Below are 57,671 nucleotides of genomic sequence, written 5' to 3' on the forward strand. Positions count from 1 at the left end.
ACCCTGCCCATCGGTGGCTAGAGTCTATGCAGAATTTGAGGTCAGCCGTAAAACCCAGTTTAAGGGAGTTACAGATATTCCGTTCTTCCTTTATAGGCTTATGTAATCATGTGCACGAGAAGCGGATTGCTACTGGGTTTTACGACTGATCCCAAATCAGGCGTTAGGACCTGCACAGTTTTTGTTTGATTGATGGTGAAGATTGTTTGTTGTTGTATAAAAGGACTGCGCATAACGCTAAGATCGCAAGACTAACTAGATAATAACAAGAAACGAAGGACGAACAAGAGGAAACAAAAAGTTAACTAGATACAAGCGAAAGTTGAACGAGAGGAAAGCGAAAAGTTAACTAGAGACAAGCGAAAGTTGAACGAGAAGAAACAAAAAGTTAACTAAAGAGAAGCGAAAGTTGAACGAGAAGAAACAAAAAGTTAACTAAAGAGAAGCGAAAGTTGAACGAGAGGAAACAAAAAGTTAACTAAAGAGAAGCAAAAGTTGAACAAGAGGAAACAAAAAGTTAACTAGAGACAAGTAAAAGTTGACCGAGAGGAAAGCGAAAATTTAACTAGAGACAAGCGAAAGTTGAACGGAAAGAAAGCGAAAAGCCAGAGGCATAATCAACGATTAGGGCATAAAGAAAGGTAGACACCTCACGGTGTCTACGCATTCAATGTCCGCCGGCATCAGTCGGCGTATCATGTTTTTCTTGTATTACCCTGGTCAGGGGTTCTCTTTAAACCTTGTGTATCTTGCTATCTCCTCTGTTACTTCATTTGTTTTCTTCATTTTATCTTTGTCAATCTTAAACTTAAACCTTTGCGTTAGTCGTTTTCCGCCTGGGTATTCCAGTTCAACGGCCAGTTCATCATCGGTTACTTTATACTTACCCTCTTCGGCTTTAACGCCGTTTCCGCTAGGTAAGTCCACTTTATGGTAAGAACCATCGGCCTTATAAACCTCGTAAACTTGTGCTGGAGAGTGGCCCATGTGGGTGTTTGTGGCATCTTCAGAAGCAAGTGTAGCATCCAGTTTCCAAATTCCAACGATGGAGTTCTCATGTTTTTCATCAGGGTCGTTATCACTACCTTCGTCGTTGTTTGAGCAAGCCGAGAAGGTAGCAACCGTAAAAAGGACGGCTATAAGAGCCAAAAAGGCCATAAAGGCCCTGTTTTGTGTTGTTTTTTTCATGATCGGTGTATTTGATAATATTCAATGTAGTAATGCAAAGTTACGATATTTTATGTAATTAAAAAAGAATTTTAACAAGTAAATTATAACCCTTTGTGTTAATTCTTTGCATTGTGTCTCAAGCAATTAGAATGTTATCCACAATACAACCTGTTGTGTTCTGTTTGGTGGCTGGTTGTGATTGATTAACAAATAAAAGCGTAAAGGGAAAGTAGATGTTGGTGACACGTTAACATATTATAGCACCAACAAAGCATAGAAAGGCGTGATGGGCTGGTATGCGAAAGCATAATACTGGTCTGAATAACGCGAATTAATCCTTTCGCCAATGACATTATCATCCTATCAATGGTTTATAGCCCTTAATCAATGGCATTGTTGGCCTTAAGCGTTGGTCATAACAAGGAGAGCCCAATCGGGTTATGACACAATGTACAACAAAACAGCTCGAAAGTAGCGTTATCTCTTTGTTTTTTTAGCAAACTCCCACACCACAATACCAGCCGCAACAGAAACATTGAGCGAGTGTTTGGTGCCGAATTGGGGTATCTCTAAAAAGCCATCGCAGTGGTCTACCACTGTTTGTTGCACACCCTTCACCTCGTTTCCTAGCACAACGGCATAGCGTTCGTTCTCATTGGTATCGAGGTTTTGCAGCATAGTAGAGTTGGCCACCTGCTCAACGGCAAACACTTTCGTGCCTCGGGCATGCAATTCATCCACGGCCTCGGTTGCATCTACAAAGTATTTCCACTCCACACTGTCCTCTGCACCAAGCGCCGTTTTATGAATTTCGGCACTGGGAGGCGTGGCAGTGATGCCACAAAGATACACCGCCTCAACGCGAAAGGCATCGCATGAGCGGAACACCGACCCCACATTGTGCAACGAACGCACATTATCTAGCACCACAACAAGGGGAGTCTTGCTGGCTGCTTTAAACTCATCCACCGTTAGACGGTGCATTTCTATGGTTTTAAGTTTACGCAAAGCTCAATTATTTTTGTTCTAATATCTTTGTTTTCGGTTGATTTGGTACTAACAAGAGCTCATAATCCGCTTGGACTTGGAGGCAAGATGCGCAACAAACAGCAGGGCTAGGTTTGCGCAACTGGCGTGACACCGAGCGAGCAAACAACCGAATTACATGCACAAAGGTACTACAATTTCCCTATTTGAATGGTCATTACCACAATAGAAGGTGGGTTTTATGTTGTAAGAGACAGGGCTTTGAAAGAAAACCGAGGGCGTTTTGCACCATGTAACCCGTAAAACACAATTTAAGTGACAAAGGAAACACGAAAAATCAATGGCCTACACCCCACCGAATGGCCACCATCAACGTGGCCATCGGCGCGATGTAGGCGCAAATAGGTTAGTTGGGATAAAGAAATTAGCGCGAATCAGTTGTTCTGAACATGGCGAAACGCGCGTAAGGAGACATCACAAACGTGTTGATTACTACCTAACAAGCACTTTTTCAACCGTTCCGTCGTTATATTTCACAACGTTTATGCCTGGTTCGGGTGCAGAAAGGCGTTGGCCTTTAAGGTTAAAGCGTGCCACTTCCACACGTTCGGTTTGAGTATTAACAGCTTCTACACCTGTTGTGCCATGGGCACCGATGCTGCAACGAGCAGCATTAACAATGTAATTTGAACTTCTGTCGATAACCAACACCACAACGTGCAGATTGTTTTTGTTTTGAGGTTGCCAATAAGTACCAATGTTGCTGAAGGTAACTTTATGACTAATGGCCTTATCGGCAGTAACTCTGCTGGGGAGAGAGTTATCAATACCCGAGCCAATACCTTTAAAATCGCGAGCCACATGATTGTATTTAAGGTTGTAAACGGGGTTACCACCGCGGGTAAACGTTTTAAATTCACTGTTTTCGTTCTCATATTCATAACGACCATAGAAATAATTGGCCTGAGCCCAGCTGCGTCCTTGCATGCCGTCTTCAACGATTACATAGGCAAGAGCATATCTGGCGTTCGACAAACTACGCCGGAATGTAGTAAACGATTGCACGCTGATAGTGGTTTTACGCACATCCCACTCTGCTTGCACTTCGATATCCATTACTGCTCCACGATTTTTGGCATCATCATAAGCATCCTCTCCTGTGTAATCTTTTATCTGACTATAACGAGAAGCCCATATAGTGGGATAGCCTCTAACAGGACTTCCAGTGCCATAATAATTCTCAATGCCCATCTGGTCGCGACTATGAATGGCTATACCGATAAAGTCGTCGGGGTGTTTTTTGCTCATATACTCCATTATAGCAGTGGCACGAGGACAGTATTGACACCAAGTGGCGGTGTAATCTTCAAACACCACACGACATTTAGGCTTTTTACTAAGCACCACCATGTTGAGCGATGACTCCGAGAATGTAGTGGTATTGGGCTGCCCATTCACCTTAGTAATCTCGCAAGTAACCTTATAATCACCCAGCTCTTTGAGTGTTGGCACATTCACCAGCAGTTCTTTTGTATCAGTTGGAGCGATGGGTTGAGCCAGTTTCACCTCTTTTTCTTCCAACACCTTACCAGCAATAGAGAGTCTATAGTGGAAAGACTTGATGGCATTGCTACCATAATTAACACAAGCAAACTTGCCTTGAGCATTGGTTTCGCCCTTTTCAACGATCAATGCAGGCGATGCGATGGGTGCTAAATTGTTATCACCAAAGGCTGCGAACGCCTTATTGCAGATGTAAAGCACCAACATGAGCGCACAAAGGCGCATAAAAGAAGATTTTATCATGTAATATTCATTTTAATCGATAAACAAATTACCCTTCGCCACTCCTCTACAGCGGAACAAAAAGGCCGTAACTCTCCCTGTGCTTGCACGCAATGGGCGTGAAAGCATTCTTTTTATCTCCCCAAATAAGGGGTAATGAGGATATTATTTCTTAATTATTGGCCTACTACTACTTTGGTGGCCTTTCCGTTTTGCTTAACCACATACAGTCCTTTTGGCAAGCTATTTAGGTCGAGAATGTTGCGCCCAACAAACACGCCCTGAGCCGTCCACACCTCATTAACAGTATTAGGCAGTGCGTTTTCAACATTTTCAACACCCATAACATCACCGCTGAACTTCAGTTTTACGGTAGTAATCAGTCGTAAGGGCACTGCTATTGCGGCCGTTGCAGGACTCTTAGTGGTATAAAATTTAAGCACAACAACACAACTTCCATTCTTAGAGATAAAAAATTCAGTATCAAGGGAGGCGTCTTTTTCCTTAGCAAGGAAATTACGCGATTGCGATTCGTACTTCATTTTTTTATCAAATACGTTGCAGGCGCTAGGGAAACACATCTTCAGATAAGCGTTTTCGCCTTTCATTTCTTGAATATCGGCCACCACCATGAAGTTAACATCCTTGCCCGAAGTGTTGCGAACAAAGAGTCCACTATTGATTTGCGGTCCAAATTCATTATCTGTCACTTTGTTTAGGTTTAGCGTAACATTGTCTTTAATCTCTTTTCCGGTAGCGTCTACCAATACCAAATCACGATTTGCGGCATATATCGACAGAGCCGACACGAAACAAAAGAGCACGCTAAAAAGTAAAAATCTCTTCATATCAAATGGTTTTATTGTTATAAGTTTTGGGATTGTTAATGCTATTTGATGTAAACGAAGGCAGAACTTAATGTTAGTCCTCTCTCGCCAGGGGGTAATTTGCGCCGTTAGATGGATGGCAAAAGCAGTTCGGCACCATTTGTTAAGTCTTTAGTTGGCCACTTTATGCCTATCAACCTGCACCACTCCGTCGTCGTTATATACGAAAGCCACCACCCATGCCTTATCAGCATTCACACCATTGGGCAACGTTAAGGTGTGCGTAAATGTCTTTTCGTTGTTGGCGTCGATGCTCACGTCCTCGCCCCAATCGCCATTAAGAGCGGCCCGCAACACATGATTGTGCACGTAATTACGTTCAATCACATTGCCAGGCAACTGTTGTATGCTTACAATGCCATCCTCAACCAGCCACAATTGCAGTTTACCTTGTACCCCATTGGCCAACGCCGCGACCGTGGTTGATACCTTCAGTTGGCGACTTGTGCCGTCGTAAGTGGTGACTAGCTTCAGGTTGAGGGCTGTTTCGGCTTCAAAAGCCTGTCTAATAATACCAGCCCAGGCATCTTTTTGTTGTCCAGCAGGCTTTCTATTTATCAAAGCATTGGGTACAGAGTTGGTAAATCCCCAAAAATCGGCGTAGCTATCGCCCAGTGCCGTGGACAACCCATTCACGCTAGCCGTGGGCTTTACGGCCAATCGACCGCCATGAATGGCCACCACAATCAGCGTGTCGCCCCCATATTGGGCTTGCAAACGCGCCAATTCGTTGGCTGCTTCGGGACAGTTAAGGCAGCGTTGACCCGTAAATTCCTCTACAAGTACTTTGCGTTTTACCGTAGCCGAGGCTACTTCGATAAATCTATCTTCGGGTGCGATGTTGTTGCAAGCACCCAAAACAAGGGCAGCAAGCAGTATGAGTGTTGGTTTTAAATGCATCGTTTTTAGTTTTATTCGGTCTATACTTTAACTGTTTTATACAAAAAGGCCGTTCAAAGACTCCGTTTATTTCGTAAGAAGGACTGTGTTAAACCCCAATCGGTCATTAGACCACAATGTATCCAGAATTCTTGTTTCTGTGTTGTATCCTTACATCTTTTATCATCTTGTCGGTATCTTGTCTGCCTTTGCAACTTGACGTAGCCCGTTACGCCTGCGTTACAAAGACAGGCAATCTGCTCGACAATAAAACAAAATCAGTTTTGGCTCTAATGATCGATTTGGGTTAAAGGCCTGCGGCCGATGGATGGGCGGTGTTTTGCCCCGCCATTGCAGCCTGCAAAGCCTTAACAGGTTGTCCCCAATTCACTTTTATATCCTAGAAATTATAACTGTAAGACAGCGTTGCGCCCTTGGTTGCAGGCACATATCGACACACGCCACCACTGCAATTATAGCCATCTTTCGTGCGTCCGTAGCCCACTTGCAAGCGATGAGCCCCGTGATTAAAGGTTACCAGCGCTTGATAATAGTGTGTACGCGTGCTTCCAGAGTTATACATATCGCTCACGGTGAACATCCAAGAGGGTGCCAACGATAGTTCGAGCAGGCCAAAAAGCCAATCGCCATCATCGTCTTTTGTACGCATATACTGCGCTTCGGTGCGCAATGCGGTGCGTGGCGACATCGTCCAATCCACATCAGCCACAAAGATATTGGCGTTAATCATACCACCCTTACCCTCTACCACAGTTTTATTATACCGTTGATTCATATACATCAGCGTGGTTTTGAGAGCCGGGCACCAGCGTTTTTCCATCTGCAGGTTTAGGTCTTGATAGTAAGTTTCGTCACCCCAGGCCCAAAAAGCCGATCCATAACCATCCGTTCCCTTACCTCCCTGTTCGTTTCTAGCGATGCCATGCACGTGCGAGAAGTTCAATTTCAAAGTAGTGCCATAGCGTCCACCCAGTGCAGTGCCTTTCTTTAGCTTATATCCCATAGCCGCTTGATAGGCCCATTCGCCACCAGGTTGCGTGGCATAGGGGTAGACTGCAGGCAGGGCGTAAGTATGTTCGTAAGTAAAGGCAGGCAGATGGTTTACAAACGACGAAGTTCCCACCATGCTACGACGTGTGCGGAAACCCATGTTTACGCTTCGTTTGGCTTGGAGTAGCATGCTCAATCCTCTCTTAGAGTACGAACCCGACAGCATTGCCACATATCCATTACGATAGATATAGCCGTTATCGGCCTCTGGGTCTTGCGCTTTTTGTGCATATTCGGCCAGCACATTAAAAGCGCCGTGTTGCCATCTAGCCCTCACATCGTAGGCCAACACATTACTTGGTAGTTTTAAACGATGGTTAGCGTCGACCATCACCACCTCATCGGGTTCGTTTTTGTTTACTACCGATACGCCCAACATCAAATACTGGTCGTGTGCTTGCATGGCAGGTAGCCATTGTTCGATGTTTAATTCGAGGTCGGCACCACCCAGCCATCCTGGGTTAAGCTCCCAATAACGGCGTTGTTTACCCGCCAATGCTTTCACGAAGACACCAGGAAGAGGGTTGGCCTTCACGCGTCCGCCGAGCAGAGAATTGTCAATGCCTAGGCTTCTTTCTTCGTAAGTGCGTAGCACAAAACCCGAACCAAACTGCTCATAGAATGTACCCGCCGTTAGTTCCACATGTTTTGTTTGCCACCTTAGATAATAATGTGGTACGCCCCATCCTTTAATATCGGCTTCAAATCCTGGCAAAGGGTGTTGCAGATACTCCAATCTCAACCCAGCATCAAACTGCTTGAACGAGGCGCCCAGTTCCACATAGGTATTATTAACAAAGTCGTCTGTTCCTTTAGTGATGCCAGCTTGATTGTCGTTTTGTGGCAATAGCATATCTGATTGTATCGAGCCACGCAGCGCAAAGCCCTGCTTTTGGCCTCCATCTTGTGCCAATGCCGAGCTAGGCGCGCAACAAAGAGCAAGGAGCAAGACCGTTGCCCAGGTGTTTTGCCAGCTATTCTTGCGATTACGCTGATTGTTAGCCATACGGTAGGCTGTGTTTTGTTCAGCCATTCGGTGCAGAGGCAGCCCCATGCAATATTTTTCTTGGGGTTGCGCCATTAGTTGTGGCCTTCGCATTTGCTTTTGCATGATGAGGTTTAGGTACATATATAATGTGTATGCTTGTGAATTGCTAGATTAGAGAAGGTGTGGCAACATCTATTATGCGCCCCAATGTCCCTTCTTTGTGTTGTTCTTCGATGGCCTTATGTGTTAGAATATTGTTGCTCGCACATAATACACTTGGCCAATCGCCATCTTTTAAGCGGGAAAGCAAGTTAAGCCCTAATTGAAGCGGGCCAAAAATTCCCAGAGCCAAGTCTCTTAACCCATCTAAAAGACTTGCCTTATACAGGCCATCGGCAAGCATTGGCCCTATTATTGGCGCTATACCGCCCTGCTACATGCAGGCTTTCACCTTTTCGAGCAGTTCGTTTTCGGCCCCATCGGTATACCCATTGTGTTTATACACGATGTTTCCTTTGCCGTCGAGTAGCAAAGTATAAGGTATCATTTGTATACCCAGAGCGCGTTTCAGTTCGCCGTTTGGGTCGAGCAGCACGTCGTAGGTCCATCCGTTTTCATCAACAAGGGGTTTCACCTTATTAATATTCTGCGCCTGGTCAATGCTTACGGCAACGATTTTCACTCCCGTTTCGCGCTTCCAGTCGTCGTAAACCTCGTCTATGGCTTTGAGTTCGCGGTTGCAAGGCTTACACCAAGTGGCGAAAAACGCCACCACAAGTGGTTTACCATTATTGCTCAGCGTGTCCACTCTCACGGTTTTTCCCGTGATGTCTTTCAGTGTTACGTTTGGCAATCGCTGTTGAGCGTGTGCGCATAGTGCCACGATGGTGGCAGCAAAAAGTAGAAAAAGCTTCCTCATTGTATGTTTTCTGAATTATGCTTACAAAGTTATGAAAAAATAATGGCATGTAAAGAAAAATCGCGTCTCATTTAATATGAAATAGTAAAGTTTATCGAAACTTTTAACATTGTAAGTGTTTAACAATTTGATATTTACCCTTTCAGTGCTGCATTATTTATCGCTAACACACCAATAACACGCAATCTATGCGCTATATTAGTAAAATACCGAACAAAGTAACAGCAATTTAAACGAATAGAAGAACACCATTCTGCACCTTCATCAGCACATAAATAGCTTATTTCTAGACACTAAAGGAAGAAATGACAAAGAAATAAGGCGAATGGAAAGGCAGTAAGCAACACGATTGTCTACATTATGCAACATAAAAACAGACCTTCTTTTCACCTTTTCACCTTTAAGCGCACTTTTTCAGTGTTTTATTTGGATTCCTCTCCCACTTCGTTTCCACATTAAATGCTGTATTTATCAGTGGTTCAGCACTGTTTAACTCCTCGAACCGCTGCCACACTTAACGAATTTTACAGACAAAAGTTTGCTGGTTATCACAAAAAGCACTACCTTTGCAACATCTATATCCAAACAAAGCAACACTGGAACTTTCTAGATAAGCCGCAAACGCATCGTTAATCAAAGACAAACGTTGACGTAGCGGCCAAAACTCGTTGTAATACGAACATAAAATTCCGGCATAGAAAGCATGCCGGAATTGCTCATTATTTGTCATAGGAAAAACTAACACCAATATAATTTAAGGTTAAAGAAATATGGCTTACATGTCACAAGAAGGCTACGAGAACCTCGTAGCAGAGCTTAGACGGCTCGAATCCATTGAACGCCCCAAAGCATCGGCTGCAATTGCCGAGGCCAGAGACAAGGGCGACTTAAGTGAAAACTCTGAATATGATGCGGCAAAAGAGGCTCAGGCTCATCTCGAAGACAAGATTAACAAATTAAAAATGGCTATTAACGAGGCTAAAATTGTTGACACTTCGAGACTTAGCAACGAAGCTGTGCAAATTCTTTCGAAGGTGCAGATGACCAATCTAACCACAAAAGCCAAAATGTCGTACACCATTGTGAGTGAAAGCGAGGCCAATTTAAAGGAAGGAAAAATCGCTATCACAACGCCTATCGCACAGGGGTTGCTCAACAAAAAAGAAGGCGATGAGGTGGAAATTACCATCCCCCGAGGCACCATCAAACTAAGAATTGACAAAATTACGATTTAAAGCAGAGGGGTTAACACCCCTTTAGCAGCAATGCCTACCTAAATATTACCACACAATGGACATATTCAGCAAAATTGCCGCTGGCGAAATTCCCAGCTATAAATGTGCAGAAAACGAACAGTTTTATGCATTCCTCGACATCAATCCACTGATGGAGGGGCACACTTTGGTTATTCCGCGTCGCGAAGTGGATTATATCTTCGATATGAACGACGACGAATTGGCAGCTTTTCAGCTATTTGCCAAACGTGTGGCACAGGCTGTTAAAACAGCTTGCCCATGCATCAAGGTGGCTCAAGTGGTACTAGGATTGGAGGTTCCGCATGCACACATCCATCTACTACCCCTCAATTCGGAGGACGACGCCGACTTTAAACGCGAGAAGCTCAAGCTCTCGGCCGAACAAATGCAAAGCATTGCCAACAAGATATACGCGGCGTTTAAGTCGCAACAATAGCATGGGCTGGTGCTAATTGGGCAGCTCATCTACTCGATTTCGGATTAAGTTAAAAGAGAGTGCCAGCTTTTTCGGCACTCTTTTTTTTAAATTTAAATGCCACACAAGGAAAATCGCACCTACCCAACAACGAGCTTAACTAATACAATGAACAAAACAAAACCATAACACTTATGATACGCAATATTTTAATGGTGGCTTTAGGCGGTGCAGTGGGCAGCATGCTGCGCTATTTGCTCGCATGCATATGGCCCGCAACAGGTTGTAACAGCATCCCCATTGGCACATTGGTGGCCAATGTGGTGGGTTGCCTTTCCATTGGCTTTGTGGGAACACTGCTTCAACGCACGCTTGGCGGCAACGAACAGCTTCGTCTGCTGCTATGTGTAGGATTTTGTGGCGGACTAACCACGCTTAGCACGCTGGTTAACGAGTCGTCGTGCATGGCTCACAACAGTCAGTTGCTGATGGCAGCCATATATCTAGGCATCAGTGTGGCCCTTGGTTTCTTAGCCTTGCATTGCGGAACGTGGTTGGCAAGTAGGTTTTAACCTCTTTTTCAGAGTGTGGGCAACGAATTCGTTGGCCACTAGGCAGGTTTCTCCGTGTAGGTATTTTCCTTCTATTTCCCTTGTGTCTGTACATTCTGTGCATCATTTGGATATAAGCCAAAATGATATGAAACATTTGGGCATTCAAATGACACCAGTTCCCCCTTTTGTTTTTCCTTATTCACTCGCACTATAAACTTCTCATACGTATTCTTCCGCAGAAACTCAATGTGATCAGAATGCGTGAACTCTTGTTTTGGTGCAGCATGCCCCGCAAACCCATATATACTATTCTTTTCTTTTGATAGGTTAATCATATCTACAAATAGGCGTGTTGCGTTACGTTGCCGTTGGCAAACTGTATGCGCTGGGGGTTGTTGTGCAGGTCGTAGTCGATGTGGGTAATGTCGCGCGTGCCGTCCATTGTGAGCGAGCCGTTGGCGTTATAGTGGATGTCGTTTGTACTGTGCTTCACATCTAGCGAACCTGCATACAGCACGGCGGGCGCATTCTCCTCCACTTTGCTCAGTTGGTTGCCGTCGTATCCGAGTCGCAAGTCGTCTATCAGTCCGCAGCTGCCTTCTTGCGTCATTCCTTTGCGTTGCAGCGAAGTAACATTACTATTACCATCATACCCCAGGCCTTCGTTGTAACGCCCGATGCCCGTTGAGAAGTTGTTTTCACCATACTCAGCATTCACCAGCCGGTTCAGGTCGTCGTAGGTGTAACGGTAGCCACGGTTCACTTTATTTATTCCTTCCAGGTATTTCAAGAACATACTCATAAAAGCCCCTATCGTCATATAACTTAATCGCAATAACTTCACTACCTGAATCTATGGCAATAAAAGGTGTGACGTTTAAAGAATCGGCGAGTGCGTTCTCAAAGTTATAATGTTTAGTTATAAGAACTTTTAAAAACCTCTTATTAAACTCATTGACGAAATTAATATGAACAATTCCTGGTCTCATTCGCATAGATTTGTATTCTCTTATCATTTCATAGTCATCTACGGCGCATTCTTTAAGCATCCGCTCTAACACTTCGTTTGGCTCCCAAAAGTGTAAGGTTAGCCGTGCTTTATGAAAACGATAGCTACATAACCTGTTTATCGTGAAATCAATTTTACGATTCAATGGCAACCAATCCAAGTCGTATGAAATCGAGACTATGCCCCTCCTCGTTTTCCTACTAAAAACTCTATTTAAGAGTCTCTCATTATATATCGATATATTTTTCATTTCTTAAAGATGTTTAATTTCTCATCAGCAGTTCCTATTCTTTTGAGTTTTCCACCAATCTTCTCAAATACTTTAAAATATCCCCCGTTATACTTATCTATGTCCCAAGAATAGTATCTCCCGCCTAATTTAAAAATCTTTTGATTATGAGATAAGCCAAATTCACGGGTTAGCTTTGCTCCTCTATTAATTAGATATGTTTCGGCTGCAAGTTTATTCATTGCCACTCTTGGCGAAGAAGGTATGGGTACATCGCCCATTATGGGTGCAACACTCATTATCCGCCCTTGCGCGTTGATTTTCCAATTTACGCCATTTATTTCTTCAATTCCTCCGTTCAAGAAGTATCTAACTCTTTGCCAGAAACCCGAATATGGTTTAAAGTAGAAAGAACCAACATAGGCATTACCAATAAAGGATACAGGAGTTAGGCCTGCATCAAATGATTTCCCTGTAACACGAACTTCTCCATCGTTCACCGTAGCATAACTCGTATAAAATTTGTGGGTTTCATCGTTATAAGCCAACTTAGCAGTAAAATCATTATCATTGACATGTGTCCATTCCGAGAAGTCGAAGTTGATTACCCCTTGCCCCACTGCATTTAGGAATTTTCTTATTTGTGTCTGATCATTAGTTGACCAGTAATCCTGCCCATCATAATCCGTAAAGTTAATAGGGTTATTCGCACAATACGCATACGGCGAAACCCCATAATACTTCTCTGCCAATGGGTCTACCCTATCCCACATCGGCAGCAGTGGGGCGTATTGGCGTGCGCCGTAGTCGTAGGTATTAAGGCCGTGAAGTTCGTCGAACTCCTTACCGTTGTACTTGTAGCGTTGTTGGCTTTCGTTCGTGCCAAGGGCATAGATGGGCGTGCCGAAAGGATAGTAGGCGTTTACCTGCTCCACCTCGCCCTTCTCTGAAACCACCTCGCGAACGTTGCCCAGGTGGTCGCGGTTGAAATACCTAAATTGCAGAGAATATATTGTCGGCCCCTTCTTTCCTCCACCCAAGTCGTTTTGCCATTGTGAGCACATTTTCTTGTTATAGTCAAAGTCGCCTGTGCTGCACCTCACGTCTAGCCAATCGACACACGTCACAGCAAACAAATTCTCTCCCGCTGGTAAAGGTCTGCACTGAGAAGGTACAGCGGAAACTTCTGTATAATTGATATCTACAATCATTCTAAATCAATAAACTCAAAAATCTCATCATCTTTTTGCATGCCATTCTTTCTACGAATAAGGCTATCATACCTGCTGCTATAAGGCCCTTGTTCTGCTGTTACATATATCAGAAACTGCACGAATTGTCGAAACGCGCGCGTATATACATGAGTTTCGTTAAGCGAATAAGAAGGCTTGCTTCTATAAACTTCTCCTAAATATAATTTTATCCTTCTTTTCCTTCTGTTCTTATAAGAAATGTCCACATCAAGCATATCATACTCTGTCTCTACTACAAAATTTTCCTTCTTACGCAGCTTGAATATTCCAATAGTTTTCGACACATATAACCTGTCGATCATAGTCAGGATGTAATTTTGTGATGCCTCATTCAGCCTAGCAGGGTAATAAACGAAGCGAGAATCTTCAGCTTCTAATCCATGAGCTACCGAGTCTAACACATAACTTGCCTTATCCCTATAAACTGTGATATAAAAGCTGCTTTTCGTTAATGCGGAATGATAGTAAGCTACAGAAATAGAGTCTATACCCCTTTTACTCATTTCGTCGAAAATCTTGTTCCGCTTGCCTCCTACACAGATGTATACGCAGGAAAGGAACATAACAAGTAAAATCATCCGAGGTTTCATTTCTTCTTCGATTTATAATATTCAATACGATTTTCTATCATCTTCTTGTAGTTTTCGGTTGTTTTCGGATAAAAAAGTCTGTCTCTTTTTACGTTCTCATAGGCTTTGTAATGGTTTCCAAACTCATTGCCAATTTTATACTTCCCATGGCTATACCACTCATGAATAATTATTGTAGCAGCGAAATTCTCTACTGTTCCTTCGTAATTGCGGGTAACATTCTGATGAGCGTCAATCTGTGCTTTGATACCGCTATGTTCAGGCCAAGTCGTGAAATTACTATTCTTCTTATAGGTGAATCCTATCTTCCCACCTTTAATATCCGACATGTAAAACGTCTTTTCAAAAACCTTGACTCCATTAAAGTGTGAAATGATATGATTTAAGACATTCAACTCGAAGTTCATCAATGCATCGCCCTCATAAGCCCTCTCCACTTCGTCATAAGTTTTGAAATCAAGTTCGTAACCTGCTGGATTTTCAGACAAACCTGTCCAATAAGCCATGTCATGGCTAGAAAAATCCAATTGTTCTATGCCTGTGTAGATGTAGATCTGGCCCGTAAAGCCCTCACTAGAAGTTCCTAAGAATATACCCTTTGAGTTGTATATTGGGTTTCTTCCATCAGGGTCTACAAACGTCACAGGGTTATTCGCACAATACGCATACGGCGAGACCCCATAATACTTCTCGGCCAATGGGTCTACCCTATCCCACATCGGCAGCAGTGGGGCGTATTGGCGTGCGCCGTAGTCGTAGGTATTAAGGCCGTGAAGTTCGTCGAACTCCTTACCGTTGTACTTGTAGCGTTGTTGGCTTTCGTTCGTGCCAAGGGCATAGATGGGCGTGCCGAAAGGATAGTAGGCGTTTACCTGCTCCACCTCGCCCTTCTCTGAAACCACCTCGCGAACGTTGCCTAGGTGGTCGCGGTTGAAATAAACAAAGTCTATCGAATAATTATCACGCTTACCGCTAAACTCACGCCATTGTTCCAACAACTTGGCAAAAAATTCATCAGACATGGAGGGGTCTCTCATGGGAGGCATTACACAAGCAGGGGGGAAATAATCGTGCGCAAGGGCAACAAAACCCTCGCTACTGCTTGTGTAATTCGAAAGAATTTCCGAAATTGGTGAATGTGTAAGCTTCATTTTATTTTTTACCTGAATACAAAGATAAGAAAAAAATGGGCTTACACACTTTTTAGGACAGTACCCACTATTTCGCCATTGCAAGGACAGTGAGCGCGGTGCAAAAAGCATCGGCCTGCCATGTCCTCAACGCTTAAAAACAAATTAAAGTCTGTTAAGCCGCCTCGGGTGTGGCGTCTAGTTTTTTGCGATAAAGCTTATCCACCACCAGCGCAATGGCGCCATCGCCCGTTACATTACATGCTGTGCCAAAACTATCCATAGCGATATAGAGGGCTATCATCAAGGCTTGTTCGTTTTCTCCAAAGCCTAAGATGCTGCCCAAGGGCGCTAAGGCGGCCATAATAGCGCCACCTGGAACGCCCGGAGCCGCCACCATGAAGATGGCCAGCACCATCATGAAATGCAAAAACAGGGGGAAATGGGTGGGCAAACCCTCAAGGAGGGCAATGGTAAAGGCACAAGCTGTTATCTTCATGGCCGAACCCGAGAGGTGAACAGTGGCACAAAGGGGTATTACAAAGCCTGCTATATCCTCTGAAACGCCATTCTTAACAGTCTGTTTGAGTGATACGGGGATGGTGGCAGCCGACGACGATGTGCCCAAGGCCGTGAGATAGGCAGGAAACATGTTGGCCAACAGGCGGAAAGGATTTTTCTTTACGATGGCCCCCGCTATAAGATATTGATAGATGAGCACAAAAATGTGTAGCGCAAAGATAACAACGATAATCTTTGCAAACACCGACATGATACGCATTACATCGCCACTGAAAGTCATCGAGAGGAAAATACCAAAGATATAGAGTGGCAAGAGCGGGATGATAACGCGCTCGATAACGCCTACGATGATGGTCTTCATCTCGTTTGTGGCACCGCGCAGCACCTTATGTTCACCATAAGCTATGCCCAAACCCATGATAAACGATAGCACCAGTGCACTCATCACATCTATCGGTGCAGGAATATTAACGGTGAAATAGGGTAAGATATCGGCTGGTTTATCTACAACCGTAAGTGTTTGTGCCCCATTACCGATAAGCGAAGGAAAGAAAGCAGCCCCAGTGGTGTAGCTCAAAATAGCCGCAATAACGGTGTCGGCGTAAGCAATGCCCACGGTAATGAGCAGCAGTTTGCCTGCACCTTTGCCGATGTCGGCTATTGCAGGCGTAACCAATCCCACAATAATTAGCGGGATAATAAAACCTAAGAATTGTCCGAAGATACTGTTAAAAGTAGCAAATAAGCGCACCCACTGCAGTGTAAATATATTGCCTAACACTACGCCGAGGGCAATGGCGATGAGAATACGCCCTAATAATCCGATTTTCATTGGTAAATATTGTTTTTTAGATAAGCAGCCTTGGTGGTGCTTGATGTGAAATAAATGTCAAAAGGAGAGGACAGATGCGCCACAAACAAAGAAAGCAAGGGGGAAGAGAGAATATCAAAACTAACAAGGCTCACGCCTAAAATAGTCATTCGTTATGAATAACGATACGTATACTTACGCATCTAAAATTAAACATTATCAAGTCATTACGGGCTCTCGCCCAATGCTCTCGCTATATTAAGCCTCTCTTGGCTATTTCTACCAAATTTTATATAAACATTTACATCACTCAGCTGCGCTCGCGCGTTGCATATACGAGCAATAATAAATGCGATTGAAAGTTAATACCTTCCCCCTTGCCTATGTCTTTAGCGTGTCTTTGTTGGTCATCGCCAGGCAATAGCCAGCAAAGCGCATAGCGCAAGTTGCCTTATTATAGGGTTTAGCCCTGCGCAAGGCGTTCGGCCATGGCGCGTCCCAGTGCTCTACACTGTTCGGCCACCTCAGCAGAGAGTGCTTGTTTCATTTCAACGGGTGTGCCCACAGGTTCGAAATGCAATCCGTTTTCGTTCCATTCGCCAATTTTTTGCACTGCTTTGCCTGCCCATCCATAGCTTCCAAACCATCCAATGAGGTGGTTTTTGATGTCTCGGTTGGCCAGTTCGCTGAGCAACACGTCCATTTCGTGATACAGTCCTGTGTTGTAAGTGGGTGCTCCCACGATGAGTCCGCGGTAGCGGAACACGTCTTGAATAATGTACGAGTGATGTGTTTTCGACACGTTGTGCACCACAATGTTTTTCACTCCAGCCTGACTAGCAGCCCTAGCAATCACTTCTGCCATGCGTTCGGTGTTGCCATACATCGTGCCATAGCATATAACGAGTCCGTCTTCGGCTTCGTATTTGCTCATACGGTCGTACATTCCCACCACTTTTTCGAGGTGTTCGTGCCACACTGGTCCGTGAGTAGAGCACAGATATTCAAACTTTTCGTTGGCCAATTTCTTCAATGCGTTTTGCACAGGTGTGCCATACTTGCCCACGATGTTCGAGTAATAGCGCACCATTTCGAGCCAGAAGGGTTCGCAATTGATTTCGGTATCAAGCAATCCGCCGTTAAGTGCGCCGAAGCAGCCAAAGGCATCGCCAGTAAAGAGCACGTGGTTAGAGAGGTCGAGCGTCATCATTGTTTCGGGCCAGTGCACCATTGGGGTGAGATAGAACCTCAACGTGTGCTTACCCAGCGAGAGTTCGTCGCCATGTTTCACCTCGTGTTCGCATCCCGAAAGACCATAAAAGCCTTTAAGCAGGTCGAACGACTTTTTATTTCCCACCACTTTAAGGTTGGGATAATATTGACGAAGCAGTGCGAAAGAGCCACTATGGTCGGGTTCCATGTGGTTGGTTACCACATAATCAATGGGTCGGTCGCCAAGAACTTCGCGTAAATTCTCAATAAACTGCGAGAAAAAGTCGGCTTCCACAGTGTCGATAAGACACACTTTCTCATCAACGATGAGGTACGAGTTATACGAAACGCCATTTGGAAGTGGCCAAAGGCCTTCAAATTTCTCTTTCTTGCGGTCGTTCACCCCCACGTAATAGAGGTCTTTTACTATTTCTATCATATTCTGAGTTTGTAAGTTTATGAGTATATGAGTTTATGAGTATATAAGTTTGTGAGTTTATGAGTATATAAGTTTGTGAGTTTATGAGAGTTTATGAGTTTATGAGTTTATGAGTTTATGAGTTTGTGAGTTTATGCTTTTATGCGTATATTAAGTTGGGTGGGCTTATGCGTATTCACTCAGGTTTCCACCCTTTTGGCACATAGTTTTGTGTGCCTTTGCAGCTTTCAGTCGAGAACGCCAGGGCGTAACTCATTATCTTGTCCCATTGTTCTTTAGTCAATCCGTCGAGAAGTTGTTGCCTAGTGATGCCCAATTTGAGCAATCCAAAGATAAAACCAGCATTAAAATTGTCGCCAGCCCCAATGGTACTCACGGGTTGAATGGTGCTTACGGTATAGCTTTCGCACAGTGCACCGTCGGCTCTTAGCTGCACAGGGTTCACGCCATCGGTATAAACAAAGCGCTTACAATAGAACGAAATCTCGGCCGAATACACTCTAGCGGGGTCGGATTGTCGATAAAGCACCTCGAAATCTTCCCTACTTCCCCTCACCACATCGGCATATTCGTAGTTTTCTAGTAGGTTAGGGGTGATGCGCATCACATCGTTTCGGTGTCCCGAACGAAAGTTAACATCGTAGTAAATAATGGCTCCTCTGCTGTGTGCGAACTCTAAAAACGACACCACCTGTGGCCTTGTGGCCGCGCTAACGGCGTAGAACGAACCAAAGATAACAATATCATCGGGCTGAACATCGGGGTAAGTAAAGTCGGGCGAGTGTTGTTTGTTATCGTGATAAAACAGATAATCGGCATCGTTTTGTTCGTTTAAGAAAGCCAACGAAATAGGCGTTTGCCCCTCGGCATACTTCGTTACGTAGTCGGCATGCACGCCATTGTCTTTCAGAAAGCTGATAACGTTAGCTCCAACGCGGTCGTTGCCTACAGCAGAGATAAAAGTGGCGTCGGCTCCAACGCGTCCTAGCGACACAATGGTGTTGAAAACCGACCCTCCGGGCAATGCTCCCATGGGCTGTTCGTGCTTAAAAACGATGTCTAAAACTGTTTCGCCTACTCCAATTACTTTGCGCATACAATGGTTGATGAATGATTGTTGTTTGTTAAAGCCGCTATCGAGCCTTCTTTGCTAGGGCTTAAGCCACATGTTTGCCTTTCGCCAAGCCTACCCCGCAAGCAACATTAGGGGGTGTAAAGGGCAAATAAGGCAAGGCCATGCTTAGCCAATAGCAGGGCTAACGAATGTTTTTTGCGCGCTGCCACATAGCAACGATGCGCGCTGCTTCACTGTTTTGCCCCAAACCACTCGATAATGTTCCTGCTTCTGTTATTAATTTGCAAATATCCGAAAATTAAATCAGATAGCAAAACAATTGATTGAGTTTTTGTTATGCCACTAACCGTGGGGCGAAAAAAATAGGCAACTAATATTCAAGGCCATGTTTAACCCGTATATTTTTCGTAACTTTGCAGCAGCAATTGGTACGCCATGCACGGCGTTTAATAGGGAAACGGGCGAAAATCCCGTACAGTCCGGCTGCTGTGAATTGCCCTTGGAGGCGTAAACACCTGTCACTGAACATGCGTTTGGGAAGACGTTTACCGCCCGGCAATAAGTCAGAATACCTGCCTTTGCTTGCGTTTACACGGTCTCCAGGGTTAGACCTTACGCCCAACGCACGCTCCTAGCAGCGTGCAAGGTTTCTTTTTATTTCCCCTACACGTTGTGCACAGCCCTCAAAGTGCCTTTTAAGGCATTGGTGTTTGGGCAAAGCACCCTACACTAAAGCATCAATCAAAATCATCAACACAATAAAAACATGAAGCAACATCAACTCAATGTGCTTCTGTGTGCACTCATCTTATTCGCTATTTCGCCACTAATGGCCTTAGCAAATAATGAAGATGTGCTCATGGAACTTACGCCTAAGCGCGTGGAAGTGGGCGAAACACCCATCAACTTTTACGACGATGGTGGGCCCAATGGCCAAACTTCGCCCGAATTTAAGGAGGGTAAAACCAGTAGTATTACGTTTGTTCCCACCATTACGGGTAAGAAAGTGCAAATAGATTTTAGTAAGGTAGACATCTTCGAAGGTAGCCAATACAAACAGTTTATCGAGGTTTACGATGGCACAGAGGTGCGCGCCGACCGCCTTTTGGCTACTGTTCGTAAGGGCACAACGCCCCTTTTGAAAGCCACCAACGCCGAAGGCGCACTCACCGTGGTGTTTGGTAGCACCACGGCTTTACGCTCTAATGGTTTTCAAGCCGTGGTTAGTCTCTTCGTTCCACAAGCAATGCGGTTCGGCGAAGTGGTTACTTCGTCTATGCAAGACCACACGCTAGCGGCTGGCGACTCGCTTCAACCGCTGCTTGCGTTTAGCATTCGCACCACCGAGACCGAGCCTGCGCTTGCACTTCACGCATTAACGGTGAACAATAGCGGACCCATCACGGGTTTAAGACTCTATCAAAGCGCTTCAGAAAACGACCTTTCCACCGCCCATTGCATTGCCAAAGCCAAGGTTAGCAGCCAACAAACGGTGCTCAACGTGACCAATAAACCTGCACTTCGCATGGGCAACAACTTTTATTTCATTGCTTGCGACGTGAGCGAAGAGGCCGAAAACGGCAACACGGTTAGTGTTTCGCTCACCCAGGTGGCCCTTTCTGATGCCCAACATGCCCTTAATGCCACGCTGCTAACGGGCGACCGACTGGTGGAAAACATCGTTTACGCCACCGAAGGCACACAGATAAAGCGCGTTAATGGCGAACTTACGCTTAAATCAAAAAGCAATACGTATAACGATAACTACGAAGGCGGAAACCAAAACCGCATCGTTAGCTTCAAGCCTTTACACCAAGGACGCGTGGTGCAGGTAGATTTCAGTAAGTTTGATGTGCAATATTCTAGTTCAACGGTTTATGGTGTACGCGCCCATTTCGTGGTTTACGAGGGTGTAGGTACCACTGGACGCAAACTGTGGGAACTTAATTCTACTGCCGACAGACAGCGTGGACCAGGTAAAACGTTGCGTTCGAAATCGCCCGATGGTGCACTCACCATCGTGTTCAACCCCAAAGACTCGCACTATTCGGCCAAAGGCTTCGAGGCTAAGGTGAGCGAATACCAACCCAAGCACATGACTCTAACCGATGTTGTGGTGCAACAGGCCTCAACAGAGGGCGTTGCTCCAGGCGCAAAACAACAACCTCTGCTGCTTGTTAACCTTAAAACCGAGGGCGATTTGCAGCCCATCACCCTGCAATCGCTACTGCTCGACCTTAAAAACTCGATGCCCGCGATGTCGGCTTTGCAGCTGTTTAAACAACCCGCTGCCAACCCTGGCGTTGCGCCAAGCACCGACACGTTAGCCATTGTGCCCCAGTCACTATTGCAAGCGCAACAACACATCGCCCTAACACAGCCACTGACGCTCGACGAAGGCGACAACTGGTTAATGATTTGTGCCGATGTGGCCGCCGAGGCACAAGCTAAAAAGGCCCTCGATGCAGCCCTTTTAAAGGTGAACACCTCGCTGGGCGAAACGCAAGTACAAGCTGGCGACCCCATCGGCGAACGCCTTGTGGAATACGAACGCTCGCTCGTCAAGGGCGATAATGGGCGCATCGATGTACCCGAAAATGCCACTTTCACCCTCTACGACGATGGCGGAAAAGACAAAAATGAAAGCAAAAACTTTGATGGCATCATCACTTTCGTGCCTAAAACGCCTGGAACGATTATCGCCATCAAAGCAAACACATGGACTTTGGCTGCGCCCGACAAGCTTGAAGTGTACTTCGGAACAGCACGAAAAGACAAACCCGACCTTGTTTTCGATAGGTATAAAAAGCTTGAAAAGCTGCTTTCTACTGCGCCCGATGGTGCTATCACCTTGCGCTACACCACGGGTAAGTATGCTGTTTCTGAGGGTTTTGCCCTCGAAGTATCGGCCATTACGCCCCAATCGCTGTCCATTAGTAAGGTGAATGTTACGGCTGTTGCCCCCGAACAGGTGTTTAAGGCACAAGAAAATGTGCCCATGCTGCACGTTGAAGTAACCGTTACAGGCGACAAAGGCCAATTGCAACTCACCCAGATGCGTGCTCCATGGCCATCAACGTCGCCCGTGGCGCAAGCCAATGTTTTTGCAACAGCACTTAATAATGGCTTTGCCACCACCACAAACGTGGGTAGCACCAATGCCAACGATGGTGTTTTTGCCATGAATTACACCATTGAGAAGGCTGGCGAATACCATTTTTGGGTGGCTATGAATGTTGCGCCCACGGCCACTGTTGGTCAAACGCTGAGCGTTGCGCTCACCGATGTAACCGCAAACGCCACTGCTGTGCAGCCAATAACACTTCAAACGGCCTCCACTAACGTGGCACAAGGCATCAGCGGAACCATCAATGTAGGCCCAAGTGCCACATACACCACCATTCAAAGTGCCATCGAACATCTAAAAACGGGTATCGACGGACCAGTTACGCTTAGCATTGAGAAAGGCGAATACAACGAAAGGGTGAACATTCCGCATCTTCCAGGGCTTTCGTCTACCAATACCCTCACCCTTAAAGCGGCTTCGGGCAAACGTGGCGATGTGCATATCTTCCACAATAACTTCACAAAAAATGGTTACGACCCCGACCAAATGGCCAACGATTACGGCGTTGTAACCATCGATGGTGCCACTCACACCACCCTGCAAGCCTTGGAAATAAGCACCCAAGACCCCACTTACCCAGGCGTGGTACACCTTCGTAACAAGAGCCGAAACATCACAATAGACAACTGTTACATACACGCACCACTCTCAACCAGCATCCAACAGAAGGTGACTCTCGTTAATCTCTATGCCAAAAACGAGGCTAACGCCAACAACGACCACTTCTCGCTGCAACATTCGCTACTCGAAGGTGGTTATAATGGTGTGAGATTAGGTGGCACGGGCTTTGTGTCGCTGCCAGCAGAGATAGGCGGACGCATCGTTAACAACGTGCTTCGCAACCAAGGAACAAAGGCTATCTACGTGGCAAGAGAAGTGGATGCACGTGTTGAAGGCAACACCATAGAGAACGAATTGTCTACCCATAAAGACTTTAACGCCATCGACATCGACGCTAAAGGCGATGTTAGGGTTGTTAACAATCGCATTTCGCTCAACACGAAAGAGTATTGCACGGCCCTTTTCGTGCGCAACGTGTCGGGCACTCCCGCTTCTTTGGCCCTCATTGCCAATAATGCGGTGAGCGTTAAGCATGCCGAAAGCAGCTCAAGAAGCTACGGTTCGAAGGTGTTATCACTCAAAGGCGGATCGGAAAACTTGCTCATCGCCCACAACACACTATGCGTGGAGGGTAAAGAAAACGACATCACGGTGGCTGTTATGGGCGCTATGAACGGCAAGGTGCAGATGGTGAACAACATTTTGCAAAACAATGGCAAGGGACTGGTTTACCAAACCACGCGCAAAGAGTTTGTCGACAGTCTTGCACTAAGCCACAACAACCTCTTTACCAATGGCAACCAGCTGGCCAAAGTGCAATCGTCGTTTGCCGACTTTAACGAATGGCGCACGCTCGCAGGCGAGAAATTTGCTTACAACAAGAAGGTGGACTTTGCCACCGACGTGTTGTTACAGCCGCTTACCGAAGACGATTTGCGCCACGGCAAACCTATTAGCACAATCGCAACAGATCTTCTTGGTGTGACACGAAGCGCCTCAACGCCCCTTATTGGTGCTTACGAGCAAGCATGGCAACCCACTCCTACGGGCATAACCACTGCTGCAAACACTTCGGCCAACATTGTTTTGCAGGTTGAAAACGGTGCGTTGAACTTTACCAATGTGCCTCAAGGCGCGCAAATAGAAGTGTTCTCGGTGTCGGGTGCGCTGCTTTCGCGCCATGTGTTACCAGCAAATGCCACCAGCTTACAGGTGCAAGGCCTTCCCAAGGGCGTGTTTATGGTGCGCGTAAGATGGGCCAACGGCCGATGGAGCACCACCATTAAGAAGTAAAAACCCCACACAGCAGTTTGGCTTGCACATGCAAACAAACCTGCATCAACAAATAATCGGAACAATCGAGGCGATGTTTACACCTCGGTTGTTCCGATTTTCGTTATTGGCAATGTGCATTAAGGCTGTTAGGAGCCTGAACAGAAGCCTCGCGCAGCAATCTCACACACAGTCTTGTTGTGCCCAGAGCGCAATGGTTTTGAGTTTAAAATAGTCTATCGACATAAACATAAAACCCTTAAAGGTATTGTCTGTGCCCCACGAGTTTTTCATAATAAAGTAGCGTTTGCCTTGCGAGTCATGCGCCAAGCCCACGATAGCCATGCAATGGTCGTCGGTTGTGCGCAGCGTTTCAAAGGCCATTTGTCTCATTTCTTGGGTTGGAGCAGTGCTATGCTGTGGCAAACGAGCATAACCTTCCACAAAGTCAAATCCCTCTTCGGATGTATCGCCCTCCCAACAAACGGGATGGCCCGCCTTCAACGAGCGTTCGGTGATGGCCACTAGCGTGTCGATGGGGAGGTTATAAAAATAGTCTCGATTAACATTATCGTTCACTTCCAGCACGAAAGCCGAGTTAAAAGGATGGTGAGTAAAGCTTGTTAGCGCCACATACTCATCTTTTCGGCACACGCTTCGTCCAAATTCGCCAAAGGTATATCCAGCGCCATATAGATATTGCGTTTTAGGTAGCGACCCAATTGCATTATCCATGAGGTCGTTAAAGCGTTCGTGCAGACGTGCAAGTCCTTCTCTGTGGGCCATGGTAACCCGGCAAAGGTTGTAGGTTTTATTAACCAGCGAAGCAAAGATGCTGTTGTTTTCCACGTGATAAGTGTCGTAAGCCAGCAGTCCGTGCTGTGCAATAAGTGCCAAAGCGTTGGAAGCCATGCCGCGCAAGTGTTGTGGGCGCGTGCCTCTAGAGAGGTAAGCGTCTTGCATGCGTTGGCGCAAAGCCATGCGAGCCACGTAGGCCACGGAGAGATTTACCGAGTCGCCACGCATGAGATGTTCTGTTTCGATAGTAGCCAGCATACCAAACACCCAGCAAAGCGAGCTTCTTCCTTGGTCTTTCACGGGCGTTGTTTTCAGCTTTAGGTCTATTATAGGGCGCTTAACACTAGCCCTTCGTTCGTCTTTCGTGGTGCAAGCGCTCAGCAATGCCAATGCCACGAGCGTGATAATAATTCTGTTCATGGGGGGCAAAGATACCATTTTTTCGTAACTTTGCAAAAGTAACATAGAATAAATGGATAATAACAAGATAAAAGAATATGAAATAATGGCGCCCGTAGGGTCGCGCGAGAGTCTCGTGGCAGCCATTCAAGCAGGTGCCGACTCAGTGTATTTCGGCATCGGACAGTTAAATATGAGGTCGCATTCGGCCAACCAATTCACCATAGACGACCTTCGCGACATTGCCGCCACCTGTAAAGAGCATGGCATGAAAAGCTATTTAACGGTGAACACCGTTATCTATGGCGAAGACCTTGGCACGATGCACACCATCATCGACGCCGCTAAAGAAGCGCAAGTAACAGCAGTTATCGCCAGCGATGTGGCCGTAATGATGTATTGTAGGCAGGTGGGCGTGGAGGTTCACTTGTCAACGCAGCTTAATATCTCGAACATCGACGCACTAAAGTTTTATGCTCAGTTTGCCGATGTGGCCGTGTTGGCCCGCGAATTAAACATGGAACAGGTGGCCGACATTCATCGACAAATTGCCCAACAACGCATTCTTGGCCCCAATGGCGAACTTGTTCGCATCGAAATGTTTTGCCATGGCGCACTATGTATGGCCGTAAGTGGCAAGTGCTATCTTAGTTTGCACGATGCCAACAGGTCGGCCAACCGTGGCCAATGCGTGCAGTTGTGTCGCCGTTCGTACACCGTTACCGATAAAGAAACGGGTACACAGCTCGACATTGACAACGAATACATCATGAGTCCGAAAGACTTAAAGACGGTGAGATTTATCGACCAAATGATGAATGCCGGCGTTAGGGTGTTTAAAATAGAAGGACGAGCACGCGGACCAGAATATGTTTACACCGTGGTGCGCTGCTATAAAGAGGCTATTGCCAGCGTGTTAGAAGGCACATTTACCGAAGAAAAGAAAGACGAATGGGACGAAAGACTCTCTTCGGTGTTTAATCGCGGCTTCTGGGATGGCTATTATCAAGGCCAAACCCTGGGCGAATGGACCAAACACTACGGCAACAAAGCCACCGAAAAGAAGGTGCTTGTGGGCAAGGTTATCAAACATTTCTCGAAGTTGGGCGTGGCCGAGATTGCCGTTGAGGCTAGTGAACTGCAACTGGGCGACCATGTTTTGATTACTGGAACCACAACGGGCGTGATGTATTTTGATGCTAAAGAGATACGTTACGAACTTAACCCCGTTGAAAAAGCCAACAAAGGCACACGCGTATCGATACCCGTGCCCGACAAGGTGCGACCCAACGACAAGGTGTTTAAGCTTGTAAAAAACGATATAGACAAAGAAAAAACGGCTAAATAAGCGGTTGTTTTAACCTCTTACAAGGCCCTTAAACCCAATAAAACAACTAGCTTTGCTAGAACAAAACTATCACCACAACATGTCAACATCCTCAATAAACGCACTTCAAGAAGAAGTGATTGAAGAGTTTTCGGCATTCGACGACTGGATGGATAAATACCAAATGCTCATTGACTTGGGCAACGAACTCCCTCCTCTCGATGCCAAGTACAAAGTAGAAAGCAACCTTATTGAAGGCTGCCAAAGTCGTGTTTGGCTACAATGCGACCTGCAAGACGGCCTTTTGGTGTTCACTGCCGACAGCGATGCGCTCATCACTAAAGGCATTATTGCCCTGCTTATCAGGGTGCTGAGCAATCACACACCTGCCGAAATTGTGGCATCCAACCTGCATTTTATTGATGCCATCGGCTTGAAAGACCATCTGTCGCCCACGCGCTCAAATGGTTTGCTCTCAATGGTGAAGCAAATTAAGGCCTACGCCTTGGGCTATGCGGCTAAGCAGCAATAAGTTCACGGGCTAGCTTACCGCTCTATGCAGAGGGGCTAAAGGGTTATAACACATGGTCTTTGACTTTACTTTGGCAATGCACCAACCCCCAATACACATCACAACTAGGCTCAACTACCTTGATGTGCCTCATCGCTAGCCCCAAAAAGGGCCGTGCTGGGCTACGTATCACACGCCCAACACGGCCTTTTTTTGTTTCTCCCCTGTGGTTAATATTGCAGCATTGCCACGCTTAAGCACGCTGCTCTAAGTAGTTAAGAGGGGCGGAGGAAGCCACAAAACACCCTTCCTTGTCTTGCAACGCACGGAAAACACCCATAAATGGGCATTAGCCCTCGTAATGTTTTGTAAATATTTCGAACTGAAAATTAACACAAAAACAGCCCTCGCAGCGCACCAATGCCTCATGCGCTCGCATTTATCGGCGTATTTTTAAAGTTTAATAACACATTGATTATCAGTATATTGTACAGAAAAACACAAAAAACACCCCTCTAAATGCCCCGTTTTAGCCGTTTATCGCCCAAAAAATTCGATTTCAATGATTAGCATTCATCCCAACAAGTCGCCGTCTTAAAATACGCCAGAGAAATCGACTAAATGCCATGTTTTTATTTGTTTTTATAGCAGCTTGTCACCAAACAACATGAGTTTACAACATTTTGCTCGTGTAATATGCATGAGTTAGCACTGCATTTTGTAGGAGATAGCACTGCGTTTAGCAAGAGATAGCAAGGCTAACTCGTGCATATTGCAAGGCAAACTCATAGGTTTTACCCACGGCCGAAAACACTTTAGCATGCTATTTAGCATCAAAAAGAAGAGAAAAAAGCGAACTTGAGGCGTCTCAAAAAGGAGAAAAACAAGTTTTTAGAAAGGCAAAACATATAGGTTTTGCAGAAAAGAGCAGAAATTTTGCCATGCTTAGTCACAAAAAATCGGCATTTCGAGGGCTAAAATCGTTGTTTTTAGCCCTTTTTTGCGCTAGAATGGTGGCCAAGAAAACAGCTATTTGTAAAGTATCTTTACCATATTTAACACAATAAAAGCACACAATGAGCACGACAACCCACAGCCCTTCCACCAACAACAGCCCCACACCAAAGCCCCACGCCCTATTGGGCAAAAGGCAAACCCTTAAGAACCCCACTACAACTGGCCCGACTCCACTTGCAACACCACCCGTTCGGTGAGCCTATCCACACCATTGGGCTGGTATTCTTTTTTCAAGCTAGCACCAAAAATCCACGCAAAAGTTTGGTAGAAGCCAGCACGAACAGAACCAAGAAAGGCCTGAATGAGCTGATACGACGACGAACTAGTTTCGCGATACACCAACTTGATGAGCAATTTGCCCTGAGCGTAGGTAAGTTTCTTCATTCGGGGCGTGTATTCGCGTTTGATGTCGGCCTCAACAAGCTTCATATGTTCGTCGCGCGACTTCTTATCGGGCAGCGTTTGGAGGTATTCGTAGGTCTCCACAATAATCTTGTTCACCTCCTTTGCTATGGGCAACACCTTTTTAACGTTATACACCAAACGGTTGTATTCCATGCGTTGTCGCTCGTTTTCAAACGTGAGTTGGGGGTAAACATATACCTTGTTGAGTTCAACATATTGAATGCTGTCGCCCTTATCGAGCACTTTGCCCACCTTCACCATTGGTACAAAAGTGGGATTATCCATATCCACCTCGGTTTCGTTGGGATTGACACGGATATTTCCATCGTTTTGCGCCCATGAACCCAAGGCACAGAGCACCGAAAAGAGCAGGACAATATAGATTCGTTTCATTGTTTTGCGTATTTGTGCAAGTACAAAAATAAGTAATTCTACTTAAATATACACCTACTACACACCTTATTTTCTGTTTTTGCCTTGTTTTACACTTTTTTTGTGTAAGTTTGTGGGTTATGAACGAAAACAAACACATCATCATAGGCTTTGACGCCAAACGCGTGGTGCGCAATGGCACTGGGCTGGGTGCTTATGGTCGCAATCTTGTTAACGACCTTTCGCACCTCTATCCGCACATGCAACTGCTGCTCTATGCACCCGATGCGGGTAGAGAAGCATTGGCCCAACAGGTGAAAAATGCGCCTAACCTGCGCATGGTGTACCCCGTGCGCGCCAAAAATGCATTGCAAAAAGCAGCATGGAGAAGCAAAGGCGTGGTGAACGACTTGTTGAGAGATGGCGTAAAGGTGTTTCACGGCTTGTCGGGCGAACTGCCCAAAGGCGCAAAAAAAGCAGGCATAGACACCGTGGTAACCATTCACGACTTAATTTTTATGCGCCACCCCGAATTCTATCACTGGTGGGATGCGCTGATTTATAAATGGAAATTTCGCCAAACGCTGAAAGAAGCCAACCGCATTATCGCCATTAGCGAATGCACCAAACGCGACATTGTGGAACTGGGACGTTTTCCAGCCAACCGCATTAGCGTGATTTATCAAAGCTGCGACACACGGTTTAGACAGCCCGCAACGGCCGAGAAGCAGCAAGAAGTGGCCCAACGCTATGCCTTGCCCGCACGTTTTGTGCTAAACGTGGGCACCATCGAGGCTCGCAAAAACGTGCTAGTGGCAGCCAAAGCAATGCAAGCGGTTGCACAAGACGTACACCTGGTGATATTGGGAAGACCCACACCTTATTTGAACAAAGTGAAATCGTGGGTTGAAAAACATGGACTGAGCAGCAGGGTGCACTTTCTGCACAATGTACCCAACGAGGATTTGCCCGCCATATACCAGCAAGCCGAGGTGTTTGTTTACCCCTCGCGCTACGAAGGATTTGGCATTCCCATCATCGAAGCCATACAAAGCGGACTGCCCGTGGTGGCTGCAACGGGGTCGTGCCTTGAAGAAGCAGGAGGGCCAGATAGCATATACGTAAATGCCGACGACCATCTAGCCATGGCGAAAGCCATCTGCTCCCTACTGAAAGGCCAACCTGGACGCGATGAAGCGATAGCCAAAAGCATGGCGTATGTGCAACGTTTTGAAAATAAAAACGTGGCGCAGCAGGTGGCACAATGCCTATTGCAAGAGCAAAACAAGGCCCTAACGCCACCCAACAACCACCCTTAACATCACCACGCATGCCCCATGGCCCAACACCGCAACACAAGGGGGAACAAAACAGAAACACAAAACCTGACTACATAAAACATTTATACATCGCTAGGATGTGAAGCAACAGAAAAACAAATGAAGAAATGTATCATCATCGGTAGCGGACTGGGTGGCCTTTCGTGCGGAGTGATTCTCGCGCGAAATGGCTATGAAGTAACCATACTCGAACAAGAAACGCAACCAGGCGGATGCTTACAAAGCTTTGTGCGCAAAGGCGCAAAGTTTGAAACAGGTATGCACTTTATTGGTAGTGCCGAAGAAGGACAAACCTTGCACCCACTCTTACGCTATCTTGGATTGGAAAACCTACCCTTGAGCAGGCTCGACACCAACGGTTATGATGTGGTGTCGATGCCCGAAGGGCGATTTGCCTTTGCCAATGGCCACGAAGCCTTTGTGGAAACGCTAAGCAAGCAGTTTCCTAAGGATAAAGATTCGCTACACCAATATATGGCGCTGGTGGAACGTTTGGCGCAAGCCTCGCCCATAAACGGGCATCAACCCACGACCGAACAAATGCACTTGAAAACCGAATATCAGATGCGCGCCGTGAACGAAGTGATAGAAAGCCTCGTGCCCAACCCCCTTTTGCAACGCGTATTGGTGGGAAACTTGCCCCTCTATGCCGGCGAACACGGCAGAACGCCATTCTCAACCCACGCTTTTATCACCAACTTTTACAACCAAAGCGCTTTTAGACTGGCTGGAGGAAGCGATATCATCGCCCGAAAGCTTATCAAAGGCATTGAAGAAAGGGGCGGAAGGGTGCTTACACGCAAACAGGTGCAACGCATTGTGTGCAACGAAAGTAGGGCAACAGGCGTGGTTACCACTCAAGACGAACACTTTGAAGCCGATTTGGTGATTGCAGCCGTGCACCCAACAACGGTGATGCACATGCTCGACGATGCGAATATGATTAGGCCCGTGTTTAGACAACGCATGCTAAACCTGCCTAATACCACGGGTGTGTTTACGGTTTACCTGAAGTTTAAACCGCAAGCCATGCCCTATCGCAACCACAACTTGTATGGATATGCCAACAACACGCCGTGGAACTGCGAACAATACACAGAAAACGACTGGCCTCGCGGTTTTCTATACGTACACCTTAGCGACCAACAAGCTCCCGAAACTCTGCCCAACAGCCACCAGCAATGGGCTACCTGTGGCGAGATAATGAGCTATATGCGCTACGAAGAGGTGGCACAATGGGCCAACACAAACATCATGAAACGCGGCGAAGCATACGAAAAATTTAAACACGACAGAGCCGAAAGACTAATTAACGCCGTGGAACAACATGCACCAGGACTGCGTGAGAGCATTGATTGCTACTTCACCTCTACCCCACTCACCTACGAACAATATACATCCACAAAAGAAGGAAGTATGTATGGCGTGGCCAAAGACGTGAAACTAGGCTCGGCCTGCCACGTACCAAGTCGCACGCGCATACCCAATCTGCTCTTTGCAGGACAAAATGTAAACTCGCATGGCATGCTGGGCACACTGGTTGGCACGCTTGTTACCTGCGGAGAAGTGCTGGGAGATAAACTAAAATTATGAACAACAACGACATCATCATTATAGGCGGAGGCCTGGGAGGCCTTACCACTGGCGCACTTCTGGCCAAAGAAGGACGCAAAGTTACGGTACTGGAGAAAAACAACATCGTGGGAGGTGGACTGCAAAACTTCACTCGGAAGGGCATTCTCTTTGATACAGGCATGCACATGCTGGGCGGATTTAGACCCGGGCAAACGCTTTACCGCATCTGCCAACACCTGGGCATCATGCAAAAACTTAAGCTGCAAAGTGTGGACAGCGATTGTATGGACGAGATTTACTACGCATCCAGCCACACCACTTATCGCGTGGCCGAGGGTAAAGCAGGCTTTGTGGAGAGTTTTGCCACACATTTTCCCCACCAACGCACACAGCTACAACGCTATGTAGACGCTATTTACGAACTGGCCGACGAGATAGACCTCTTTAATCTTAGACCAACGGGCGACGGCATACCCTTGCATAGCGAACGCTTTATGTGGCCGGCCAACGAGTTTATAGCGCATTACATCGACGACGAGCAGCTGCGCGACGTGCTAGCCTACATGAATCCCATGTACGGAGGCGTATCGGGCCACACGCCAGCCTATGTTCATGCCCTTATCAGCGCACTTTACATCAACGGAACCGACCGCTTTGTGGGTGGCTCACAGCAATTGGCCACGGCCCTTACCGAGGTTATTGAGCACGCTGGCGGAGAAGTGATGGGAGGAGCAGAGGTGGTTCGCATTGCAGTTGACAACCGAACAGTGACACAAGTGCAAACAAAAGACGGACGAACCTTTAGCGCTCCTTATTATATAGCCGCCACACACATGGGCGAAACCTTACAACTGATAGACAAAGGCGCCTTTACACCGGCCTACATCAAGCGTATAAGCAACACGGAAAACTCGTATTCCATCTTCAGCTTGTATGTGAAACTAAAGCCCGAAACATTTGCCTACATCAACCACACATGCTATTATCAGCACGATTACAACCAGGTGTGGAACCTAGGTCAATACCATCGCGAAGATTGGCCATACGGAATGATGTACATGACACCACCTCGCGAACAACAAAACGAATGGGCTACGCACCTTATCATTAATTGTGTGATGCCCTTTTCGGCCGTGGAACAATGGCAAGACACACTAACAGGCCGACGCGGAGAGGCTTACGCCGAATGGAAAGCTTGGCACGAACAACGCATTATCGACCGCATGGAAGAGGTGAAACCAGGCTTTACGCAGTGCATCGAACACATATGGAGCGCTTCGCCACTAACAGTGCGCGACTATTATCATGCACCCCAAGGGGCAATTTATGGATTTGTGAAAGACTGTCACAACCCTCTAGCCACACAAATACCCGTGGCCACAAAGGTGAGCAACCTATTTTTAACGGGACAATGCGTGGGATTGCATGGCATTTGTGGCGTTCCGCTGTCGGCCATCACAACAGCCGAGGCCCTTGTTGGCAAAAACAAGATTATCGAACAGCTGCAAAATATATCTCCCAAATAACCGAAGGGGAAGAATAAGATTAGAGATGAACGTTAGAAAATATCTATTTATACTGCTGCTCATCGTGGCTTTGACTGCACATGCGCAACAACAAGCACCCTTGAAAATATGGACGGGCACAGCCGAACGCGCCTCGAACGTGACGCTAACGCCCTACATCCCCAAGGGCGCAACGGCTAATTGTCCGGCTGTGATTGTGTGTCCTGGTGGCAGCTACCACTGGTTGGACACTCGTACAGAAGGCGAGGGCGTGGCCAAATGGCTCAACAGTCAGGGCATTGCAGCCTTTGTGTTGCGTTATCGGGTTGCAGGCGTGTGGGCCTTTATCAGCCATTATCGGCTGTTTGTTCGCGGAAGACGGCAGCCCGACATGCTTCGCGATGTGCAACGAAGCATTCAACTGGTTCGCGAGGGCGCAACAACATGGAGCATCAACCCCCAAGCGGTGGGCGTTATGGGCTTTTCGGCAGGCGGACATCTAGCCGTTGCCTCGGCCACCTACGCCTCAACCAATTATCTTTCGCCCTTGGGAATCGTGCCAAAGGTGAGCGTAAGACCCGATTTTGTGGCAGCGCTCTATCCCGTTGTTACGCTTACAGACAAGCGTTATGTGCATCGGCGTTCGCGAAAGGGAATCTTAGGCGAATGGGGCAAGTGCAACAAGAAACTGAAAGACTCGCTATCGCTTGAACGACATGTACCCGCTAACTGTCCGCCAGTGTTCATTGTGCACTGCGACGACGATCCAATAGTAAGTCCAGGCAATAGTCGTTTGCTCGACTCGGCACTCACATCACGCCGCATTCCGCACCAATACATACGCTATACCACAGGCGGACACGGTTTTGGAGCAAGCGAAGTGAAGGGCTCGGCGCAATCACGACGCTGGCGCGAAGCCTTTGTTAGCTGGCTTAACAACAGTGCTTTGCCCTTGGTTCGCGACACCGCAGACAGACAAAATAAGAAAATAGAAAAGCTATAAACCACACCTTAAATTGTATAAGGCGTGGACCAAAGCCATGAACACAGGCGGTTGGGGATGGGCATAAACAGTGATACCCTAACCAACCGCCCTTCTTTTTCGGATGACACCTTATTATATATAGCGCTCTCATAGCTGATATATAGGATGAAAGGCAAACAAAGACTGATGTAAAAGAAACATATCGGCCAGCGTAAAGCAGAGATGAAATGGTTGAAATAAAACACATCGGTTGGCGTGTGCTATTGTTCAGCATCATCAATTAACATTCAAAGTCTCACAAAGCGCAAATCCTCCCTTTTATTTTACATGGATTATCCACTTTTTCCTTTTCTCTTTTCTTTAAGCTTTATTTAACGCGAGCGCTGCATTTCACATCATATAAAATGCTTATCTTTGCTTTATCAGAATTAAGAGAGGATAGAAACGTGTTGAGAAATACGCAAGTTTTAAGTTCGTTTTATACGACTACTGAAGTAAAGAGAACAGCATCGCACAAGAGAATTGCCTCACAAAAGCACAAGAGAGTTAGAAACAGGAGCCATGAGGATGATAAAAACGCAGTCGGATGGGGATAACAACAAGATGCGACATACACAAAGGTATCGCAAAACAATGCCCAAAGACGCACAAAACAAGGTGAACACAACCCTTAACACCGCAGTGAGAAATGGCGGTGCACATCCCACGGCTGCATATAAATCACAAACGATGCCGTAAACACGGGTTGAGAAAGCCCAAAACACAGGCCACCGCTGGTAAACTATGCCTATTGAGAGCGGTAAAGGGGCGCCCCCGAAAGGCCTAAACCCATAAACACGTCGCCCAAACCCCGATGTTTGGGAGCAAAACAACACCCAACACATGGTCATGGCCCAATAAAGGCGATGCAAACGAAAAACAAACGGATGCACAACCATTTCTTATGACAGCAACACCAACAGCCCTAACACAACAAAACATGGTGTTTGATAACCCGCCCTGCGATTTCCCTCATAGTCGTAAGCAAGAAATGGTGCACGTTTGTGGCCTGAACACTCAAGAAGAACAGGCCTTACATACGCACTTGGCGCACGTCCGGTTGCCGAGTTGCGCATTTTCTCCTTATTACTTTAACGCCCCGCCCATGATTTAAACCCTCGTGGGCGGTTTTTTTTCGTGTAAACCCTCGTTGTGAAATGTAAACACAAAGTAAAAGCAGGTAAATACTAAAGTAAAAGCAGGTTAATACTAAAACAAACGTGCCAAAAGACAAGAAAACAACGAGAAATAAAAGCAATGCCATAGTGCAATAAAGAGACTCAATTAATAATTTCCTATTGCTAATATTTGTGAAATATAAACACAAATTCAGTCTTTACACACACAGGGTAACAGTATTTTGTATAACTTTGCTTTGTATTACACCTTAATTGTATAACTAAACCCACAACAAAAAGTTATGTACGACGATTTTTCCCTATATATATACTCCACTATTGTTATCTTCATTACAGTGATAATAGCTGTAAAATTAAGTCTCAATGGCAAGCTAAGCGAACTGCTATTCCAAGTAAGATTTATGCAAAAGCGACTTGAAAGCACCACCGAAGAGATAAACAAACTTCGCGAAAAACTATCAGAACAGTTGAACCAAAGCGCTGATATTACTGCCGAAAACAAACAACAAGAACGCAAAGACGCCGCGGAAAAACCCATAACAACGACAAACGAGACCCTTACAGATAACCAAACAATTAAGCATGCTGGCGATGTGACGCAGCCTGATGCCACACCCACCACTGAAACAGAGGTTAAAACGGTGGGCGAACAACAACGCATTGTTTCGCCAATTGCCACTATTGAGGTGCCCGTTGTGCCCGTTGGCGAACAAACAAACGGCTCTGAACCATCGCCATCGCTCACTGAAGACGAGGTGGATAAGCATGAAACCGCCACAAACAACGAAGAAAACGAGGCCGAAAACGAATTAACTGCAGCTGAAAACGCTGAAAACGAAACGGGAAATGAGGCATGCGAAGTGGCTAATGAGGCGGAAGCGCAAAACAATGCCACCGACACGCCAACCCAAAACGAGCCTCAACCCGCCGAAAAACAACCCGAACCAGCTATTGCCTTTGTGCAAGTGGAAAGCGAAGAGATGGGAAACAATACACAACAACCCACCAATTCGGCCCAAGAACAAAAGGTGGAACACGAGCCACAGCACGCAATGACAGGCAAAGAATATCTCGAATCATTGCGCAAAGAGGCCAAAAACAAAGGCTATAACGAAGCCATCGACGACGATAGCGCTGTTTTCAGCCTGTCAGAAGGGTTTAATTTCGAGAAATTTATTGGCGAAAACCTCCTTGGAAAGATAGGTATTTTGGCCTTGGTGCTGGGTATTAGCTTCTTTGTTAAATACGCAATAGACCAAAATTGGATTGGACACACCGCCCGAACAGCCCTAGGCTACATTGCAGGAACATTGCTTATGGGTATTGCTTGGCAATTAAGCAAACGATATAGACCCTTTAGTTCGCTGCTTGCAGGCGGTGGATGTGCGGTGTATTACCTCACAACGGCCATCGCATTCCATTATTACCAAATCTTTACACAGCCTGTAGCCTTTGGCATTATGGTGTGTGTAACCCTCTTTATGGCATGGACAGCCAGCCATTATGGTCGCCGAGAGCTAGCGGTTACAGCCCTTGTGGGTGGATTTTTAGCACCATTCCTCACCGCAACAGGCACAGTAAACCTGCTATTCCTTTACGTTTACATGGCCATTCTCAACCTAGGTTGCCTCTATCTGGCCATAAGAAAGCGTTGGAACGAGCTGCCTTTGATAAGCATTTTTGCCACATACGTGGTGTTACTGATGAGCGTTGACGTATCCAACACCCAACCCTACGCCATCAATGCCTTGTTCTACGCACTGTTTTGGCTTATATTCGCCATCAGTAGTATCACGCTATTGCGTCGTAAAATGTCGCCAGTCTTCACTGGTTTTCACCTCGGTGGTGCTATCTTCAGCAGTATTTTAACCCTCCTTTTGGTGGGATGGCTTAACCAATATGGCAGCAACGACAATGCTTTAACAGCATTGGTTATTGGTATTTTCTATCTAGGTACACACCAATGGATGCGCCAAACCGAGCAATGCGAAGGCGTAGCGCAAAGCGTTTTCTTATCCCTAGGTTTGGCATTTGCCACGATGTCGCTGCCCATGTTCTTCTCTGGGTCAACACTCACCATCTGTTTCTCTGCCGAAATGGTGCTTTTGCTATGGCTATATTGCACCGTTAAGCTTAAACCTTACGGCATTGCGGCAACATTGTCACTGGTAATCACAGCAGTTTGCTTGTTCTTAAACATTGGATTCACCATTCCCGAGGGAGCAGTAGTTACCTCGAAGCCCCATATAGCCGTATTCAATTCGTTCTTTATCAGCGATTTTTTCCGCGCTTTGTGTCTATTTGCCTTTGCTGCAGTGATGGATTACCACAAAGAACACCTCCAAGGGGTTTACAAACCGTGGAATAACATTGTGTATGGCTTAGGTGTTATGGCACTATATCTATGCATTAGCAGCGAACTTCTGTTCTTCACCAACGAAAATATCTATGTTTCATCCATCACCGTCTTGCGTTTAGCAATCATATTGGGCGTAGCTGTGGGCTTTTTGCGTAGATATCCAGCGAGTAAATATGCCTGGCTCTACACCATTTACCTATCGCTGGCCACCTTCTTCATTGTTACCGACGTGTATTATTACGAATATAGCACCGGTGCGTTGTTGGCCATTGGTCTGCAATGGTTGGGCTTCGTCTTCGCCGTTGCACTCTTTGTGGTGTCGGGTCGCAACTATTACAAGCATTGCGAAGCTCCATCCAGCAAGTTCACCGTGTTCTTTAACATTGCTGCCACCTTGCTTTGGATTAGCATGGTGCGCACTTTGCTCATGCAAACAAACATTCAACAGTACAGTGCAGGCCTATCTTTGAGCCTTGCAGCAGCGGGAGCGTTGCAGATGTTGTTGGGAATGCGTCTGCCAAACAAAACCATGCGTCTGCTAAGCATTGGCACTTTTGGCGTTATTATTGTGAAACTAGCACTCTACGACGTATGGTTGATGCCAGCAGTGGGTAGAATTGTGGTGTTTATCATCTTGGGAGCACTATTGTTAGTGGTATCTTTCATGTATCAAAAACTCAAAGATACACTCAACCTTAGTGGCGACAACCAAGCCTCGAAATCCCTTGAAAGCAAGCTAGAACCAACAAACAACAAGCAAGAAGAAAGCCTCGAATAGAGTAAACCTATTGCTTGATAGAAATTATCTGTTTGAAGTTGTCGGCATTGTTAATAACTTTGCAATCGTAAAGAATATAACGAACAAAAGTTTTTAACCACTTATATTATACAATTATGAATATAACAATGCCAACTCTTCCTTATGCAGTTAATGCATTGGAGCCAGTTATTAGCGAGCAAACAATAAACTTCCACTACGGGAAGCATCTTCAAAACTACGTTAACACCCTGAACACACTCGTTCAAGGCACCGAGTTTGAAGGCAAAAGCGTTGAAGACATCGTGAAGACAGCACCCGATGGCCCTATCTTCAACAACGCTGGACAAACACTTAACCATGCACTTTACTTCCTACAATTCAAAGCACCCGTGCAAGGTAACGAGCCAACAGGCAAGATTGCCGAAGCTTTAGTACGCGACTTTGGTAGCTTTGAGAACTTTAAGAAAGAGTTCGCACAAGCTGGTGCAACGCTCTTTGGTTCGGGATGGGCATGGCTTTCACAAGACAAAGATGGTAAATTGGTAATCACCAAAGACTCAAACGCTGGCAATCCACTACGCCAAGGCAACACTCCTTTGTTGGGAAGCGACGTTTGGGAACACGCTTATTACTTGGATTTCCAAAACCGCCGTGTAGACCATTTGGCCGCTTTGTGGGACATTATCGACTGGAACGTAGTTGAAAGCCGTATGAAATAAGCTGTAACAACAGCGCATTCACACGTTAGAGATTTCCAAAACATTTATTAAAAGCATATCAGGTAACGAATGTTGGCCTACGTTGGCAATACGCTTAACAACAATGCGCAAGGCCAACCACACCACCAACAACTAAAAATATTAAACAACATGCAGACTATTATCAATTCATTGCTGCCCGAATTTAACGTTCAGGCTTTCCAAAATGGCGAGTTCAAAACCGTAACAAGCGAAGATGTAAAAGGCAAATGGGCCGTTTTCTTCTTCTATCCAGCTGACTTCACCTTCGTATGTCCCACCGAATTGGTAGACCTTGCTGAGAAATACGAAGAGCTAAAGAAGATGGGTGTAGAGGTTTACTCGGTGAGCTGCGATACTCATTTCGTACACAAAGCATGGCACGATGCATCAGACAGCATCAAGAAGATTAACTACCCCATGCTGGCCGACCCACTCGGAGTGCTCGCTAAAGGCTTCGGCGTATTCATCGAAGAGGCTGGAATGGCTTACCGTGGCACCTTCGTGGTAGACCCAGAAGGCAAAATCAAGATTGCTGAAATTCAAGATAACAGCATCGGCCGTAACGCTGAGGAACTCGTTCGCAAGGTTGCAGCTGCTCAATTCGTAGCTTCTAACCCCGGTGAAGTGTGCCCCGCTAAATGGAAACAAGGCGCTCAAACACTCAAACCCAGCATCGACCTCGTTGGAAAAATCTAATTCCAACATCCTATAAGGCTTTATTCGATAGCGAACAAATCCCTATATATTTTCCCTCGTTGCCCCATATCTCCTCCTTTTAGGAGATGGGGGCAACTTTTTAAAGCCCTAAACGCAAGGCCAAACGCATACGCTATCACCTCAAAACAAACCCTAGAGCTGCCATAAACACTCGTAAGTCTAGGCCAATAAACCCTTAAAGATCCCACCAACATGCTCGATTCAACAATACTAAAACAAGTTAGCGATGTATTTGCTAACTTAGAAAACAACTACACACTTGATGTTCGCACCGATGCCTCACGCACTGAGGCTGCCGAACTAAAAGAGTTTGTAAACGATTTTGTGTCTACGTCGACACACTTGTCGGCTAATTTCACCGACACCAACGACGCACAACTGTCTTTTTCACTTTTGAAAGAAGGACAACCGGTGGGCATTTCCTTCCGTGGCATACCCAACGGACACGAATTTACCTCGCTTCTCTTGGCCGTTCTTAATGCAGATGGCAAAGGCAAAAACCTGCCCGACGAAGCCATCAGCAAGCGAATTGCCAACCTTAAGGGTGATATTAAGCTGCAAACATACGTGTCGTTGACGTGTACCAACTGTCCCGAAGTGGTGCAGGCACTCAACATCATGGCCTTAAAAAACAGTAGGGTAAACAGCGAAATGATTGACGGAGCACTCTTCCAAGATGAAGTGGCACGATTAAACATACAAGCTGTTCCCGCTGTTTTTGCCAACGGACAACTGCTTCACATGGGACGAGGCGACCTAGGCGAACTCCTCGGAAAACTTGAAGACCTTGTTGGCTCTGAAGAAAACGAAAATGCAGAGCCCGTTGAACGACAATTCGACTTGATTGTTGTTGGTGGTGGCCCTGCTGGAGCTGCTGCTGCCATCTACTCGGCACGCAAAGGATTGAAAGTTGCCGTGGTTGCTGGTCGCATTGGAGGCCAAGTTAAAGACACCGTGGGCATTGAAAACCTGGTGTCGGTGCCACAAACAACGGGCGCACAACTGGCCGACGACCTGCGTTCGCACATGAGTCACTACCCCATCGAGCTGTTCGAAAACCGCAAATTAGATAGCGTAGACTTCTCTGCTTCGCCCAAACGCGTTTGCACCAAGGGCGGAGAGGTGTTCATTGCTCCTGCTGTGGTGCTGGCCACTGGCGCCAGTTGGCGACGCCTTAACGTTGACGACGAAGCCAAATACATGGGTAAAGGCGTGCATTTCTGCCCCCACTGCGATGGTCCGTTCTATAAAGGAAAGAATGTAGCCGTTGTTGGAGGTGGCAATTCGGGCATCGAAGCAGCCATCGACCTAGCAGGCATCTGCAACCACGTAACAGTACTTGAGTTTGCCGACACCTTGCGAGCCGACACCGTTTTGCAAGAGAAAGCAGCCACAATGCCCAACATTGAGATATTTAAATCGTCGCAAACCACACAGGTATTAGGCGATGGCAACCACGTAACAGCCATCCGCGTGAAAGACCGCACCAACAACGAAGAACGCGAAATTGCACTTGATGGCATCTTCGTACAAATTGGTTTGGCTGCCAATACCGACCTCTTGCGCGATGCTCTACCACTAAACGAAAGACGAGAAATTGTGGTTGACGCTAATTGCCGCACCTCTATCCCTGGCGTTTACGCCGCAGGCGACTGCACCAATGTGCCTTATAAGCAAATTATTATCGCCATGGGCGAAGGTGCAAAAGCAGCTTTATCGGCTTTCGACGACAGAATTAGGGGCATTATCTAAGGCTTCAACGCAAGCCAACACATTGTTCCACCTCCCTAAACAAACAGGTTGAACAATAGCCCCATCAAGGTTTTTTATCTATATTTTTGTGAATAGAGCGCTCTTGTCTTCGGGTGGGGGCGTTCTTTTTTTAACCTAAAGCGGTCATTAAACCACAATAAAACAAAATCTGTTTAGGTCCTAATGCCCAATTGGCGTTTAATCGAACAAATAAAAAAGCAGCAGCCACAATGCCACAGCAAAGAGAGAACAACAACACAGCCAAGCAAAGCAAACCCCAACACCGCCCCATGATAGTTTATACCTATGTGGCAAGAGAAAATATTCATTGATTTTCGTTGCACGTTTAAAATAAAAAACATATCTTTGCAAAACATAGACGGCACACAGCAATAAGCTTTGCACAACCATTAGCAGCCCTTTGCACTGCCCTATGCAACAAACAAAAAACTGCCACCTAGCCAACCCATGGCCAAAGGCTGCAACCAATAAACATTTAAACCGCTAAACTATGTCTTTTACAAAACTTTGCAACGAGATTTTCAATCAGGCGATACGTGATTACCACGTAACCGATAACATCGACACGCCTATCAATAACCCCTATAAAAGGGAAACGATAGAAAATCGCTTGTATCTAAAATGCTGGATCGACACCGTGCAATGGCATTTTGAAGACATTATACGCGACCCACACATTGACCCGGTGGAGGCGCTGAACCTAAAAAGGCGCATCGACCGCTCTAACCAAGACCGCACCGACTTGGTGGAACAGATTGATAGTTACTTTCGACAGAAGTACACCGATGTGCAAATGCTTCCCGATGCACGACTAAATACAGAAAGTCCTGCATGGGCTATCGACCGTCTTTCTATCCTTGCGCTCAAGATTTATCACATGCAAGAGCAGGTAGAACGTAAAGATGTAGAGGCCGAACATCGCGAAAAATGCGAAGCTAAACTAAATATCTTGCTCGAACAACAAGTTGACCTCTCCGCTGCTATCGACCAATTGCTGGCCGATATCGAGCAGGGACGCATCTACATGAAGGTGTATAGGCAAATGAAAATGTACAACGACCCGGCCACAAACCCCGTGCTGTACAAGAAATAAAGGTTTAACGCTGCTTGCAGCGCATAGACCAACGTGCCAATAATCTCAAAAACTAATACCCGCATCAGTGTGAAGACCGAACATATTCTCATCATCCGCTTCTCGGCCATGGGCGATGTTGCTATGACTGTGCCTGTTGTTCAGGCCTTAGCAAGGCAATATCCACACCTGCGGATTACATTTCTGAGCCGCCCTTTCGCTCGCCCATTCTTCGAAGGGCTAGCGCCCAACGTGGGATTTATGGCGGCCGACATCAAAAACGAGTACAACGGAATACGCGGACTAAATGCGCTCTATAAGCGTATAGCCGCTAAGAATATCACCGCCGTGGCCGATTTGCACGACGTGCTGCGCTCTAGCTACCTGCGGTTCAGGTTTAATCTCGCTCGATATAGGGTGGAACACATCGACAAACACCGCACCCAACGCCAACGACTAGTGGCTACGGCGCATAAGGTGATGAAGCCCTTGCCAACGGCTTTTCAAAACTATGCTGATGTGTTTGCTAAACTGGGCTATCCCGTGAAGCTGGATTTCACGTCCATCTTCTCGCCTCAAGGGGGCAACATCAGGATTCTTCCGCCCGAGATTGGCACCAAAAAAGCTTTCCAAGAGTGGATTGGCGTGGCCCCTTTCGCTGCACATAAGCAGAAGGTTTACCCGCCAGAGATGCTCGAAAAGATGATTACCATGCTCACTAAGGAGCATCCATCGTGTCGCGTGTTCATCTTTGGCAAAGGTCCGCTCGAAGATCCCATCATCAATGGCATCGTTTCGCGCAACCCACAGTGCCTCAACGCATCGGCTGTGCTTAACGGCATCTCGCAAGAACTAGTATTGATGAGCCACCTCGATGTGATGGTAAGCATGGATAGCGCCAATATGCACTTTGCTTCGCTGGTTAACACGCCCGTGGTTAGTATTTGGGGGGCTACACACCCCTACGCTGGATTTATGGGCTGGGGCCAAAACGAGCACAACGCTGTGCAAATTGATTTGGCATGTAGGCCTTGTAGCATCTTTGGCAACAAACCGTGCCTTCGTGGCGACCTTGCTTGTATGCGCAATATATCGCCCGAAATGGTGTACGAACGCGTAAAGCAGGTGTTAAATAAAAAATAGAGACATTAGATAAGGCTGCCTTGGCAAAGCCAATACTTACATTCAAGACAGTCACCAACAAACTATACCGTGGCATAGGCCGAAAGGCTTACCGCCGTTGGTTGTTTTTTTAATCATCAGATGCTGGGTTTATAAGTTCTCTTGCTGGCATACAAATGGTTTTTGGCATTTTAATGCCTACACCACTACTGCCCTCGAACTAACGTTTTGAGCCTCTGCAAGCTGCCCACGGGCAGCCTTTCGCACCCTCACTAACAACAAACCCGCATTGTATATACAATAATCATTATAAACAATTAAAGCGAAAAAAGTATGAAGAAGTACATTTGCGAAACCTGTGGTTGGATTTACGACCCCGAAGTGGGTGATCCCGATAGTGGCATTGAGCCTGGAACAGCATTCGAAGACATTCCCGAAGACTGGCTGTGCCCTGTTTGTGGAGTTGGTAAAGACGATTTCTCAGTAGTAGAAGAATAGAATTTTTCATAAAATTATTATTGAAGTTTAGTTTGGGGGATAAGCCTGCGACAGGTGCTATCCCCCTTTCTTGTGCCTCATTATTTGCTTTTTAGCTGCGTGTTGAGGGGTTGTTAATGTTGATAGCAAGGCAGCACATTGGGCTTAAGACATTATCCCTATCGGATAAAGCAATTAACACTGGCTTTCTAACACTGTGCTTAGGCTTGTTGTTTCATCCACATTCAGCACTGCTTGTATAAATGTTGTGCTTTAGTTTCTCGTTTCGCTCACCATTTTGCTATCAACGAATTGTTAATATGGTAAATATATTTTACAAAACATGTTTTTCTGCCGAACCATTCTAGAGAAAATATACCCTCAAAAACGATGAAAAATGCCCTTTTCTCATAAAAATTGCACCTCACATCAAGCCTTCCACCCTCCCATTTTCTGCATTTACTATGTTTTTGCGTTTCTATTTCGAGAAAAGTTGAGCGTTTTTTACTTCCCAAAAACCACAAAATGCAGGTCGAAAAAACTTCTCTTGCTTTGCTATTTGCACCAAAACACACTGCTATCTCCTACAAAACGCAGTGCTATCTCCTACAAAACGCAAGGCTAACTCGTGCTAAACGCAAGGTAAAATGCAGCAAAACGCAAAGCCGTTTGCTGCAAATAGCACTAAAAGAGGGCAAAAAGTGGTATAAAATGCCCTTTTTAGGGCATTTTTTACGGTTATAGATAAAAAGCTGATTCGTGGTTTAGGCCATTCGCTTAAACCTATTTTTAGCACCAAAAACATGCTAAAAAGGGGGTGTTTTGCGCCTTATAGCACGCAAACACCTAGAAATCAAATGGTTACAAACTTTAAAAATACGCACGTTTTTTGCACCGTTGCCCACATTTTCTGCGCGAAGGGCACTTATAATGTTAAATTTAGGTGGAAATATTTTACAATTTCGCAAAACCATTACGCACACTTGTTTCTCAAAAAGCGTTGCAATGAGCCCCAGATAATGGTTGCGCCAGAAAAGAAAGGTTATTAATTGACCTCTAATTCTTTTTCGTACATATGCCTAAAGTGCTTTGCCAGTTCGCGCGGTGTAACCTCTTCGCCAAACTGCGCTAAGGGAGTACGGCGCAAAATGGTCACTACGATGTCGCCCGGCGACAATGTTCGGGCGCGCTTATTAAGCACATGCCCCGTGCCATAGAGCAACACAGGCACTATATCCAGCCCAAAGCGTTGCGCCAAATAGAACGCCCCTTGATGAAATCGCTGCACCTTAAGCGATGCCGAGCGCGTGCCTTCGGGAAACAACATCACGCTATAGCCTCTCTTCACAAGCTTGGCCATTCGCTCTTGATTATCTTCGATGTTGCGCGTAACGGGCAAAAATTCGGCCAAACGTATGGCCACGGCATACAAGGGGTTGTACCACACCCAGCGTTTGGTAACAATCACCATGCGCGGCGTTAGGGCTAGGATGCAAAGCAAGTCTAAATGACTCTGATGATTGCTGATAATAATGGAGGGTTTGTTAAAATCTTCGCCATGAGGATTGTCAAAACGTATGTGCACACCAGGCAGAAGGCGCAGCAACAGGCGTGCAATGCGCTGAATTAAACCATGAAAGCGCAAGCGTTCGGCTTCGCTTACGCGGTGCGAAAGAAAATAAACCAGCATGGCAATCTGCCCAAAAAACATCAGCACAAAGAGCAATGCCACCACCACAGCCGTGGCAAGCACACGCAAAATCTTACGCGGAATGGCGTAAACAAAAGTGAGAAAGGTGAGCAACGTGTTGAGAACGCTGATGCGCGCAAAGTCGGCAGTTGGTCTAAAGTGGCTCACGCGCTCTTCGCGTGGTGGATAATGCACGTTGATGGGTATCGAAATGGTGGGCACATTGTGCCAAGCTGCAAACACCATTAAAGCCAATTCGCTCTCATATCTATTTGTTACCATTGGCAACCATCGCAGCAAGCGCAGCGGATAGGCACGAAAACCCGTTTGCGTGTCGGGCAATCGTCGGCCCGTTTGCACCGCAAACCAAAAGTTGCTAAACCTATTAGCAAACTTGCTCTGGCCATTCATATTGCGATTATTATCGGCCGAGAACTTATCTGCATCAAAACGATTGCCCACCACAATGGCGTTGGGCGCTTGCTTTATGGCTTTGAAAAACAAAGGTAGGTCGGCAGGCGCGTGTTGTCCATCGGCATCGATGGTAATGGCATGCGTATAGCCCATTTGTTGTGCCTTTTTAAAGGCGCTAAGCAAGGCCGCGCCCTTGCCCCGGTTACGATTATGGGTAACCACATTGATATGTGGAAAGCTTTCGGCCAACAATTTATCTGTGCCATCGGTGCAGCCATCGTTCACCACAATGATGTTTGGCGTGTATTGCGCCACACCCTTCACCACCGAAGCAAGCGTAGAAGCATTGTTGTAGGTGGGTATCACCACGCAAATGCGCCAGTTATTCATACACCAACGACAGCTTGGCAAACACCTGTTCGCCGTTTTTCACTTCGGCCTTCACCGCATATTCTTGGCCATCGTTCTTAATATTGAGAACAAATGTGGGGCAAGGCGTGTTCTGTGGTGTTATTGGTGCCAGATATTTCACATTCTTGGCGCAAGCAAGTTGCAAGCATTTGCCCGTGGTTTCTTTTACCATTTCGGCCACCATTTGCAGCGTACAAGCGCCAGGAGTGATGGCATTTCCAGGGAAATGTGCAGCATAGATTTCGTGATTGGCATTAAGTTTCACCTCAAACACGTGGTTATCGGCATCGTGTGTGGCGTTGCAGATGGTGTAAAAATTATCTTTCAGTGTCATCTTCTGTAGGTTTAAGGGGTTTGAAGCGGTAGGTGATATGGCGTTTTTTGTTTTCAAATGTGAGCGAATCTTGTTTCACCAGTTGCGGAACAATCTGTTGCAGGTCGGCACGAAGCACACGCCGCACATACCATTTATTAAGCATGGGCACGAGATTATGCAGTTTCACCTTACCGTTGGGCATGCAAACAAAGTCAACCATCTTCAAACCAAACTCGTTAAGGATGGTACCTCGCGGTTGTTGGTCGATGGTGTCGATGATGCAAAGGCCAGTGATGCCAGCCTTTTTAAAACTCAACTCCACGCTCCAGCGTCGGCCTTGAGCCGACACCGACACGAGCGAAAGCCAAGTAAGAACAAATGAAAGAATGATAATGCGCATTGTTTAAGAGATGTGTTAAGGGGTTAGAAGCGAGTAAAGAGCGCTCGGTAGCAGGCTATTTCGGCCACCTATGCCACCCACCACAGCAAAGCAGCCATAGAACAAAGTACTAGGCATATTATATTTTAAACTCATCGTCGCTCACAACAGCGTTTTTCTTCACCTGTTGCAGTTCGATACGCGTGTTGTCGCCACCCTTTTCGCGCATTTCTACCGATGTAGCAATGAGCTGTTTGCTGTCGAAGGTGATAACAAGCAAGCTAAACATCTGCTTCATCTCTTTCTTTAGCGGAGTGAGTTGAGCAATCCATTTATCGCCATCCTGAAACATTTGCGTTTTAAAACGCTGTTTGTCGGTGAGGCATTCGCCCGTAACACTACTGAGCATAATGCCCGTAATCTCGCGAAACACCTTGCTTTTTGCGGCGTCTATCACGTCTTTGCGTTGCGAACTCTTCAACATCACCTTCGTGCCATTAAGAATAAAGGTGTATTGATAGGGCGAAGTGTACTGCCAACGCAACTTTGAAGGCTGACTGTAACACATTCTTCCCTTCGAAATCATCTTCTGACTCAACATCTTGAGCGTTTTAGTCTGGGTAAACGAGCACTGCAAACTCTTAGTTTTTTGTGCCACTTCGCCCACCTTTTGCATCATTTGGGCAGCCGTTGCGTCGTTTACAGCCGTTTGCGCACGCCCCAAAAGTGGCATGCAGAGCAATGTTATAAGGGTTAATAAATATTTCATATCACGTTTATTTAAAGTGAAACACTCGCTATAATTCTAAGCCTTAGGGCATACTCACCAACACCACGCCCACCATAATGAGCGCCACACCCACCCAACGTATTAAGGGCACGGCCTCGTGAAAGATAAACACGGCCGCAAGCATGCCCATTACGTAGCTAAGACTTATCAAAGGATAGGCCTGACTAAGCGGGAAATGCTTCACGATATACATCCATAACACAGACGAGAGCGCAAAACACAAACCGCAAAGGGCAAACCATACGCAGGTGAAGGCACGAGAAAAGAAGGCCCACGACCACGAGAAGACGCCCAGTTGCTGCAAAGACACCTTCAATGTAACCTGCCCCAAAGCTAGCAAGGCCGATTGCACTAGGGCTAATGCAAGCAAGCGCAACATAACTTCTGAAGGTCATCGAGCGAATGGAGCGTGCAAACTGCTCCTTCGGGCTCATTGGTTAATACAAACGACACCGCTTTTTGGTCGGCTTCATCGTGCAATCCCACCAGCGCCGAGTTTAAATCGCCCAGCGCTATTTGCAACCAAGCGTCGGTAAGTGCACTTTCGAGCGAGCGTTGGCCATGCGCATAGGTGCTGTTATAGCTGTGGCAATGGGTGTGAATGGCAATAAGACTGCTAATGGTGTTGTGTGTTGAATGGATAAAGTTGGTGGGTTTAAGACTTCCTTCTCCATCGGTGGCCAGTTCGGTGAGAAACTTTTCGGTTTCCACTACGCAGCCCATAGCCGTGCCCGTGATGATGGCTTGCGGCTGTTGGATACCCGAACGCTGCAAGGCCACCAGCGAAGTGAGCAGTGCTCGCTTAAGCACACCACTCAATCTACGTGCCACCAACGGTGGAATTCTAGGCAATTCGGCCTCGGGAATGTCGCCAAAGGTCACCATTGTTTTTACATATACGGGGCGCAAAGGCTGTTGTGACCAGGGCTTAGAGCTTGCCGAAAGAGCAGAAAACACCAGCGAGGTGTCGTTTCCGCCAAAGCCAAACGAATTGCAAAGCACATGTTGGAGTTGCTGTTGGCGTAGCGTCTTAGCCACGGGCACAATGCCTTTATCCATGGCGTGGTGCCAATTAAGATTGCTAGGAATAAAGCCGTGGCGCATGGCTAGCAAGCAAATAACAGCCTCAATGCTACCCGAAGCGCTCGTGGTGTGACCAGTGCGCGACTTGGTTGACGACACGGGAGGCATTGTTTCGCCAAAAACGCGGTGCAAAGCCTCGCTTTCGCTAGCGTCGTTGTTGGGTGTTCCCGTGCCATGCGCGTTAACATATTGTATATCGGCAGGCTTTAGGCCAGCTCTTTGCAATGCTTGGCGCATAGAAAGCACGGCACCAATGCCATCATCCGACGAGGCTGTTTGGTGAAAAGCGTCGCAGGCATTGCCCCATCCGCTTAGTTGGGCCATTGCTTTTGCCCCGCGTTGAGCAGCATGTTCGGCCGTCTCTAGCACCACAAAAGCAGCTCCCTCGCCCAGGTTTAAACCTGCACGCGTGGCGTCGAAGGGTCTACAAGGTTCGCCATCGAGTATCATCAACGAACGAAAACCATTGAAATGAAAACGCGAGAGACACTCTGTGCCTCCCACAACCACTTGTTTAAATCGGCCCGAACGCAGCAGGTTGACACCCAAAATAAATGCATTAGCAGCCGACGAACACGCCGTGCTGCATGTTGTTACAAAGCCGAAGCGGCCCACATGCTGAGCCATATCCTCGGTAGAACGGCCACAATCGCCCAGCGCCACATGGTCATTGCGAGGGTCGAAACGTTGTTCGGCACAGTCCATATCGGCCACCGTGGTGCCCGACACCAATGCCACGCCCTCCAATTCATCGTCTTTGATACCCGCCATAGCCAAAGCTTCGCGCAAAGCCAGCGTGCCAAGGAGCATTGTACGCGACGTATTGTCGGTTGATACAATGCCCAATCGTTGGGCCAACTGCTCGTTAGAAAGCTTTACTTCGCCCACAGGCATCTGCCGATGTTGGGTTTGCAAGAAGTTAACAGGCGCTATGCCGCTAACATCTTCAAGCAAAGCGTTAGCCACTTCGGATGTATTCGTGCCGATGGCCGATACAATTCCCGTCCCAGTAACAACAATCATTTGGTGCGATTTTTCTCAATATACTCGGCCATGGTGTTCACCGAAGCCAAGATTTCTTTTCCATCAGCGGGGTTACTAAGGCGAATGCCATATTGTTTTTCCATCAACACGATGAGTTCAAGGGCATCGATAGAGTCCAAACCCAGTCCGTCGCCAAACAAAGGTGCTGCATCGTCGATGTCTGCGGGGCTCATATCTTCAAGCGATAGAGCCTCGATTATTTGCTTCTTAAGGATTTCTTTCAGTTCTTCCATTTTGTGTTACCGTTATATTAGTGGCGCATGGATTGTGTTATGCGCCTGATGTTTTATGTTGATTATTTGTATTTACAGGTCTCTTACCACCTCATATAATTGGGCGTGAGCTGCAAAATGGTTGTCGTCTTCGTATTCCAACCATCCTCCCAACACGTGTGTGGCCTCTTTATCCATAGCAGCAGTGTGCAACAGCGTGCTAATTTGTGCCTCATCTTGTTGCGATGCGATGAAGAAAGCCGTTTCGCCATGCACCTCGTGGCGTATAGCCAGTTCGCCCGTTGCTATATTGGGCAGCGTATAAACAAAGTGAGCAGGCGAAGGAAAGAAGTTATCGGGGTTGGAAATGGTGTCTTGATACTTCACATCACTTGCCAGCGACCCGCTTTTGCCTACGAAGACGATGGCCGTATTATCCTCCAACGCCAGTGTAGGTAAGGAGTCTGTGCCCTTAACCATGAGTTCGCCCACGGCGAAAGCCAGTCGGCTAAGTCCGTCCATCTTATAAAACTTGGGGTAATCGTTGGCCCATTGTTTATAAATGGCTGTTAGTAGGGTTCCGTTGGCGTTGTCTATGTTCAGGTCATTGCCGTCGATGGCAGCCCCATTGGGGGTGATATCCACCTTTCTCAGAGGCATAAGACTGGGCTTTGCGCCCTGTTGGTTGTGTTCGTTGTGGGCATTGCCATCGCCATCGGCCCATTTCCATCGCATGGCCACATTGCATCCGCCGAAGCCCGACAGCATTTTAACAAACGAAGATTTGCTGCTTGCCTGTCGTTGTGCACTGATGAGCAGCGGTTTGCTTACGCCCATCTCGCTAAATCCAGCGGTGGGCAACACCGTTTGGGCCTCAACGGCCATCATCGAGAGAATGGTTTCGAGCACGCCAGCAGCGCCCATCGTGTGCCCGTAGATGCCTTTAAGAGCGTTAACGGGCACATCTTGCAGTTCTGCACGGTGCAAAGCCTTGGCCTCCATCTCGTCGTTATAAGGAGTGGCAGTGCCATGTGCACTCACAAAAGCCAGCTCTTGAGCCTCGTTAGTGCCCATTGCAGCCAAGGCTCGATAACATCCTTCGCCCTTTTTCGACGGACTAGAGATGTGATAAGCATCGTTTCTAACGGCTCCGCCTTCGATGTGCCATGCCTTATTGCAGGTTTTGCCAGCGGATAATATCATTGTTGTCGCTGCTTCGCCAAGGTTCAGTCCGTCGCGATAGAGGTCGAACGGCTTGCAAGGGGCTTGCGAAAAGGCATGAAACGACTGAAAACCCGAAACGATGAAGGCCGATTGCACATCGCAACCGCACACCACCACTTGACGATAACGCCCCATTTGCAACAAACGATGGCCAAAGAGCAGCGCATGAGCGCCCGAAATACAGGCATTGCACATCACATGTGGCGCATTGGGATTGCCCAAAACACGCGCAATGGTATTGGCCGACTGTCCTATGAGTGTGCGTTGGCGTGGTATGTGTGGCTGATTATTGTCGGAAAGCAATTCTACATTGCCCTTGGTGGTGGCAATAACAATGCCCACATCGCTGCTATTGAGGTTTACATCGGCCTGTTGTGCCGCCTGTTTCACCGACAGCACCACGAGCATCTCAAACCTAGAGAGGGGCAACCCCACATCTCCCACATAGCTATTGAAGCGTTGTTCCACGGCGTTATCGTCGAAGAGCGACGCCACAAAGCTTTGTTTAAGCTGCCATTTGCCCTCGTGGGTTTGCAGTTTGTGGTGTCCTTCCAGCACGGCTGCGATATTTTCGTCGCTAGTCCAGCCCAAAGGCGAGGATATGTTGTGTGCAATGCAATGCGTCATCTTATTGATATGATAGGTAAGCGATGTGTTTATGCGAAGCATTTAGCTCCATTTGCGAGACCCAAAAGTGTTTTGTGAGTCACATATAATAGCACAGCGCCATCTATTTCACCTATTATTTTACTCGATAGTCCTTACAAATTAGATATAATTACACCAGTTTCCAGCGTTCTTGCCACGCTTGATAAAATGCCGGTCGATACCATTCAAGTTGGTATTGCTTGTTCATAAAAGCCTGAACACTATGTCCAGTGGCCATCAAAGCATTATCTTCGCTTCGTCTAATTTCGTAATCAAAAATAATTTTGGCAGCTTCGGTGGGCACATAGCTAATATCCACCCTGCATTTCATGCCGTAAACGATGGGTTGACGATACTTAAACGTCAGTTCAACAAGCGGTGCAAAGTATCCATTATCGGCTATGGTGAGGTATTCCAAACCATATTTAGCACCGAAAGCTTCGCGTGCATCCTCGAAGTAAAGGGCATAAGAACCATGCCAAACCACGTTCATCGAGTCTACTTCGCTAAACCTTATCTCTATTTCTTTGGATGCTTGAAGGGTCATTTTTTCTTTTTTTAGAAGTAAGTAATAGGGTTGTAAATAATTAGCAGCTAAGCTTATGCCAGTGAAAACTTGGAATTGTGAGCTGTATTTGTAGTGGATTATTGAGCTTATGGATTGAAAAAGTGACACACACCAACATAACTGTCCACCAATCTCCTAGCCACATACTACTTTACTACCAGCTACATACTACTTTACTACTAGCCAGATACTACTTTACTACCAGCTACATACTACTTTATTACTAGCCACATACTACCTTACTACTAGCTACATACTACTTTACTACTAGCCAGATACTACTTTACTACCAGCTACATACTACCTTACTACTAGCCACATACTACTTTACTACCAGCTACATACTACCTTACTACTAGCCAGATACTACTTTACTACCAGCTACATACTACCTTACTACTAGCCACATACTACTTTACTACTAGCCAGATACTACTTTACTACCAGCTACATACTACTTTACTATCAGCTACATACTACTTTACTCCTTTACTACATTTTCTATCAACGCAATTTTAATTTCGGTTGTAGCCATCGTTTGTCCCTCGCATTCCACGATGGCAGAGGCCAAAGTCATGCCCATCACGTTTTCTTCTACGCGAATAGTGGTTTTGAGTTGTTGGCCAACACGGGGCAAACGCATTACACGGAAGTTACGTATAGCACCGATAAAGCCCAGTTGCACCCCTCGTTTCAGCACATACTTGTTGTAAAAGCCTTGGCGTGCAGCGCATGTTTGTGCGATATTCTCCACCAATCCCTCAGCCGAGAGACAACCATCGTTGGTAAAAATGCCATCTTCGGGCACGGTATAGCCACAAGTAGTGGTGTCGTTGTCAAATCCCAGCAAGCAATCCACCATCACAAACGGGGGCTGTTGGGGCAACAAGTCGCGCACATTCACTGCTTCGGGTTTTGGCATGTGGTTGTTGTCCATATATTAAAGAAGTTAAACCATTGTTCAGGATATTGTCTAACCACGTTCTCCAGTTCGTTAGCATAGGCCTGAGCCAGCAAGGCGATGCGTTCTTTTCGCGGTAAATGTGCTTCAGGCATGGGCAACCGCTTCACCACAGCGTGATAACTACGCGTGCCAGTTTTCACCACTAGCACCACCAATGTGGGCACATCGCGTTGAATAACGGTGGCAAACGGCCCCATAGGGAAAAGCGCTTCGGCGCCAAAGAAGTTGCAAGGCACAGCTTTTTCCGAACCAAAACGCCTGTCGGCCGTCATACTTAGAATCTGTCCTGTGGTAAGCGCCTCGTTAATAGCAAAGAGATGGTTCATGCCATTGCCCACGGGCACCATTCGGATATTGGTTTTTCCAAACTGCTCTTGCCTGTTTTCCATCACCGTTTGTGTTTCTTGACCAAACACCAACATGTAGATGCACTTGCTTTTTGCCACCAAGGTGTATCCGCCCATCTCGTAGTTGCCCACATGTGCGCTAAGCATAGCAAAGGCATCAGGGCCTTTTTCCAGTTCGTTATACAGCTCTAGGTTTTCGGTAGTGATGCGAAACGTTTTGCCTGCATAACGAGCAAAACGGTCTATCATTACCTGTCCGAAGCGGTAATGATTTTTATAACACCACCAAAACGACTTACATGTGCCCCATCCCATGCGCTGGCGATAGAACCCATAGCTAGCTTTAAAGCCCTTACCGAAAAGCATATAGAACGGCACAACCACCGCCACACCCATATAATAGATGTGAAGCGAGAGGAAGCGAAAGCAGTTTATGAGCTGCTGTTGCATCCATCGGTTACCGTCTGTTCGTCCTTGCCATTCCATATCAGCCCTACGGAGATAGCCTTTAGGCGTTGTTCACTTTGCTTTCTATATAGTCGCAGAATTGTCCCAGTGTTGTAATACCAGCCATTTCTTCGGGTTTAATCTTAAAACCGAACTTCTTTTCCACGATAACCACAATGTCAACGAAGTCTAAGCTGTCGATACCTAGGTCGTCTTTGAGCTTTCCTTCGGGAACAATTTTTTCTTCATCAATTTCCAAATCTTCGATAAGGAATTCTCTTACTTTCTCTTCGATTTCTTGTCTTGACATATTCATTTGTATATAATAGTTGTTCGTTAATATAATAATTTAAATGTTGTTGCTATTGTTGTGTGGGGTTTTAGGGTTTCATCACTTCCAAGATGCTGTGTCCTCGGCCCACTCCGTCGTGTGTATGCACCACCTTCAGCCCGGCTTTTTCAATTAGTCTAGCCATATCTTCGCTGTGATACATTTTCGAATTGCCATTGGCCAAGGCTGTAAAGTACACACTGGTCATGGTTAGGCACAGAGCAGTGGTTTCGTAACGTTGCCTATCCCAGAACGTTTCCATGATAAACAGCCTTGTTTGAGGGTTCATCACGGCAGCCGCCTTTTGCAGAATGGCCACGATTTGCGCTTCAGAGAAGCAGTCAAGAAACTGACTCATCCATATCACGTCCCATTCACCTTGTGGCAGTTTGGTGTTTTCGTCTAGCATATTAGCAGGATAATCGCCAATGCGTTCGGCCCCAGGCTTGCCTTGAATGTTGTTGCGCATCATGCCAATTTGGCCAGGAAGGTCAACGATTGTAACCTGCACGTTGTTAGAATGGTTAACACATTTCAAAGCAAAGCGGCCTGTATTGCCACCCACGTCCATGAGTTGTTGTGGATTATGAGCGAAAACGATTTTCAAAGCCTCGTCGAACGAGTGGTCACTATAAAAGTGGTCGAATCCAAACCAGCTTTTTTGCACGTCTTCGGGTAGTTGAGAAAGGCCCTCATAAATTGTTGGCCACGAGCCTAAGGTTTTGAGTCCTTCGGGTTTTTCGTTTTTCAACGCCTCTTCAAGATAGAACAATCCGCGATAGTTAACATCGTGATTGAAGTCCATATTCACACGCGTAGAATCGTCGGTGAGCAGAAACCAGCCCGTTTTCGAGAGCGAGAAGCGGCCTGTTTCTTCGTCAACCAGCACAGTTCCTATCGACAACGAGGCCTCAACCAATATTTTAATGGTGTAAGCCGATAGTTTGGTGCGCTCCACTAGTTCGTCTTGCGTTAGTCCGTCTTGGTTATCACGCAGCAAATCAAGAATACCGAACTTCACCATTAGACGCGAAACTTGGAACACCATGGGTGCCCACGCGATGAATTGTGCTAAACGTTGCGCCTCGCCAGCCGACATGTGTTCTTGGCAATACTTCTTAGATAATGCGGGAAAGAGATGCATAATATTGTTATTTAGTTAACAGGTTTCTTAGTTTTGAGGTTAACAAGGGGGGTTAGAGCCATTGGGCAGCAAGCCAGTGCCTAGCTTTCATGCTGTGTGCGACGGCCCTTTGGCAGTATATTTAAAGGTGTGCGAATGAGCTTTACACCTATATAATAGGCTCAAGGCGTAGCCAATGCACGCCCAGAGCCAAAATATAGAGTTATTTTTTCTTGCAAGCCTTCTTCAAACACTTCACCGAGCGCGCGGCCAGTTTATAGAAGATGTTTGCCAGTCGTTTTGATTCGGTGTATTGGCTACCGCTGGACACATCTTCAACCTGCAGTTTCGATACCTCTTTATTGCCTTCGTAAATCAGCACATCGCAGTTTAAGTGAGCATCACCCGAACCAAACCCAATCACCACAGCCAGTGCAGCGATACCTAGATGCAGTTTTTTCATCTTCACAACAAGGCGCAGCGGTGTGGCATCAGCTTTATCGGCAGTGGCCTGCAGCGCCCCTTTGTTAGATGCATTCCATTTTTCGGCAAACTGGTTCAAGCACAAATCCATGTCGTTTTTCCAGTCGTCTACATTTTTCTCGCCCTTATCTTTAAGATATTGCATGTAGGGTTTGCCCTCAATCATGAGGTCGTTGTAGTCAAGTTCCACCACACACGTGCGTTTATCGTTAACGATGCAGGCGTCGCCCTTTTGAAAAATCACTTCGCTATCGGCCATTGCCTTCGATGTCAAGGCCAACATGGCCAGCGCCATTAAAAGATGTTTCATATTGATTATCTATTGTTTAGTGTCACTATTGAGCGCCTTAGGCACTTACATAGCAGATATTTTGCTTGGCTAAAAACCTAGTGTTCTATTATTTTTTAATCACCAGAGCGCTGTTTGTGCCGCCAAAGCCAAACGAATTGCTCAACACGGTGTTAACCTGTGTGTCGATGCGGTGAGTGGCGAGGCGCAGTTTCTCCGAGTATTCGTCGGGATTTTCAAAGTTGATATTAGGAGCTACAAATCCGCCTTGCATCATCAAGATGGAGTAAACCACCTCGCTAGCGCCAGCCATCCAGCATTCGTGTCCCGTCATT

At 46.5% G+C, this 57,671-nt stretch carries 49 protein-coding genes and 1 riboswitch (1 of these 50 running past the window's edge); of the genes, 18 read left to right on the plus strand and 31 right to left on the minus strand.

Translation table 11 applies throughout. The features are described 5' to 3' along the window. Positions 1 to 720: 720 nt before the first annotated feature. From QME03_RS09450 to QME03_RS09480, 7 genes are all read right to left on the minus strand, one after another. A complete protein-coding gene (locus QME03_RS09450; protein WP_281724217.1) occupies positions 721 to 1,188 on the minus strand; it encodes a hypothetical protein in 468 nt (155 codons plus the stop codon). A gap of 459 nt (positions 1,189 to 1,647) precedes the next feature. Beyond that, entirely contained in the window at positions 1,648 to 2,178 is a 531-nt protein-coding gene (locus tag QME03_RS09455; RefSeq protein WP_281724218.1) for an RNA methyltransferase, read from the minus strand. A gap of 471 nt (positions 2,179 to 2,649) precedes the next feature. Continuing rightward, positions 2,650 to 3,963 (minus strand): Omp28-related outer membrane protein, encoded by a 1,314-nt coding sequence (locus QME03_RS09460; protein WP_281724219.1) that lies wholly within the window; start codon positions 3,961 to 3,963, stop codon positions 2,650 to 2,652. A gap of 155 nt (positions 3,964 to 4,118) precedes the next feature. Then, a complete protein-coding gene (locus tag QME03_RS09465; protein WP_281724220.1) occupies positions 4,119 to 4,790 on the minus strand; it encodes a hypothetical protein in 672 nt (223 codons plus the stop codon). Between the two features lie 150 nt (positions 4,791 to 4,940). Then, positions 4,941 to 5,729 (minus strand): Omp28 family outer membrane lipoprotein, encoded by a 789-nt coding sequence (locus QME03_RS09470; RefSeq protein ID WP_281724221.1) that lies wholly within the window; start codon positions 5,727 to 5,729, stop codon positions 4,941 to 4,943. 379 nt (positions 5,730 to 6,108) lie between these two features. Then, on the minus strand, positions 6,109 to 7,890 hold the full coding sequence (locus tag QME03_RS09475) for a DUF6029 family protein (RefSeq protein WP_281724222.1): 1,782 nt from the start codon (positions 7,888 to 7,890) through the stop codon (positions 6,109 to 6,111). Positions 7,891 to 8,200: 310 nt separating this feature from the next. After that, positions 8,201 to 8,686 carry a TlpA family protein disulfide reductase gene (locus tag QME03_RS09480; protein WP_273146513.1) on the minus strand — a complete coding sequence of 162 codons (486 nt, stop codon included), beginning with the start codon at positions 8,684 to 8,686 and terminating at the stop codon, positions 8,201 to 8,203. A gap of 770 nt (positions 8,687 to 9,456) precedes the next feature. On the opposite strand from QME03_RS09480, the gene greA reads away from it, so the two are divergent. From greA to crcB, 3 genes are all read left to right on the plus strand, one after another. Next, positions 9,457 to 9,921 carry a transcription elongation factor GreA gene (gene greA, locus QME03_RS09485; protein WP_025817568.1) on the plus strand — a complete coding sequence of 155 codons (465 nt, stop codon included), beginning with the start codon at positions 9,457 to 9,459 and terminating at the stop codon, positions 9,919 to 9,921. 55 nt (positions 9,922 to 9,976) lie between these two features. Next, a complete protein-coding gene (locus tag QME03_RS09490; RefSeq protein ID WP_025817569.1) occupies positions 9,977 to 10,378 on the plus strand; it encodes an HIT family protein in 402 nt (133 codons plus the stop codon). A 173-nt stretch (positions 10,379 to 10,551) separates the two neighbouring features. Beyond that, positions 10,552 to 10,929 carry a fluoride efflux transporter CrcB gene (gene crcB / locus QME03_RS09495; protein WP_273112176.1) on the plus strand — a complete coding sequence of 126 codons (378 nt, stop codon included), beginning with the start codon at positions 10,552 to 10,554 and terminating at the stop codon, positions 10,927 to 10,929. Positions 10,930 to 11,248: 319 nt separating this feature from the next. Here the strand turns inward: crcB and QME03_RS09500 are convergent, their stop codons facing one another. From QME03_RS09500 to QME03_RS09530, 7 genes are all read right to left on the minus strand, one after another. Beyond that, positions 11,249 to 11,731, minus strand: a complete 483-nt coding sequence (locus QME03_RS09500; protein ID WP_281724223.1) for a hypothetical protein — start codon at positions 11,729 to 11,731, stop codon at positions 11,249 to 11,251. A 435-nt stretch (positions 11,732 to 12,166) separates the two neighbouring features. Then, positions 12,167 to 13,360 carry an RHS repeat-associated core domain-containing protein gene (locus tag QME03_RS09505; RefSeq protein ID WP_281724224.1) on the minus strand — a complete coding sequence of 398 codons (1,194 nt, stop codon included), beginning with the start codon at positions 13,358 to 13,360 and terminating at the stop codon, positions 12,167 to 12,169. Then, positions 13,357 to 13,992, minus strand: coding sequence for a hypothetical protein (locus QME03_RS09510; RefSeq protein WP_025817949.1), 636 nt, complete (start codon positions 13,990 to 13,992; stop codon positions 13,357 to 13,359). Before QME03_RS09510 ends, QME03_RS09505 begins: the two co-directional genes overlap by 4 nt. Further along, on the minus strand, positions 13,989 to 15,143 hold the full coding sequence (locus QME03_RS09515; RefSeq protein WP_281724225.1) for an RHS repeat domain-containing protein: 1,155 nt from the start codon (positions 15,141 to 15,143) through the stop codon (positions 13,989 to 13,991). The genes QME03_RS09510 and QME03_RS09515 overlap by 4 nt, the downstream gene beginning before the upstream one ends. Before the next feature lie 154 nt (positions 15,144 to 15,297). Then, positions 15,298 to 16,476 carry a dicarboxylate/amino acid:cation symporter gene (locus QME03_RS09520; protein ID WP_110370496.1) on the minus strand — a complete coding sequence of 393 codons (1,179 nt, stop codon included), beginning with the start codon at positions 16,474 to 16,476 and terminating at the stop codon, positions 15,298 to 15,300. A 442-nt stretch (positions 16,477 to 16,918) separates the two neighbouring features. Then, complete coding sequence (locus QME03_RS09525) at positions 16,919 to 18,106, minus strand: FprA family A-type flavoprotein (protein ID WP_273146524.1); 1,188 nt, start codon at positions 18,104 to 18,106, stop codon at positions 16,919 to 16,921. A gap of 175 nt (positions 18,107 to 18,281) precedes the next feature. Next, positions 18,282 to 19,202 carry a PfkB family carbohydrate kinase gene (locus tag QME03_RS09530; protein ID WP_273112192.1) on the minus strand — a complete coding sequence of 307 codons (921 nt, stop codon included), beginning with the start codon at positions 19,200 to 19,202 and terminating at the stop codon, positions 18,282 to 18,284. Positions 19,203 to 19,590: 388 nt separating this feature from the next. Beyond that, positions 19,591 to 19,775: riboswitch (cobalamin riboswitch) on the plus strand. A gap of 172 nt (positions 19,776 to 19,947) precedes the next feature. Here QME03_RS09530 and QME03_RS09535 point away from each other — a divergent pair. Then, on the plus strand, positions 19,948 to 24,162 hold the full coding sequence (locus tag QME03_RS09535) for a right-handed parallel beta-helix repeat-containing protein (protein ID WP_281724226.1): 4,215 nt from the start codon (positions 19,948 to 19,950) through the stop codon (positions 24,160 to 24,162). A gap of 162 nt (positions 24,163 to 24,324) precedes the next feature. On the opposite strand, the gene QME03_RS09540 is transcribed toward QME03_RS09535, so the two are convergent. Then, positions 24,325 to 25,359, minus strand: a complete 1,035-nt coding sequence (locus QME03_RS09540) for a C1 family peptidase (protein ID WP_281724227.1) — start codon at positions 25,357 to 25,359, stop codon at positions 24,325 to 24,327. A gap of 52 nt (positions 25,360 to 25,411) precedes the next feature. On the opposite strand from QME03_RS09540, the gene QME03_RS09545 reads away from it, so the two are divergent. Both QME03_RS09545 and QME03_RS09550 read left to right on the plus strand, forming a co-directional pair. Continuing rightward, positions 25,412 to 26,686 carry a peptidase U32 family protein gene (locus QME03_RS09545; protein ID WP_281724228.1) on the plus strand — a complete coding sequence of 425 codons (1,275 nt, stop codon included), beginning with the start codon at positions 25,412 to 25,414 and terminating at the stop codon, positions 26,684 to 26,686. A gap of 79 nt (positions 26,687 to 26,765) precedes the next feature. Continuing rightward, complete coding sequence (locus QME03_RS09550; protein WP_025817231.1) at positions 26,766 to 27,197, plus strand: SufE family protein; 432 nt, start codon at positions 26,766 to 26,768, stop codon at positions 27,195 to 27,197. A gap of 1,149 nt (positions 27,198 to 28,346) precedes the next feature. On the opposite strand, the gene QME03_RS09555 is transcribed toward QME03_RS09550, so the two are convergent. Then, positions 28,347 to 28,991 (minus strand): DUF4294 domain-containing protein, encoded by a 645-nt coding sequence (locus QME03_RS09555; RefSeq protein ID WP_281724229.1) that lies wholly within the window; start codon positions 28,989 to 28,991, stop codon positions 28,347 to 28,349. A gap of 119 nt (positions 28,992 to 29,110) precedes the next feature. On the opposite strand from QME03_RS09555, the gene QME03_RS09560 reads away from it, so the two are divergent. The 12 genes from QME03_RS09560 to rd all read left to right on the plus strand — a co-directional run bounded on the left by QME03_RS09560 (position 29,111) and on the right by rd (position 44,594). Beyond that, positions 29,111 to 30,289, plus strand: coding sequence for a glycosyltransferase family 4 protein (locus QME03_RS09560; protein WP_281724230.1), 1,179 nt, complete (start codon positions 29,111 to 29,113; stop codon positions 30,287 to 30,289). Between the two features lie 120 nt (positions 30,290 to 30,409). Then, positions 30,410 to 31,903, plus strand: a complete 1,494-nt coding sequence (locus QME03_RS09565) for a phytoene desaturase family protein (protein ID WP_281724231.1) — start codon at positions 30,410 to 30,412, stop codon at positions 31,901 to 31,903. After that, the gene (locus tag QME03_RS09570) at positions 31,900 to 33,411 is read left to right on the plus strand and encodes a phytoene desaturase family protein (RefSeq protein WP_281724232.1); all 1,512 of its coding nucleotides are present in this window, start codon (positions 31,900 to 31,902) and stop codon (positions 33,409 to 33,411) included. The genes QME03_RS09565 and QME03_RS09570 overlap by 4 nt, the downstream gene beginning before the upstream one ends. A gap of 25 nt (positions 33,412 to 33,436) precedes the next feature. Next, positions 33,437 to 34,393: an alpha/beta hydrolase gene (locus QME03_RS09575; protein WP_273146540.1), complete on the plus strand. Its 957-nt coding sequence runs from the start codon at positions 33,437 to 33,439 to the stop codon at positions 34,391 to 34,393. Positions 34,394 to 34,936: 543 nt separating this feature from the next. Beyond that, entirely contained in the window at positions 34,937 to 35,113 is a 177-nt protein-coding gene (locus QME03_RS09580) for a hypothetical protein (protein ID WP_156932242.1), read from the plus strand. A 721-nt stretch (positions 35,114 to 35,834) separates the two neighbouring features. Further along, positions 35,835 to 38,690 carry a DUF2339 domain-containing protein gene (locus QME03_RS09585; RefSeq protein ID WP_281724233.1) on the plus strand — a complete coding sequence of 952 codons (2,856 nt, stop codon included), beginning with the start codon at positions 35,835 to 35,837 and terminating at the stop codon, positions 38,688 to 38,690. A 116-nt stretch (positions 38,691 to 38,806) separates the two neighbouring features. Then, the gene (locus tag QME03_RS09590) at positions 38,807 to 39,391 is read left to right on the plus strand and encodes a superoxide dismutase (protein ID WP_281724234.1); all 585 of its coding nucleotides are present in this window, start codon (positions 38,807 to 38,809) and stop codon (positions 39,389 to 39,391) included. Between the two features lie 150 nt (positions 39,392 to 39,541). Next, complete coding sequence (ahpC, locus tag QME03_RS09595; protein ID WP_273112253.1) at positions 39,542 to 40,108, plus strand: alkyl hydroperoxide reductase subunit C; 567 nt, start codon at positions 39,542 to 39,544, stop codon at positions 40,106 to 40,108. 213 nt (positions 40,109 to 40,321) lie between these two features. Then, on the plus strand, positions 40,322 to 41,881 hold the full coding sequence (gene ahpF, locus QME03_RS09600) for an alkyl hydroperoxide reductase subunit F (protein ID WP_273146547.1): 1,560 nt from the start codon (positions 40,322 to 40,324) through the stop codon (positions 41,879 to 41,881). Positions 41,882 to 42,392: 511 nt separating this feature from the next. Beyond that, positions 42,393 to 42,995, plus strand: a complete 603-nt coding sequence (locus QME03_RS09605) for a DUF4254 domain-containing protein (protein ID WP_281724235.1) — start codon at positions 42,393 to 42,395, stop codon at positions 42,993 to 42,995. A 69-nt stretch (positions 42,996 to 43,064) separates the two neighbouring features. Then, positions 43,065 to 44,117 carry a glycosyltransferase family 9 protein gene (locus QME03_RS09610; RefSeq protein ID WP_273263374.1) on the plus strand — a complete coding sequence of 351 codons (1,053 nt, stop codon included), beginning with the start codon at positions 43,065 to 43,067 and terminating at the stop codon, positions 44,115 to 44,117. 312 nt (positions 44,118 to 44,429) lie between these two features. Next, positions 44,430 to 44,594, plus strand: a complete 165-nt coding sequence (gene rd / locus QME03_RS09615) for a rubredoxin (protein WP_110370137.1) — start codon at positions 44,430 to 44,432, stop codon at positions 44,592 to 44,594. 1,024 nt (positions 44,595 to 45,618) lie between these two features. Here rd and QME03_RS09620 read toward each other — a convergent pair. The 15 genes from QME03_RS09620 to QME03_RS09690 all read right to left on the minus strand — a co-directional run. Further along, positions 45,619 to 47,067 (minus strand): glycosyltransferase, encoded by a 1,449-nt coding sequence (locus tag QME03_RS09620; protein WP_281724236.1) that lies wholly within the window; start codon positions 47,065 to 47,067, stop codon positions 45,619 to 45,621. Beyond that, the gene (locus QME03_RS09625) at positions 47,060 to 47,422 is read right to left on the minus strand and encodes a hypothetical protein (protein ID WP_281724237.1); all 363 of its coding nucleotides are present in this window, start codon (positions 47,420 to 47,422) and stop codon (positions 47,060 to 47,062) included. The genes QME03_RS09620 and QME03_RS09625 overlap by 8 nt, the downstream gene beginning before the upstream one ends. Continuing rightward, positions 47,406 to 47,804 carry a hypothetical protein gene (locus tag QME03_RS09630; RefSeq protein WP_273112219.1) on the minus strand — a complete coding sequence of 133 codons (399 nt, stop codon included), beginning with the start codon at positions 47,802 to 47,804 and terminating at the stop codon, positions 47,406 to 47,408. Before QME03_RS09630 ends, QME03_RS09625 begins: the two co-directional genes overlap by 17 nt. Before the next feature lie 118 nt (positions 47,805 to 47,922). Next, positions 47,923 to 48,552 carry a flexirubin biosynthesis/transport protein LolA2 gene (lolA2, locus tag QME03_RS09635; RefSeq protein ID WP_281724238.1) on the minus strand — a complete coding sequence of 210 codons (630 nt, stop codon included), beginning with the start codon at positions 48,550 to 48,552 and terminating at the stop codon, positions 47,923 to 47,925. 43 nt (positions 48,553 to 48,595) lie between these two features. Next, positions 48,596 to 48,952, minus strand: coding sequence for an EamA family transporter (locus QME03_RS09640; RefSeq protein ID WP_281724239.1), 357 nt, complete (start codon positions 48,950 to 48,952; stop codon positions 48,596 to 48,598). Further along, complete coding sequence (locus QME03_RS09645) at positions 48,931 to 50,679, minus strand: beta-ketoacyl synthase N-terminal-like domain-containing protein (protein ID WP_281724240.1); 1,749 nt, start codon at positions 50,677 to 50,679, stop codon at positions 48,931 to 48,933. The genes QME03_RS09640 and QME03_RS09645 overlap by 22 nt, the downstream gene beginning before the upstream one ends. Further along, positions 50,676 to 50,933 (minus strand): phosphopantetheine-binding protein, encoded by a 258-nt coding sequence (locus QME03_RS09650; RefSeq protein WP_110370139.1) that lies wholly within the window; start codon positions 50,931 to 50,933, stop codon positions 50,676 to 50,678. The genes QME03_RS09645 and QME03_RS09650 overlap by 4 nt, the downstream gene beginning before the upstream one ends. 72 nt (positions 50,934 to 51,005) lie before the next feature. Beyond that, positions 51,006 to 52,805, minus strand: a complete 1,800-nt coding sequence (locus QME03_RS09655; RefSeq protein WP_281724241.1) for a beta-ketoacyl synthase N-terminal-like domain-containing protein — start codon at positions 52,803 to 52,805, stop codon at positions 51,006 to 51,008. A 109-nt stretch (positions 52,806 to 52,914) separates the two neighbouring features. Further along, positions 52,915 to 53,331, minus strand: coding sequence for an acyl-CoA thioesterase (locus QME03_RS09660; RefSeq protein ID WP_025816969.1), 417 nt, complete (start codon positions 53,329 to 53,331; stop codon positions 52,915 to 52,917). A 502-nt stretch (positions 53,332 to 53,833) separates the two neighbouring features. Beyond that, the gene (locus QME03_RS09665; RefSeq protein WP_025816117.1) at positions 53,834 to 54,289 is read right to left on the minus strand and encodes a pseudouridylate synthase; all 456 of its coding nucleotides are present in this window, start codon (positions 54,287 to 54,289) and stop codon (positions 53,834 to 53,836) included. Continuing rightward, entirely contained in the window at positions 54,253 to 55,149 is an 897-nt protein-coding gene (locus QME03_RS09670) for a lysophospholipid acyltransferase family protein (RefSeq protein ID WP_025816118.1), read from the minus strand. Before QME03_RS09670 ends, QME03_RS09665 begins: the two co-directional genes overlap by 37 nt. 22 nt (positions 55,150 to 55,171) lie before the next feature. After that, on the minus strand, positions 55,172 to 55,420 hold the full coding sequence (locus QME03_RS09675; protein WP_009230624.1) for an acyl carrier protein: 249 nt from the start codon (positions 55,418 to 55,420) through the stop codon (positions 55,172 to 55,174). 70 nt (positions 55,421 to 55,490) lie between these two features. Further along, positions 55,491 to 56,585, minus strand: a complete 1,095-nt coding sequence (locus QME03_RS09680; RefSeq protein WP_281724242.1) for a FlxJ family methyltransferase — start codon at positions 56,583 to 56,585, stop codon at positions 55,491 to 55,493. A gap of 202 nt (positions 56,586 to 56,787) precedes the next feature. Further along, positions 56,788 to 57,357 (minus strand): hypothetical protein, encoded by a 570-nt coding sequence (locus tag QME03_RS09685; RefSeq protein WP_281724243.1) that lies wholly within the window; start codon positions 57,355 to 57,357, stop codon positions 56,788 to 56,790. A gap of 88 nt (positions 57,358 to 57,445) precedes the next feature. Then, positions 57,446 to 57,671 carry the end of a beta-ketoacyl-[acyl-carrier-protein] synthase family protein gene (locus tag QME03_RS09690; protein WP_281724244.1) on the minus strand. 992 nt of this gene lie beyond the right edge of the window, so only the last 226 of its 1,218 coding nucleotides appear in the window; its start codon lies off the right edge, out of view; it ends in the stop codon at positions 57,446 to 57,448.

The sequence above is a fragment of the Hoylesella shahii genome (assembly GCF_937990675.1).
Taxonomy (GTDB): Bacteria; Bacteroidota; Bacteroidia; order Bacteroidales; family Bacteroidaceae; genus Prevotella; species Prevotella shahii.

Coding starts and splice junctions, on each gene's coding strand:
- QME03_RS09450 (WP_281724217.1), bottom strand. CDS start 1,188: ATGAAAAAAACAACACAAAACAGGGCCTTTATGGCCTTTTTGGCTCTT.
- QME03_RS09460 (WP_281724219.1), bottom strand. CDS start 3,963: ATGATAAAATCTTCTTTTATGCGCCTTTGTGCGCTCATGTTGGTGCTT.
- QME03_RS09465 (WP_281724220.1), bottom strand. CDS start 4,790: ATGAAGAGATTTTTACTTTTTAGCGTGCTCTTTTGTTTCGTGTCGGCT.
- QME03_RS09470 (WP_281724221.1), bottom strand. CDS start 5,729: ATGCATTTAAAACCAACACTCATACTGCTTGCTGCCCTTGTTTTGGGT.
- QME03_RS09475 (WP_281724222.1), bottom strand. CDS start 7,890: ATGCAAAAGCAAATGCGAAGGCCACAACTAATGGCGCAACCCCAAGAA.
- QME03_RS09480 (WP_273146513.1), bottom strand. CDS start 8,686: ATGAGGAAGCTTTTTCTACTTTTTGCTGCCACCATCGTGGCACTATGC.
- greA (WP_025817568.1), top strand. CDS start 9,457: ATGGCTTACATGTCACAAGAAGGCTACGAGAACCTCGTAGCAGAGCTT.
- QME03_RS09490 (WP_025817569.1), top strand. CDS start 9,977: ATGGACATATTCAGCAAAATTGCCGCTGGCGAAATTCCCAGCTATAAA.
- crcB (WP_273112176.1), top strand. CDS start 10,552: ATGATACGCAATATTTTAATGGTGGCTTTAGGCGGTGCAGTGGGCAGC.
- QME03_RS09500 (WP_281724223.1), bottom strand. CDS start 11,731: ATGACGATAGGGGCTTTTATGAGTATGTTCTTGAAATACCTGGAAGGA.
- QME03_RS09505 (WP_281724224.1), bottom strand. CDS start 13,360: ATGATTGTAGATATCAATTATACAGAAGTTTCCGCTGTACCTTCTCAG.
- QME03_RS09510 (WP_025817949.1), bottom strand. CDS start 13,992: ATGAAACCTCGGATGATTTTACTTGTTATGTTCCTTTCCTGCGTATAC.
- QME03_RS09515 (WP_281724225.1), bottom strand. CDS start 15,143: ATGAAGCTTACACATTCACCAATTTCGGAAATTCTTTCGAATTACACA.
- QME03_RS09520 (WP_110370496.1), bottom strand. CDS start 16,476: ATGAAAATCGGATTATTAGGGCGTATTCTCATCGCCATTGCCCTCGGC.
- QME03_RS09525 (WP_273146524.1), bottom strand. CDS start 18,106: ATGATAGAAATAGTAAAAGACCTCTATTACGTGGGGGTGAACGACCGC.
- QME03_RS09530 (WP_273112192.1), bottom strand. CDS start 19,202: ATGCGCAAAGTAATTGGAGTAGGCGAAACAGTTTTAGACATCGTTTTT.
- QME03_RS09535 (WP_281724226.1), top strand. CDS start 19,948: ATGAAGCAACATCAACTCAATGTGCTTCTGTGTGCACTCATCTTATTC.
- QME03_RS09540 (WP_281724227.1), bottom strand. CDS start 25,359: ATGAACAGAATTATTATCACGCTCGTGGCATTGGCATTGCTGAGCGCT.
- QME03_RS09545 (WP_281724228.1), top strand. CDS start 25,412: ATGGATAATAACAAGATAAAAGAATATGAAATAATGGCGCCCGTAGGG.
- QME03_RS09550 (WP_025817231.1), top strand. CDS start 26,766: ATGTCAACATCCTCAATAAACGCACTTCAAGAAGAAGTGATTGAAGAG.
- QME03_RS09555 (WP_281724229.1), bottom strand. CDS start 28,991: ATGAAACGAATCTATATTGTCCTGCTCTTTTCGGTGCTCTGTGCCTTG.
- QME03_RS09560 (WP_281724230.1), top strand. CDS start 29,111: ATGAACGAAAACAAACACATCATCATAGGCTTTGACGCCAAACGCGTG.
- QME03_RS09565 (WP_281724231.1), top strand. CDS start 30,410: ATGAAGAAATGTATCATCATCGGTAGCGGACTGGGTGGCCTTTCGTGC.
- QME03_RS09570 (WP_281724232.1), top strand. CDS start 31,900: ATGAACAACAACGACATCATCATTATAGGCGGAGGCCTGGGAGGCCTT.
- QME03_RS09575 (WP_273146540.1), top strand. CDS start 33,437: ATGAACGTTAGAAAATATCTATTTATACTGCTGCTCATCGTGGCTTTG.
- QME03_RS09580 (WP_156932242.1), top strand. CDS start 34,937: ATGAGGATGATAAAAACGCAGTCGGATGGGGATAACAACAAGATGCGA.
- QME03_RS09585 (WP_281724233.1), top strand. CDS start 35,835: ATGTACGACGATTTTTCCCTATATATATACTCCACTATTGTTATCTTC.
- QME03_RS09590 (WP_281724234.1), top strand. CDS start 38,807: ATGAATATAACAATGCCAACTCTTCCTTATGCAGTTAATGCATTGGAG.
- ahpC (WP_273112253.1), top strand. CDS start 39,542: ATGCAGACTATTATCAATTCATTGCTGCCCGAATTTAACGTTCAGGCT.
- ahpF (WP_273146547.1), top strand. CDS start 40,322: ATGCTCGATTCAACAATACTAAAACAAGTTAGCGATGTATTTGCTAAC.
- QME03_RS09605 (WP_281724235.1), top strand. CDS start 42,393: ATGTCTTTTACAAAACTTTGCAACGAGATTTTCAATCAGGCGATACGT.
- rd (WP_110370137.1), top strand. CDS start 44,430: ATGAAGAAGTACATTTGCGAAACCTGTGGTTGGATTTACGACCCCGAA.
- QME03_RS09620 (WP_281724236.1), bottom strand. CDS start 47,067: ATGAATAACTGGCGCATTTGCGTGGTGATACCCACCTACAACAATGCT.
- QME03_RS09625 (WP_281724237.1), bottom strand. CDS start 47,422: ATGACACTGAAAGATAATTTTTACACCATCTGCAACGCCACACACGAT.
- QME03_RS09630 (WP_273112219.1), bottom strand. CDS start 47,804: ATGCGCATTATCATTCTTTCATTTGTTCTTACTTGGCTTTCGCTCGTG.
- lolA2 (WP_281724238.1), bottom strand. CDS start 48,552: ATGAAATATTTATTAACCCTTATAACATTGCTCTGCATGCCACTTTTG.
- QME03_RS09640 (WP_281724239.1), bottom strand. CDS start 48,952: ATGTTGCGCTTGCTTGCATTAGCCCTAGTGCAATCGGCCTTGCTAGCT.
- QME03_RS09645 (WP_281724240.1), bottom strand. CDS start 50,679: ATGATTGTTGTTACTGGGACGGGAATTGTATCGGCCATCGGCACGAAT.
- QME03_RS09650 (WP_110370139.1), bottom strand. CDS start 50,933: ATGGAAGAACTGAAAGAAATCCTTAAGAAGCAAATAATCGAGGCTCTA.
- QME03_RS09655 (WP_281724241.1), bottom strand. CDS start 52,805: ATGCTTCGCATAAACACATCGCTTACCTATCATATCAATAAGATGACG.
- QME03_RS09660 (WP_025816969.1), bottom strand. CDS start 53,331: ATGACCCTTCAAGCATCCAAAGAAATAGAGATAAGGTTTAGCGAAGTA.
- QME03_RS09665 (WP_025816117.1), bottom strand. CDS start 54,289: ATGGACAACAACCACATGCCAAAACCCGAAGCAGTGAATGTGCGCGAC.
- QME03_RS09670 (WP_025816118.1), bottom strand. CDS start 55,149: ATGGAATGGCAAGGACGAACAGACGGTAACCGATGGATGCAACAGCAG.
- QME03_RS09675 (WP_009230624.1), bottom strand. CDS start 55,420: ATGTCAAGACAAGAAATCGAAGAGAAAGTAAGAGAATTCCTTATCGAA.
- QME03_RS09680 (WP_281724242.1), bottom strand. CDS start 56,585: ATGCATCTCTTTCCCGCATTATCTAAGAAGTATTGCCAAGAACACATG.
- QME03_RS09685 (WP_281724243.1), bottom strand. CDS start 57,357: ATGAAACATCTTTTAATGGCGCTGGCCATGTTGGCCTTGACATCGAAG.